Below are 57,671 nucleotides of genomic sequence, written 5' to 3'. Positions count from 1 at the left end.
GGTGTCGACCAGGGACTCTGGGATCCGAACGAGACGCGCTTCCACCTGTACACCATCGTCGTCGGCGCGCAGACCCTGCACGCCACCGGCTACGCGATGGGGGTGCAGCGCGACGGCGCCATCGGCACCGGCGACCCCGACCGCGACGCCGCCGTCATCGCCTACTTCGGCGACGGCGCCAGCAGCCAGGGCGACGTCAACGAGTCGTTCATCTGGGCCAGTGTCACCAACGCGCCGGTGGTCTTCTTCTGCCAGAACAACCAGTGGGCCATTTCCGAGCCGCTGGAGCGCCAGACCAGGGTGCCCCTGTACCGCCGCGCCGGCGGCTTCGGCTTCCCCGGCGTGCGGGTCGACGGCAACGACGTGCTCGCCTGCCTGGCGGTCACCCGCGAGGCTCTGCAGCGGGCGCGCGACGGTGAGGGCCCCACGCTGGTCGAGGCATTCACGTACCGCATGGGCGCACACACCACCACCGACGACCCCACCCGCTACCGCCTCAACGCCGACCTCGAGCACTGGAAGCTCAAGGACCCGATCGAGCGGGTGCGGGCCTATATGATCCGCGGCGACCTGGCCGACCAGGCGTTCCTCGACGAGGTCGAGGCCGAGTCCGAGCAGCTGGCCGTGCACCTGCGGGCCGCCTGCCGGGAGCTGCCCGACCCGACGCCGACGTCCATCTTCGACCACGTCTACGTGGAGCCGACGCCCGATCTCGTCGCGCAGCGCGACGCCATGACGGCCTATCTGGACAGCTTCGCCGAGGAGGTGGCCCGATGACCACGACAGACAGCACCCAGGCGCTCGCAGCCGACCGGGCGGCCACGAGCAGGACATCCGCGTCCTCGGCGCAGAAGAGTGCCTCGGCCAACTTGAACGTCATCAAGGCCATCAACGCCGGCCTGCGCCGGTCGATGGAAAACGACGTCAAGGTACTCGTCATGGGGGAGGACGTCGGCAAGCTGGGCGGCGTCTTCCGGGTCACCGACGGGCTGCAGAAGGACTTCGGCGAGGACCGCGTCATCGATACCCCGCTGGCGGAGTCCGGCATCGTCGGCACCGCGATCGGTCTCGCCCTGCGCGGCTATCGCCCGGTCTGCGAGATCCAGTTCGACGGCTTCGTCATGCCGGCGTTCGACCAGATCGTCAGCCAGGTGGCGAAGATGCACTTCCGCTCCGGCGGGCGGCTGCGGCTGCCCATCGTCATCCGCATCCCGTACGGCGGCAGCATCGGCGCCGTGGAGCACCACAGCGAGAGCCCCGAGGCGTACTTCGCGCACACCCCCGGCCTCAAGGTGGTCACCTGCTCCAACCCGGTCGACGCCTACTGGATGATCCAGCAGGCCATCGAGCTGGACGACCCGGTCGTGTTCTTCGAGCCCAAGCGCCGCTACTACGAGAAGGCGGACGTCGATCTCGACGGCTCGCCCGACCTGCCGCTGGAGTCCGCGCGGGTCGTGGTGCCCGGCACCGACGCGACCGTGGCCACGTACGGTCCCATGGTCAAGACGTGCCTCGACGCGGCGTCCGCGGCCGCGGAGGATGGCCGGTCCCTGGAGGTCATCGACCTGCGCACGCTGTCGCCTTTGGATCTGACCTCGGTGTACGACTCCGTCCGGCGCACCGGCCGGCTGGTCATGGTGCACGAGGCGCAGCGCACGCTCGGCATCGGCGCGGAGGTCGCCGCCCGCGTCACCGAGGAGTGCTTCTACTCACTCGAGGCGCCGGTCCAGCGCGTCACCGGCTACGACACTCCCTACCCGCCGGCGCGGGTGGAGGAGGAGTACCTGCCCGATCTGGACCGTGTGCTCGACGCCGTCGACCGCACGTTCGGGTTCTAGGGGAGGACCGGCATGAGTGTGTCGCAGTTCAACCTGCCTGACGTCGGCGAAGGGCTGACCGAGGCGGAGATCGTCTCCTGGAAGGTCAAGCCCGGTGACGAGATCAATGTGAACGACGTCATCGTCGAGATCGAGACCGCGAAGTCGCTGGTCGAGCTGCCGAGCCCGTTCGCGGGCGTGGTCGAGACCCTGCTGGTCGAGGAGGGCGTGACGGTCGACGTCGGCACGCCGATCATAGTGGTGCGCACGGGGGACGGGGCCGCCTCGCCGCCGGCGTCCAGTGTGGCGTCAGCACCCGAGCGGGAGGTGGGTGGCCCGGCCGAGGACCTGGTACCTCGGCCGCCGGAGCCCGAGCCCGAGCGGCAGGCCGTCCTGGTCGGCTACGGGCCGCGGACCACGGCTGCCAAGCGCCGGCCCCGCAAGGCCACGGCGGCGCCGGCGGGCACCCCAGCGGCGCCCGTCCAGCCGGCAGCGCCGGCCGAGCCCGCCCAGCCGGCTCAGCCCGCCGAGCCGGCTCAGCCCGCCGAGCCGACCCAGTCGGCCAGCCAGGCGTCGGCCGTCGTGCTGGCCAAGCCGCCGGTGCGGAAGCTGGCCAAGGATCTCGGCGTCGACCTCACAACCATCACCCCGACCGGCCCGAACGGCACCGTCACGCGGGACGACGTCCAGGCCGCCGCCGGCACCGTCGTCGCGCCCACCGCGGCCCCGACCGCCTCGGTCACCGCCGCGACGACCACGGGCACCGGCTGGGACGGGCTGCCGCGCGAGGAGCGGGTGGCTATCCGGTCTGTGCGCAAGGCAACGGCGCAGGCCGTCACCACGTCCGCGTTCACCGCCCCGCACGTGACGGAGTTCATCACCGTCGACGTGACCCGGACGATGAAGCTGGTCGAGCGGCTGCGCGACTCGCGGGAGTTCCGTGACGTCAAGCTGTCGCCGCTGGCGGTGCTGGCCAAGGCGGTCTGCATCGCGGTGCGCCGCACCCCGGACGTCAACGCGCGGTGGGACGACGCGGCCGGCGAGATCGTGATGCAGCGGTTCGTCAACCTCGGCATCGCGGCGGCGACGCCGCGCGGGCTGGTCGTGCCCAAGGTGAAGGACGCCGACCGGCTGCCGCTGCGCGACCTCGCGGCCGCCATCAACCAGCTGGCCGCGACGGCGCGCGAGGGCAAGACGCCGCCGGAGGACATGCTCGGCGGCACCATCTCCATCACCAACGTGGGTGTCTTCGGTGTCGACACCGGCACGCCGATCCTGCCGCCGGGCGAGGCCGCGATCGTCGCGTTCGGTGCCGTCCGCAAGCAGCCGTGGGTGCACAAGAACAAGGTCAAGCCGCGCTGGGTCACCACGCTGGGCCTGTCGTTCGACCACCGGCTGGTCGACGGCGAGCAGGGGTCGCGGTTCCTCGCCGACCTGGCGGCGCTTCTGGAGGACCCCGGCAACGCGCTGGTCTGGAGCTGACCGTCACGGGTCTGCCGAGCCCGCCGCGGTGCTTGACGCGCTGCGGCGGGCGGCGGCGTGAGTCCCCCGGACGGGGTCAGGGGCGCTCGAGCAGCAGCGCGATGCCCTGGCCGACCCCGATGCACATGGTGGCCAGCGCGTACCGCGCGTCGCGGCGCCCCAGCTCCAAGCCCGCTGACAGGGCGAGCCGGGCGCCGCTCATGCCGAGCGGATGGCCGAGCGCGATGGCGCCGCCGTTGGGGTTGACGTGCTCGGCGTCGTCGGGCAGGCCGAGCTGGCGCAGGCAGGCCAGCGCCTGGGCGGCGAACGCCTCGTTCAGCTCGACGACGCTGACGTCGGCGAGCGCCACGCCGGTGCGGTCGAGCAGCTTCCGCGTCGCCGGCACCGGGCCGAGGCCCATGACCCGCGGTTCCACCCCGGCCGTCGCCGCTCCGACGATGCGCGCCAGCGGGCGTACGCCGTGGCGTTCCACCGCCTCCGCGCTCATGACCAGCAGCGCGGCGGCCCCGTCGTTGACACCGGAGGCGTTGCCGGCGGTGACGGTCCCGCCCGGCCGGACCACCGGGCGCAACGTGGCCAACGCCTCGAGCGAGGTCTCGCGCGGGTGTTCGTCGGCGTCGACGACGACGGCGTCCGCGCCGCGCCGTGCCGCCGGGACCTCGACCGGCACGATCTCCTCGGCCAGCAGCTTGCGACGGTCGGCGGCACGCTGCTGGCTGCGCAGTGCGAACGCGTCCTGGTCGGCCCGGTCGACACCGTGGTCGGCGGCGACGTTCTCCGCGGTCTCCGGCATGGAGTCGGTGCCGTACACGGCCTGCATCGCGGCGTTCACGAATCGCCAGCCGATCGTGGAGTCGTAGATCCGCGCCTGGCCGCGGTCGAACGCCGTCTGCGCCTTCGGCATCACCAGCGGCGCCCGTGACATCGACTCCACCCCGCCGGCGACGACGACGCCGGCCTCGCCGGTGCGCACCGCCCGGGCCGCGTAGGCCAGCGCGTCCAGCCCCGAACCACACAGGCGGTTCACCGTCACGCCCGGCACACAGACGGGCCAGCCGGCCAGCAGGACGGCCATCCGCGCGACGTCGCGGTTGTCTTCGCCGGCCTGGTTCGCGCAGCCGAGCACCACCTCGTCGACGGCGTCGGCCGGCAGCTCGGCGTGCCGTTCCAGCAGCGCACGCAGGACGTGGGCGGCCAGGTCGTCTGGCCGGACCCCGGCCAGCGCGCCGCCGTACCGTCCGATCGGCGTGCGGATGCCGTCGACGAGGAACGCGTCGGTCATGGCTGGTCCTCCTTCTCCTCGACCAGCGTGCCCGGGATCTCCCGCGAGCGGCCGCGGAACTCGGCGACCAGGTCGTCACCGCCGGGGTCGCGACGCCACACCGTGACGTCGTAGATGCCGTTGCGGCCGTCGCGGTGCCGCTCGGTGGCGACAGCGAGCAGGACATCGCCCTCGCGGGCCGGTCGGACGAACGTGATGTCGCAGCTCTGAGCGACGCTGTTGCGGTTGTGCGAATTGCACGCGAAAGCGAACGCGGTGTCGGCCACCGCGAAGATCAGGCCGCCGTGGCAGATGCCGTGGCCGTTGACCATGTCGCGCCGCACCGGCATGGTGACGCGGGCCCGCCCGGGCGCCACGTCCTCGATGGTCATGCCGAGCGCCTGGGACGCGGCGTCGCCGGCCCACATGGCGTCGGCGGCCCGCCGGGCGAGCGCGACGCCCGAGCCGTCGGCCCTGTCCCACACGGCATCGCCGGGGTCGTCCAGCGCCGCCCGCGCTCGCAGCCCCGGCGACACCCGGTAGCGGCGTGGGTCCTCGGCCGCGGCGAGCGCGTCGAGCACGCCGGCCACCCAGTCCCAGCCGAGGTCGGTCCCCCACGCGTACGGCCCGTGCGGGTAGTTCACGCCCAGCCGCATCGCGGTGTCGACGTCGTCGGCGCTGGCCACGCCCGCGTCGACGACGTCGGCGGCGAACGCCGCGAGCATTGCGACGGTGCGGGCGACCACCAGCCCTGGCGTGTCCGGCAGCAGGGTCACCGTGTAGCCGAGACCCTGCAGGAACCCGACGACGGCGTCCACGTGCTCCCGCGGCGCGTGCTGGGGCGCCGCGATGCCGATCCGGGTGGCACTGGCGTAGTCCAGCGCCAGGTCGGCGACGACGACGGTGACCGGCCCGCCGCCGGTGAGCTGGGTGGCCGTGCGCCCGTCGGTCGGCCGGAGCTGGACGTCGGGCGTGCCGACCTGCCAGCGCACCGCGCCGGCCGCCGGATGTCCGTGCGGCCCGTCACCAACCCACGCGTCATCGGTGGCGGGCACGGGTGGCGCCGTCGATGGCTGCGGCGCAGCCTCGTCCGCCGCGTAGACGCCGCGGCCGGTCTTGCGGCCCAGCCGGCCGGCGGCGACCAGCTGTGCCTGCAGCGCGGACGGCTCGAAGCGCGGGTCGCGGCCGAACGCCTCCCAGACCGACCGTCCGACCGCGAGGTTGACGTCGTGCCCGATCAGATCGGCCAGCTCGAACGCGCCCATCCGGAAGCCTCCGGACTCGCGCAGCATCGCGTCGACGGTGGCGGCGTCGACGGCGCGCGACGCGAGCAGTCGGAACGCCTCGGCGTAGAAGGGCCGGGCGACGCGATTGACGATGAACCCCGGTGTCGAGGTCACGCGCACAGGCGTCTTGCCCCACGCCGTCGCCGTCGCGGTCAGGATGTCGGCGACGCCGGGATCGGTGCCCCTGCCGCTGACCACCTCGACCAGCGGCAGCACCGGTGCGGGGTTGAAGAAGTGCAGCCCGGCGACGCGGCCCGGATGCGCCAGGGCGGCCGCGATGGCGTCGACGGACAACGACGACGTGTTGGTGGCGAGGATCGTGTCGAGGCCGCACACCGCCTCCAGCGCCGCGAAGAGAGGCTGTTTGACCGTGAGGTCCTCCACGACGGCCTCGACCACCAGACCGCAGCCGGCGAGGTCGTCGACGGTGTCGACGGCACGCAACCGGGCGGCCGCGTCCTCGGCCTCCTCGGCGAGTAGCCGCCCGCCGTCGACGGCCCGAGCCATCCGCCGCAGTGCCGACTCGACCGCTCGCTCGGCGGCACCGTCGACGGTGTCGTGCAGCCGCACCTCGTGCCCGGCCAGCGCGGCCACCTGGGCGATGCCGCCACCCATGGTGCCGGCGCCGACCACACCGACCGGCACGGACCGCGAGATCGGGTCCATGGACCTCCCTCGTCCCCATGATCATCAACGGTTGGCCACGTCCTGGCGTCGCCAACCGTTGATGATCATGGGAATGATGTGACACAGTTGGAGCGAACGTGCGTAAGTCTGTCACACAAGGTGGAGGTCCCGCGATGTCGCTGGGCGTTCTGATCGATCGGCACCGAGACCTCCTCGAGCGCGCCGAAACAGCCATCGCCGAGCGCGACTACTTCTCGGCGTACCCGGAGTCACCCAGCCCACGCGTCTACGGCGAGACGGCGGCGGCCGACGGTCTGGCCGCGTTCGAGGCCTGGCGGGGCGCCGGTTTCCCGCTCGACACCCCCGGTGCCGACGGCACCGTCGCCACCGAGCGCAGCCCGTTCGGCCCCGAGCTCGGCGTGCGCTACCCACGGGTCCCGGCCACCGACGAGGCCGTGGCGGCGCTGCTGACGGCGGCGCGGGCGGCCATGCCGGCGTGGCGTCGAGCCGGCGTGGATGGGCGCGCGGCAGTGTGCCTGGAGGTGCTGGGCCGGCTGCACGAGCGCATCTTCGAGCTGGCCAACGCCGTCATGCACACTTCCGGCCAGGCGTTCGTGATGGCGTTTCAGGCCGGCGGCGCGCACGCGCTGGACCGGGCGCTGGAGGCAGTGGCGTACGCGCACGCGGAGCAGCGACGCATCCCTGGCGAGGTGCTCTGGGAGAAGCCTGCCAAGGGCGAGCCGCTGCGGATGACGAAGACGTACCACGTCGTGCCGCGCGGCGTGGCGCTCGTGATCGGCTGCAACACGTTTCCGACGTGGAACTCCTGGCCCGGCCTGTTCGCGTCGCTGGCCACCGGGAACGCCGTCGTCGTCAAGCCGCACCCGAACGCCGTCCTGCCGCTTGCCATCACGGTCCAGACCATCCGCGAGGTGCTCGCCGAGGAGGGCTTCGACCCGGACCTCGTCACGCTCGCCGCCGAGGACCCGGCCGACCGGCTGGCCGCCGTGCTCGCTGTCCGCCCCGAAGTGCGGGTCATCGACTTCACTGGGTCGACGGCATTCGGGCGGTGGCTGGAGGACACCGCGCGCCAGGCCGTCGTGTTCACCGAGAAGGCCGGACTGAACACCGTCGTCGTCGACTCGACCGACGACCTGCAGGGGCTGGTTGGCAACCTGGCGTTCTCGCTCAGCCTCTACACCGGCCAGATGTGCACGGCGCCGCAGAACATCTTCGTGCCTAGAGCCGGTGTCATCACCGACCAGGGCCGCGTCTCGTTCGACGAGTTCGGCGCGGCGCTGGCCGGTGCGGTCGACAAACTGCTGGGCGACGACGCCCGCGCGGTCGAGATCCTCGGCGCCGTGGTCAACGACAGTGTGCGCGGCCGCGTGGACGGGTTCGACGGCGACAGCCGGACCGTGCTGGCCGCCCGCTCACTGGCGCACCCGGCCTGGCCGGACGCGACCGTCCGGACGCCGGCCATCGTCGGCGTCGACGCGGCAGACGAGTCGGCCTACTCGGCGGAGTGCTTCGGGCCGGTCTCGTTCCTCATCGCCACCGGCTCCACCCAGGAGTCGATCGAGCGGTTCGCCGCGAGCGTGAACGAGCACGGCGGCATGACGGCGTCGGTGTACTCCACCGACCCGGCTGTGCTCGACGCCGCGGAGCAGGCCGCCGTCGACGCCGGCGTGCCGCTGTCGATCAACCTGACCGCTGGCGTCTACGTCAACCAGTCGGCGGCGTTCTCCGACTTCCACGGCACTGGGGCCAACCCCGCCGCCAACTCCTGCCTGACCGACTCGGCGTTCGTCGCGTCGCGGTTCCGGGTGGTCGCATCGCGCCGTCACACCTGATTCGCGCCGTCTCCGGTGTGACATCGTGCGCTTCAGGGGCGACGTGACGTAATCGTTACGGCGAAGTTGCCGAACGCCTCTTGCAATTTTCGAGCGTAAACGTTTTCGTTCATGCACTGGGATTCGAGCGGCAGGTGCTCGGACCGATCCCTTCTGGGAGGGAGGACCCACACATGGCGAAGAGCAGCGCCCGCAAAAGCTGGGCGGCTGTCGGCCTCGCTGCAAGCGTGTCGCTCGTCCTTGCCGCGTGCGGTGGCGACGACGGCGACGACGACTCCACGGCGGGGGGCGACGGAGGGGGCGGCGACGCGGACTGCGCGTTCGCCGAGGAGTACGGCGACCTCAGCGGCACCGAGGTGACCGCCTACAGCACGATCGTCGCGCCGGAGGACGAACCGCTCGAGGCGTCCTTCGACCTGTTCGAGGAGTGCACCGGGGCAACAGTGGTCTATGAGGGCTCCGACGAGTTCGAGGCCCAGCTGCCGATCCGCATCCAGGGCGGGTCCCCGCCCGACATCGCCATCATCCCGCAGCCCGGCCTGCTGGCGTCACTGGTGCGCGACTACGACGCGGTCGTCCCGGCTCCCGACGAGGCGCGGGCCAACGTGGAGGCGTCGTTCGACCCGTCGTGGATCGAGTACGGCACGGTCGACGGCACCTACTACGGCACACCGTTCGGCGCCAACGTCAAGTCGTTCGTCTGGTACTCGCCGTCGGCGTTCGAGGGTGCCGGCTACGAGATCCCGGAGACGTGGGACGACCTGATCGCTCTGTCGGACCAGATCGTGGCGGACGGCGGTCTTCCGTGGTGCGCCGGCTTCGGCTCCGGTGACGCCACCGGGTGGCCGGGCACCGACTGGGTCGAGGAGGTCATGCTCCGCACCGCCGGCGCGGACGTCTACGACCAGTGGTACCGCCACGAGATCCCGTTCAACGACCCGCAGGTCGTCGAGGCCTTCGACACCGTCGGCGAGATCCTCAAGAACGACGAGTACGTCAACGGCGGCCTCGGCGACGTGGCCAGCATCGCCACGACGCGGTTCGAGGACGCCGGCCTGCCGATCCTCGACGGCACCTGCTGGATGCACCACCAGGCGTCGTTCTACCAGGCCAACTGGGGCGAGGGTGTCACGGTGGCCGAGGACGGCGACGTCTTCGCGTTCTACCTGCCGGGCATCGAGGAGGAGCACGGCAACCCGGTGCTCGGTGGCGGCGAGTTCGTGGCCGCGTTCGCGGAGCGTCCGGAGGTCCAGGCGTTCCAGACCTACCTGTCCAGCGACCACTGGCACGCTGAACGGGCCAGCCACGGCAACTTCGTCTCGGCCAACCGCACGGTCCCGATCGACGCCTACGAGAGCCCGGTGAACCAGCTCTCGGCGGAGATCATCCAGGACGAGGAAGCCGTGTTCCGGTTCGACGCCTCGGACCTGATGCCGGCCGAGGTCGGCACGGTCGCGTTCTGGACCGGCATGGTCGACTGGGTGACCGGCGCAAGCACCCAGGAAGTCGTCGACTCGGTCGAAGCCGCCTGGCCGTAGGAGACGGCACTCGGACGGGCGGATCGCGCGAGGGCTGGTGCCCGGCGATCCGCCCGTCTCGGGGCTGTCTCCGTGTCAGCGGAAGGGGTGACACGTGGACAACTTCGAGAAGTTCGGGCAGATGGCGCTGGCCATCGCCCTTTTCGTCGGCGTCATGGGTGCGATCCTGCTGCTCGTCGGCAGGGCCAAGCGGCGCGTCGACATCTGGCAGTCGCTGGCGTTCGTGCTGCCGGCGCTGCTGCTGCTCGGGATCGGGCTGATCTATCCGGCGGTCCGCACGATCTACCAATCGTTCTTCGACCGCACCAGTGACAGCTTCGTCGGGCTGGACAACTACAGCGACATATTCACCGACTCCGCCATGCTGGTCGTGCTGCGCAACACCGCGGTCTGGGTCATCCTGACACCGATACTGGCGACGTTCATCGGCCTGGTGTACGCGGTACTGGTCGACCGGGCACGCATCGAAGCCGCCGCGAAGGCCGTCATCTTCCTGCCGATGGCCATCTCGCTCGTGGGCGCGTCCATCATCTGGCGGTACGTCTACGAGTACCGGCCGGACCAGCAGAACATCGAGCAGGTCGGCCTGCTCAACCAGATCCTGGTGTGGCTGGGCATGGAGCCCCGGCACTTCCTCGTCGACACGCCGCTGAACACGGTGTTCCTCATCGTCGTCATGGTGTGGGTTCAGGCCGGGTTCGCCATGACCGTGCTGTCGGCCGCCATCAAGGCGATCCCGTCCGACATCACCGAGGCCGCGCAGCTGGACGGCCTGACCGGTGTGCGTATGGTCCGCTACATCACGGTGCCGAGCATCCGCCCGGCGCTGGTGGTGGTGCTGACGACCATCTCGATCGGCACCCTGAAGGTCTTCGACATCGTCCGGACCATGACCGGCGGCCAGTTCGACACCAGCGTCGTCGCGAACGAGTTCTATACCCAGGGCTTCCAGCTCGGTGACACCGGCCTGGCGTCGACCCTCGCGGTGCTGCTGTTCGTCCTGGTGATCCCGATCGTGGTCTACAACGTCCGACAGCTGCGAAAGGCGGACTACCGATGACGGCCGCGGTTCCCACTCCCGCCCTGCAGGAGGAGCTGGCCACTGTCGAGCCGGCCACCATCACCGGACGGGCCCGCAAGCGGCTCACCTCGCGGTGGGCTTCGCTCGCCGCGCTGGTCATCGCGGTGCTCTGGACGCTGCCGACGTTCGGCCTGCTGCTGACGTCGTTCCGTCCCGAGAATGACATCCGGACCTCGGGCTGGTGGAACTGGTTCTCCGACCCGCAGCTGACGCTCGACAACTACGACGAGGTGCTGTACGGCGGCACGTCGTTGTCGACCTACTTCATCAACTCGATCATCATCACGATCCCGTCGGTGATCATTCCGGTCTCGATAGCGTGCCTGGCGTCCTATGCGTTCGCCTGGATGAGGTTCCCGTTCCGCGACACATTGTTCGTCGCCGTGTTCGCGCTGCAGATCGTGCCGCTGCAGGTAGCGCTGATCCCGCTGCTGCGCATCTACGTCGACGCCGACCTGAACGGGACGTTCTGGCCGCTGTGGATCTCGCACACGATCTTCGCGCTGCCGCTGGCGATCTTCCTGCTGCACAACTTCATGCGGGAGGTGCCCGCCGAGCTGATGGAAGCCGCCCGGGTGGACGGCGCCGGCCACGTGACGATCTTCACGCGGATCATGGTCCCGCTGGTGACGCCCGCCATCGCGGCGTTCGCGATCTTCCAGTTCCTGTGGGTCTGGAACGACCTGCTGGTCGCGATCACCATGGCTACCGGCGCTCAGGACATCCAGCCGCTGACGGCACGGCTGGCGGAGCTGTCCGGCAGTCGCGGCAGTACGTGGCATTTGCTGTCCGCGGGCGCGTTCGTCTCCATCGTGATCCCGGTGATCGTGTTCGTGTTCCTGCAGCGCTACTTCGTCCGTGGCCTGCTCGCCGGTAGCGTCAAGGGGTGATGTCCTGGTCTGGCCGCCGCGAGGATGTGTGTGATGACCGGCATCGTTGACGTTGCGGCCCGGGCCGGCGTCTCGGTCGCCACGGTGTCCCGCGCGCTGCGCGGGCTGCCCGGCGTCTCCGAGACGACCCGGCGTCTGGTACAGGACATCGCGGCCGAGCTGGGCTATGTGGCCTCGCCCAGCGCGGCCGCGCTACCCACCGGGCGGACGGGTGCGGTTGCGGTGGTCTCGCCGGTGGCCCGCGGCTGGTACTTCACCGCCGTCCTCGAGGGTGCGCAGGAGGTGCTGACGGCCAACGGCTACGACGTCCTGCGTTACGACCTGTCCGAGGTCGAGACCAACCGGCGCAAGGTGTTCGACACGCAGCTGCTGCGCAAGCGGGCCGACGGTCTGCTCATCATGAGCCTGCCGCTGACGCACGACGAAGTGCAGGCCCTGCACGCGATGCGCCGGCCGGTCATGGTGGTCGGGCCCATCGTGGCAGGACTGTCCTGCGTCCGCGTCGACGACGTCGAGGTCGGGCGCACCGCCACCCGGCACCTGGTGGAGCTGGGACACCGTCGGATCGCGTTCGCCGGCGGCGACCCCAACGACCATCTCGGGTTCCCGGTGTCGCCGGACCGGCGCTTGGGCTACCTCGAGGTGCTCCGGTCGGTGGGCGTCGAGCCCGACCCGGCGCTGACGGTGCCGGCCAAGTTCACCGTCGAGGCCGGCATCGCCGCGTTCTCGGAGCTGGCGGCGCGAGGGGAGGCGCCGACCGCGCTCTTCGCGGTCTCCGACGAGGTGGCGATGGGCGTCATCTACGAGGCACGGCGGCGCGGTCTGCGGGTACCGGAGGATCTCTCCGTCGTCGGCGTCGACGACCACGACATGTCGTGGCTGTTCGGGCTCAGCACCGTGGCCCAGGACGTCCGCGAGGAGGGCCGGATCGCCGCAGCCGCGCTGGTGGAGCGGTTGCGGTCGGTGGTCGATGCCGAGCCGGAGGTCACCACCGTCCCGACCAAGCTCGTCGTGCGCGAGACCAGCGCCCGGCTTCCGGGCTGAGGCACCGGAGCACGTGCTCCCGCTACGCCGGGCGGGCCGGCGCGGCGGGAGCGGTGTGCACTGAGCGTCGACCGTCTGTCAGGTGGTCGTCGCTCCGCTCGGTCCGGCCTCGATGACCCTCGCCGTGCTCGGGCGGGAAACCTCGATGCGGCGAGGCTTGGCCTCCTCGGCGACCGGGACCGAGAGGGTGAGGACACCATCGGCGTAGCTGGCCTCGATGTGGTCCAGTTGGAGGCCGGCGCCGAGGTTGAGCTGCCGGACGTACGTGCCGATCGGACGTTCGCGGCTCAGCCACTCGACGTCCTCGGACCGCCCGGTCCGCTGGCCCCGGACCGTCAGAGTGCGGTCCTTCACGCTGACGTCCAACGAGCCGGGGTCGATGCCCGGCAGGTCGAAGTGCATGACGTAGTGGTCGCCAGAACGGTACAGGTCCATCGGCATCGTCGCGGCGTTGCGAGCAGAACCCAGCATCTGCTCGGCAAGACGGTCGATGTCACGGAACGGGTCGTAGCGGGTGACCACATCAACCACCTCCTGTCACCACACGCCCCCGCTCACGCGGGAGCGGAAACGACGGTCATTGCACTTCTAGGTTTAGCACTCTCACCCCGAGAGTGCCAACCCCGAGCGCGAGATCCATCGGATCGGCGGCATCATGGCGGGCGTAGACCGAGGCGAAGCCGTTACGTAAGCAATCCTGTCGGCACTGGACAACCGCGTGATAGGTAAGGAATGTGACAGATTCCGCGCCGGAGACCCCGGAGATCCCGCCGACACCGTTCCACGATCTGGACGCATACGTCGCCCTGCCGCGCACCGGCGGACTGACGCTATCGCCAGATGGCAGCCGCCTCGTGACGGCTGTGTCCACCCTCAACCCCGACAAGACCAAGTACGTCACCGCGCTGTGGGAGGTGGATCCGGCCGGCGAGCGCCCCGCGCGGCGGCTCACTCGCAGCGCCAAGGGAGAGAGCGGTGCGGCATTCCTGCCCGACGGCTCGCTGCTGTTCGGCTCCGCCCGCCCCGATCCCGGGTCGTCCGGTGACGACGCCGACGACCCCGTGCCGCTGCTCTGGCTGTTGCCAGCCGACGGCGGCGAGGCGCGGGTCGTGGCCAAGCGGCCCGGCGGCATCGGCGGCGTCGTGGTTGCGCGCGAGTCCGGCACGGTCATCGTCGCCTCCGACACGTTCCCGTCCTCCGGCGACGTGGAGTCGGAGGAGAAGCGGCGCAAGGAGCGCAAGGAGAAGAAGGTCGCCGCCATCCTGCACGAGCGCTACCCGGTGCGGTACTGGGACCACGACCTGGGTCCCGACGCGCCGCGGTTGTTCGCCGGCACGCTGCACGACGGCGACACCCCGCTGGACGACCCCGCCGTCGAGCTGCGTGATCTCACCCCGGACGCCGGGCGCGCGCTGGACTCCGCCGGCTACGACGTGAGCCCGGACGGCAGCGCCGTCGTCACCATGTGGAACATGCTCGAGCGCGGCGGGCTGCGGCAGTCGCTCGTGGTCGTCGACGTCGCCACCGGCGAGCGCCGCGTGCTGGCCGACCACGCCGACTACGAGTTCGAGACCCCGCGGTTCAGCCCCGACGGCTCAACCGTCGCCGTGGTGCGCGGCAAGCGCTCCACCCCGACCGAGCCGGTCGACCAGAAGCTCGTGCTCATCTCCGTCGCCGACGGCACGCTGCGCGAGCTGACCGCCGACTGGGACCGTTGGCCCAGTGCGCCGCGGTGGACCCCGGACGGGTCGGCGCTCATCGTCGTGGCCGACGACGACGGCCGCGCCCCGGTCTTCCGCATCGACGCCGCCACCGGTGCCGTCACCAAGCTCACCTCCGACGACTACGCCTACAGCGACATCGTCGTCTCGCCCGACGGCGCCACCGTCTACGCGCTGCGCACGTCGTACCTGGAGCCGCCCGCACCGGTCCGGCTCGCCGCCGACGTGGCGGACCAGCAGTCCGTGCCGCTGCCCGCGCCCGCCCCGTCCCCGGCGCTCCCCGGCACCGTCGCCGAGCTCGAGACCACCACGTCCGACGGCGTGCGGGTGCGGGCCTGGCTGGCGCGGCCCGCGGGCGCCTCGGCCACCAGCCCGGCGCCGCTGCTGCTCTGGATTCACGGCGGACCTCTGAACTCCTGGAATGCGTGGTCGTGGCGGTGGAACCCGTGGCTCGCGGTGGCGCAGGGCTACGCGGTGCTGCTGCCGGACCCGGCGCTGTCCACCGGCTACGGCCTCGACTTCATCCGGCGCGGCTGGGGGTCGTGGGGCAAGGCGCCGTTCACCGACTTGATGGCCATCACCGACGCCACCGTCGCCCGCGACGACATCGACGAGACCCGCACCGCGGCCATGGGCGGCTCGTTCGGCGGCTACATGGCCAACTGGGTCGCCGGCAACACCGACCGGTTCGACGCCATCGTCACCCACGCCAGCCTGTGGGCGCTCGACCAGTTCGGGCCCACCACCGACGCCGCGTTCTACTGGGTCAAGGAGATGACGGCGGAGATGGCCGCGGCCAACTCGCCGCACAACCACGTCGACTCCATCACTACGCCGATGCTGGTCATCCACGGTGACCGCGACTACCGCGTACCCATCGGCGAGGCGCTGCGGCTGTGGTTCGAGATCGCCTCCCGGGCCGAGGCGGAGGACGGCGAGATGCCGCACAAGTTCCTCTACTTCCCCAACGAGAACCACTGGATCCTCACCCCGCAGCACGCGAAGGTCTGGTACCAGACGGTGTTCGCGTTCCTCGGCCACCACGTGCTCGGCAAGGACTGGGAGATCCCGGCCATCCTCACCTGAGTCCGTCGCCTGGCTACGGGAGCGCACGACGGGGTCGGCTCGCGCCGACCACGTTCGCTCCCTGGGCTCGCTGTATTTCCGCGCCGAGGCCTCTTACCTGCGTTCCACGGCGCGGCACGCACAATGGAACGCATGGCCATCACTGGGCGTCCCCGAGTCCGCGCACCCGAGCTGGTCGGCCGTGGCGGCTGGCTCAACACCGGCGGCTCGCCGCTGTCGCTCACCGAGTTCCGCGGCCGATTCGTGCTGCTCGACTTCTGGACCTTCTGCTGCATCAACTGCCTGCACGTTCTCGATGAGCTGCGGCCGTTGGAGGAGTCGTACGGCGACGTCCTCACCGTCGTCGGGGTGCACTCGCCGAAGTTCGCGCACGAGGCCGACCATGACGCCGTCATCGCCGCGGTGGAGCGGTACGGGGTGCATCACCCGGTGCTCGACGACCCCGACCTGACCACCTGGCAGAACTACGCCGTCCGGGCGTGGCCGACGCTGACGCTGGTCGACCCCGCGGGGTATGTCGTCGCGCAGTTCTCCGGTGAGGGGCACGCACACGCTCTCGATGCCATCCTCCGCGAGCTGATCCCCCAGCACGAGGCGAAGGGCACGCTGCGCCGCGGCGACTCGCCGTACGTCCCCCCGGAGCCCGAACCCACCCAGCTGCGGTTCCCCGGAAAGGTCATCGCGCTGCCCGGCGGGACCTTCCTGGTCAGCGACAGCGGCAACCACAGCCTGGTCGAGCTGGCCGACGACCTCGAGACCGTCGTGCGGCGCATCGGCACCGGTGAGCGCGGGCTGGTCGACGGCGGACCGGACCGGGCGCGCTTCAGCGAGCCGCAGGGCCTCACGCTGCTCCCGCCGGAGCTGCATGCGCGGGCCGGCTACGACATGCTCGTCGCCGACACCGTCAACCACGTGCTGCGCGGCGTCCGGCTGTCCGACGGCCAAGTCACGACGGTGGCCGGCACCGGCTCGCCGTGGATGCAGGGCGATCCGAGCGGCGACGACGTCAGCGGCGACCCGAGGGCGGTCCCGATGTCCTCGCCGTGGGACGTGGTGTGGTCGCCCGCCGCCACGACCGTCGTGGTGGCGATGGCCGGCATCCACCAGCTCTGGGCATTCGACCCGGTCGAGCCGTCCGTCCAGCTGCTGGCCGGCACCACCAACGAAGGGCTCGTCGACGGCAAGCTGCGCGACGCCTGGTTCGCCCAGACGTCCGGGCTCGCGGTCGGCGCGGACCGCCGGCTCTGGCTCGCGGACTCCGAGACGTCATCGCTACGAGCAATCAATTTCCAGGGCCCGTCCTCGGGCGTGGTCGAGACCGCCGTCGGCACCGGGTTGTTCGACTTCGGCTTCCGCGACGGACCGGCCGGGCAGGCGCTGCTGCAGCATCCGCTCGGTGTCACCGCTCTACCGGACGGCTCCGTCGCGGTCAGCGACACGTACAACAACGCGGTCCGCCGCTACGACCCTGCGACCGGCGAGGTGATCACCCTGGTCACCGGCGTGCGAGAACCCAGCGGTGCCGTGGTCGACGGCGCGTACCTGGTGGTGGTGGAGTCTGCCGCACACCGGCTCACCCGTGTGCCCCTCGGCTCGGCGGCGACGGCGCCCGGCTCCGCGCACCAGACCCAGCGGCCGGCGCTCGACGTGGCGCCGGGGGAGGTGGAGCTGGTGGTGGTCTTCGCCCCGCCGCCCGGGCAGAAGCTCGACGAGCGCTACGGGCCGGCCACCCGGCTGTCGGTCTCGGCAACACCCGGCGCGGTGCTGGCCGACGGCGCCGGGCGCGGCACCGAGCTGGCCCGACAACTGCACGTGCAGCCCGCCGCCGGGGGTGCCGGCGTCCTGCACGTCGCGGCGATGGCGGCCTCGTGTGACGACGGCGGCGAGAACGCCGCGTGCCACATCCACCAGCAGGACTGGGGTATCCCGGTGCGCGTCGTGGACGGAGGCACCGATCGCATCGAGCTCGTCCTCTCCGGATGACCTGCTGAAACGCGAGCACGTCAAGACATCCTCGAGGGAGGACCTGTCTCGGTCGCCAGGAGTGTGGCGGCGGACGTGCTGGGGGCCGACCCCAGCCCTCTCGACATGGCGCTGCGGCCGCACCCACGCCGTGCTGCGCTGTCGCCTCGGCTGGGCGCTGATGCCGGTGGCGGCACTGACGGCGCGGCCGGGCACGGCGCGTACTCGGCCGTCGACGTCGCCACCGGCGACGCGGTCGCGCTGCCCGACCGGGCCGTGCCGTAGAGGCGACCGGCATTCCGTTCGCGCTGAGGGGTGACGAGCGTCTCCGTGCGTGGATTGTGCTGGGTGGGCACCGGCCGGGTAGACTCATGATCAAGCCAGGGCCTCGTGATCGTACGAGGCCTGATCTGTGCCCGAATTCTGTGACGGTGGAGCGTCGAGGGAAAGTCGGGTACCCGCGCCCCCGAAGGCTCACCGTGTTCCGCGCCGTGCGGAAACGCTGGGGTGCGCCCGCGCTCGACCGAATCGGAGCACCATGACGTACACCCCTGCCGGCGTGCCCGCCGGCTCCCCGAACCGTTCGGACCGCCGCTACCGCCGTGACTCCGGTTCCGGCCGTGGCGACGGCCCGGCGCGCTCGGGCCGCGACGGCGGCTGGAACCGCGGCGGCTCGGGCCGTGACGGCTCGGGCCGCGACGGCCGGCCGTACGGGCGCCGGCCCTTCCGCGGCAACGACCGCCGGCCCGGTGGCGGCCAGCACCGCGACCGCCGGTCGTTCGACCCCGCCCGACGCGCGGCCATCGAGGCCTTCGACCCGGCCGGTTCCGCCTTCTCCGGCCTGGACGTGCCGGACCGCGTCGTCAAGATCCTCGGCGTCGACGGCATCGTCGAGCCGACCCCCGTCCAGGCCGCGGTCGTCCCGGACGCCCTCGCCGGCCGGGATGTGCTCGGCCGGGCGCGCACGGGCTCGGGCAAGACCCTCGCCTTCGGCCTGCCGATCCTGGCTCGCCTCGAGGGCGAGCGCAGCCAGCCCAACCACCCGCGCGCCCTGATCATCGTGCCGACCCGTGAGCTGGCCGGTCAGGTCACCCAGGCGCTGGAGCCGCTGGCCGAGACGTTGCGGCTGCGGATGGTCACCGTCTACGGCGGTGCGCCGTACGACCGGCAGATCCGCCGGCTCGACCGTGGCGCCGACATCGTCGTGGCCACCCCCGGCCGTCTCGGCGACCTGGTCGAGAAGGGCGCCTGCAACCTCGACGCCGTCGAGGTGGTGACGCTGGACGAGGCCGACCACCTGTGCGACCTCGGGTTCTTCCCGGTCGTGGACGAGCTGCTCGGGCAGACCCCGGCGGGCGGGCAGCGGCTGCTGCTCTCCGCGACGCTCGACGGCGACGTCGACAAGTTGGTGCGCCGGCACCTGAACCAGCCAGCCCGGCACGAGATCGACCCCGATGCCGGCTCGGTCACCACCATGGACCACCACGTCCTGGTGGTCGGGCCGCACAACAAGCTCGATGTCACCACTGAGCTGGTGCGGGCCAACCCGCGCAGCATCGTGTTCACCCGGACCAAGGGCGCCGCGACTCGGCTGGCCGAGGACCTCGAAGACGCCGGCGTTCCGGCGGTTGACCTGCACGGCGACCTGTCGCAGCGGGTGCGCGAGCGCAACCTCGACCGGTTCCGTACCGGCCGCGCCCAGGTGGTCGTCGCCACCGACGTCGCAGCACGCGGCATCCACGTCGACGGCGTCGGCATGGTCGTGCACTTCGACCCGGCCGGCGAGTCGAAGTCGTACCTGCACCGCTCCGGCCGCACCGCGCGGGCCGGAGCGTCCGGCGCCGTCGTCACGGTGGCGACCCCGGGGCAGGCCCGCGGGCTGGGCGAGCTGTTCCGCCGCGCCGGCGTCACCGCGAAGAGCGTCGACGCTCGCTCGCTCGAGGGCCCGATCACGCCGACCGCGCTGGCCGAGGCTCCCGCCATGGCCCAGCGCGAGTCGCGCCCCCGCCCCGGTGGCCGCGGTGCCGGCAACGGCCGTGATCGCTCCGGTTTCAAGGGCCGGCGTCGTGACGGTGGCCGCCCGTACCGCGGTCGTCCGCGCGACTGATCCCTTGGGGACGGCCGGCCGACATTCCCGCCGGCCGCCCCCGAATGATCACGTTCAGCACGAAATTCCATGTCGCACCATGCTTGTAAGCCTGGTGCGACACGAGATCTCGTGCTGAACGTGATCATTCTCAAGGCTGCCGACCGGGTATTCGAGGTTGGCGCGGCGCGCGGTCAGGGTGATGGCGTCAGGAGCTCGGAGCGCACGCCGCGGCGGGTGGCCGCGACGTGGTCGCGCGCCAGCTGACCCGCGGCGGCGGAGTCGCGCCGGCGCACCGCGTCGACCAGGGCCTCGTGCTGCTGGCGGGTGATGGTTCGGCGACCGGACGGCACGGTGGAGAAGTAGAACCGCGCCCGCATGCTCAGTGTCCGCACGAACCCGGCGATGAGCTTGTTCTGCGAGCAGTCGGCCAGCGCGCTGTGGAACTCGGCATTGATGCGGGCCAGCTCGACCGGGTCGGTGGAGCGGCGCTGCCGGGCGAGGACGTCGTCGAGGATGGCCAGCTGCTCGCCGGTGCGCCGTTCGGCGGCCAGCGCAGCGGCCTGCGACTCCAGGAACATCCGGCTCTCGAACAGGTCGGCGAGCTCCTGCTCGCTGCGGCCGCGGACAAAGGCGCCCTGGTGCGGCCGGAACTCGATCCAGCCGTCCACGCCGAGCGCGCGCAGCGCTTCGCGGACCGGGATGTGGCTGATGCCCAGCTGCTTGGCGAGGGCGTCGGCGTTGAGGTGCGCACCGGGCATGAGCACGCCCTGCAGGATGGCCTCTTCCAGGAGGTCGCGCACGTGGGGCGCGGTGCGGCCGGCACGCTGCATGCGATTGAGCGGTGCAAGACCGGCGATGCCGGCGGTGACGGCGCCCGTTGTCACGATGCACTCCCTCCGCGAGGCCAGCAAAATCCTATCTGATCGATACCCAGAGGCCGACTAGCAGTCTTCAGCGACTCCACTGGTAGCGTGGAATTGCAGCGGTTTTACCGTGGCGATACAGAGCGGAAACCTGGGAGTGATCCTATAGCTTCTCAGCCTTCCGGCTCGACCGCTCGTGCTGTGGATCCGCCCGCCTCGTGCGGCGTACCGGACGCGGGCTCTCGACGGGTGTTGACCACGGCGCGAGGGCAGTCCTAGGGTATCCGTATGGTGAATGGTCATATTCCGGATCGTGGAAATGACTAGTCGCGCCGTCGGCACGTCCTGGCCCGCCGAGCTGGCTGCTGTCCTCGGCCCCGACAGCGTGATCACCGATCCCGCGCGGCTGCGGACGTACGAGTGCGACGGGCTGACCGGCTACCGCGTCGTGCCGGCCGCCGTGGCGCTACCCCGGTCGACGGAGGAGGTCGCCGCCGCCGTCGGGGTCTGCGCGCGGCACGGCATCTCGTTCGTCGCCCGCGGTGCCGGCACCGGGCTGTCCGGCGGGGCGCTCCCGGTTGCCGACGGCATCGTGATCTCGCTGCAACGGCTGCGCCGCATCCTGCACGTCGACCCGGTGAACCTGCGCGCCGTGGTCGAGCCCGGCGTCACGAACCTCGACATCAGCCGCGCCGCGGCGTCCCACGGCCTCTACTACGCGCCGGACCCGTCCAGCCAGCAGGTCTGCACCATCGGCGGCAACGTCGCGGAGAACTCCGGCGGCGCGCACTGCCTGAAGTACGGCTTCACTGTCAACCACGTGCTGGCCGCGGAGGTGGTGCTGGCCGACGGCACCGTCACCACGCTCGGCGGCCAGTCGCAGCACCTGCCGGGGTTCGACCTGCTGGGCGCGTTCGTCGGCTCCGAGGGGACGCTGGGCATCGTCACCCAGGTCACCGTCCGGCTGCTCGCCAAGCCCGCCCAGGTTCGGACGATGGTGGCCGATTTCGCCACGGTGGCAGCCGCCGGCGACGCGGTCACCGCCATCGTCGCGGCCGGTATCGTCCCTGCGGCTGTCGAGATGCTGGACAACCTCGCCATCCAAGCCGTCGGTGCCTCGACGCGCAGTGTCTACACGGCCGACACCGCCGCCGCGCTCGTCGTCGAGCTCGACGGCCCGCCCGATGACGTCGCCGAGCTGTTCGACGATGTGCAGCGGATCTGCCGCGACCAGGGAAGCACCAAGATCATGGTCGCCGCCGACGCGGAGGAGCGGGCGCTGATCTGGCAAGGCCGCAAGGCGGCGTTCGCCGCCGTGGGACGCATCAGCCCCAACTACTTCGTCCAGGACGGGGTGGTGCCGCGCGGCCGGCTGGCCGAGGTGCTGGGCCGCATCGCCGCGATGGCCGACGAGGCCGGCATCCGGGTGGCGAACGTGTTCCACGCCGGAGACGGCAACCTGCACCCCCTGGTGCTGTACAGCGAGGCCGACGGCGAGCACGACCGCGCCGAGCGGCTGTCGACCGAGATCGCCGAGCTGTGCGTCGAACTGGGCGGATCGCTCTCCGGCGAGCACGGCATCGGCGCGGACAAGGCCTGCTCGATGCCGCGGATGTTCGGCGAGGACGATCTGGCGACCATGCTGCGCCTGCGCGAAGCGTTCGACCCGGCCGGTCTGTGCAACCCGGGCAAGGTGTTCCCGACGCCCCGGCTGTGCGGCGAGCGACCGGGACCGTACCGCCCGCACCCCTTGGAGACCGCCGGCGTCATCGAGCGGCTATGAGCGCCATCGTCACCACGTACCGGCCGGCGGACCTGGCCGAGTTGCGCGACGCGCTGACTGAGAGCGCCCGGGCCGGGCAGCGGCTCGCGGTCGCCGGCACCGGTACCGCGCAGTGGGGCGGCCTGGTTGACGCGGACGCCGTCGTCGACACCACCGCGATGACGGGCCTGATCAGCTACAACCCGACCGATATGACGGTGGCCGTGCGGGCCGGCACGCGCCTGGCGGACCTGCAGGAGGTGCTGGCCGAGCACCGCCAGTGGGTCGCGCTCGACCCGGCGCGGGCCACGGCCGAGGGCGGCACCGTCGGCGGCATCGTGGCCACCGCCGACGCCGGGCCGTCCCGGCACCAGTTCGGCGGCTCCCGCGACAGCGTCATCGGCATGACCGTCGTGCTTGCCGACGGCACCGTCGCGCGTTCGGGCGGGCACGTCATCAAGAACGTCGCCGGCTACGACCTTGCCAAGCTGTTCCACGGCTGCTTGGGCACCCTCGGCGTCGTGGCCGAGGTGGTGCTTCGGGTCCACCCCCGGCCGGCGGCGACGGCGACCCTCGCGGTCGCGTGCCCGGCCCGCGAGGCGTTCACGCTGGGCGGCCGCCTGATCGCGGAGTCGCTGGAGCCGGCTGCCGTCGAATGGACATGTACCCGCCCGCGAGGGCCAGGCCTGGCGCAACGGGCGGAAGCTGCACGAGAACAGCGCGACGGCACTCTCCTGGTCCGCTTCGACGGCACCACCAACGGCGTCGCGGACCGGCTGCGCCGGGCCCGCGCCCTTGCCGGCGAACACGCCGCCGAGGGCACCCCCGAGCACTGGCAGAAGGCCGGCCGGCTCGCCGTCGGCGCCCCCGGCGACACTGTCCTGCGCCTCGGTACCGCCCCGGACCAGGTGGCCCAGCTGGTCATGGACGTCGACCGCCTCGCCGCCACGCACGCCGTCGACGCCGCGATGACCAGCACCCTGTTCGCCGGCGTCCACACCGTCCGCCTCCGCGACGCCCCCGCCGCCGCTCACGCCGCCGTCGTCGAGAGCCTCCGAATGGCTCACTCCGCTGCGACCGTGTGCCGTTGGGCCCCCGATCTGCGGAACGAGCTCGCCCCTTGGGGCGACCCGCCCCCAGCGGTCTCTCTCCTCCGAGCAGTGAAGCGTCGCTTCGACCCCGACGATCGCCTGTGCCCCGGAAGGTTCGCGCCATGGTTCTGAGTCACCCCCCGCGGAGGCCGGGCACGACGGAGCCGGCCGGGGTTCGGTCGGGCATCGGCGAGGAACGAGCCGCGGGCGGGGCCGGCTCCGTCGTGCCCGGCCTCTGCGAGAGCGCAACTCATGACTGAGCGGACCTCCTTCGACTCGCACCGGCCGCCGAGTCGGGAGTTGCTCGACGACTGCGTTCACTGCGGCTTCTGCTTGCCGACATGCCCGACGTACGTCATCAACGGCGAGGAGATGGACTCGCCGCGGGGCCGGATCTACCTGATGGACTTGGCCGAGCGGGGCGAGATCCCGCTGGACCGGACGATGTCGGCGCACATCGACTCGTGCCTGGGGTGTTTGGCGTGCGTGCCGGCGTGCCCGTCGGGGGTGCGCTACGACCTGCTGATCGAGGCGGTGCGACCGCAGATCGAGCGGCACGTGCCGCGGACCAGGATCGACCGGCTGGTGCGCCGCGCGGTGTTCGCGGTCTTCCCGCATCCGGCCCGGCTGCGAGTGGCGGCGGTGGCCGGGCTGCTGTACCGGCGGCTGGGGTTGGCTGCGTCGCTGCGCCGGCTGGGCGTGGTGCGCCGGTTGCCGGCCCAGGTGCGTGCGGCGGAGGAGCTGCTGCCGCCGGTGCGGTTCCGGTCGCTGTTCGGCCGGATGGACGCCGTCGTGCCGGCGGTCGGGGAACGGCGGATGCGGGTGGCGCTGCTCGAGGGGTGTGCGCAGCGGGTGCTGTTCGGCGACGTCAACGCGGCGACGGCGCGGGTGCTCGCGGCGGAGGGCTGCGAGGTCGTGGTGCCACGCGAGCAGCAGTGCTGCGGGGCGCTGAGCATGCACGCCGGCCGGGAGGACGAAGCGGCGCGGCGGGCCCGGCGGCTCATCGACACGTTCGAGCGGCACGAGGTCGACGCCGTCGTCGTCAACGTGGCCGGTTGCGGCTCGTCGATGAAGGAGTACGGCGAGCTGCTGCGTGACGACCCAGCGTACGCCGACCGGGCGGCCCGGTTCGCCGCGTCCGTTCGCGACGTCTCCGAGGTGCTGGCGCAGCTGCCGCCGCGGGCCGAGCGGCACCGCATCGACGCGCGGATCGCCTACCACGACGCCTGTCACCTGGGTAACGCGCAGGGCATCCGGCAGCAGCCGCGTGACCTGCTGCGCTCAGTGCCGGGGGTCGAGGTAACCGACATCCCGGAGGCCTCGATCTGCTGTGGTTCGGCCGGCATCTACAACCTGGTGCAGCCCGATGCGGCGGAGGAGCTGGGTCGGCGCAAGGCCGCCGCCATCGAGTCGACCGCGCCGGACGTCGTCGCCACCGCCAATGCCGGCTGTCTGCTGCAGGTGCGACGGTTCCTCACCACCGACGTCACCCTGGTGCATCCGATCCAGGTGGTCGACGCGGCGATCCGCGGGGTGCCGCTGGGGGAGGAACGACGATGACGGCGTCAGGCCCGCGCCGCGCGCCCGTCGAGCTCCACCGACAGCGCCCGCGCGGCATCGGTGAGCAGCGGCACCGCGCGCTCGACCAGCGCATCGGTGACTCGCGTGCCGGGGCCGGAGATGGACAGCGCCAGCCGGGCCGGCGCGTCCGGCACTGCGACGGCGACGCAGCGCACGCCGAGCTCCTGCTCGCCGTCGTCGATGGCGTAGCCGCGCTCGGCGGTGAGCTCCAGCTGCCGGGCGAGCACGCCGGGGTCGGTGATGGTGTGCTCGGTCTGCTGGGGCATGCCGGTGCGCTGCAGGATCTCCTGGACGGTGCGCTGCGGCAGGGTGGCCAGGACGGCCTTGCCGACGGCGGTGCAGTGCGGCGAGACGCGGCGGCCGACCTCGGTGAACATTCGCATGGAGTGGCGCGAGGGCACCTGCGCGACGTATACGATCTGGTCTGCGTCCAGCATCGCGAGGTTGGCCGACTCGCCCAGCTCGTCGACCAGGTGGGTGAGCTGCGGGCGTGCCCAGGTGCTGAGCATGGTGGAGGAGCTCTCGCCGAGCCTGATCAGGCGCGGCCCGAGGGCGTACCGTCGTGACGGTTCCTGACGCAGGTAACCGAGGTCGACGAGAGTACGGACGATCCGGTGGATCGTCGGAAGCGGCAGGTTCGACGCCGTGGCCAGCTGGGACAACCCCATGCTGCCGCCGTGGTCGGCCATGGTCTCCAGCAGGCCGAACGCGCGCTCGACGGACTGCACGCTTCCCGAGCGGGGTTTCTGCTCGGAGCGGAGGTCGTCCCCTGACCGTTCGGCTTCCACGTTTCAGATACTAACGTCCACGATACAGAATTTGGAGGGCCAGATGGCCGCCCCAAGCCCTGGATACGCGATCACCGTCCGTGTCGAGGCACCGTCCTCGTCGACCGCCACCAGCGGCCTCGCCGCCGCCGTGAGTGCCGCCGGCGGCGCGCTCACCGCGCTCGACGTGGTCGAGTCGCACGCTGACCGGCTGGTCGTCGACGTCACCTGTGACGCCGTCGACGCCGACCACGCGGAGTCGATCACCAAGGCGCTGGCCGACGTGTCCGAGGTCAGCGTGCGCAAGGTCAGCGACCGGACGTTCCTCATCCACCTCGGCGGCAAGCTGGAGGTCAACCCGAAGGTGCCGCTCAAGCACCGCGACGACCTCTCCCGCGCCTACACCCCCGGGGTGGCCCGGGTCTGCCTGGCGATCGCGGAGAACCCGGAGGACGCGCGCCGGCTGACCGTCAAGCGCAACACCGTCGCCGTCGTCACCGACGGCTCCGCGGTTCTCGGCCTGGGCAACATCGGCCCGGCCGCCGCCTTGCCGGTCATGGAGGGCAAGGCGGCCCTGTTCAAGCAGTTCGCCGGCGTGGACGCCTGGCCGGTCTGCCTGGACACCCAGGACACCGATGAGATCGTCTCGATCGTCAAGGCGCTCGCGCCGGTCTACGGCGGCATCAACCTCGAGGACATCGCGGCACCGCGCTGCTTCGAGATCGAGGCCCGGCTGCGCGAGCTGCTCGACATCCCGGTCTTCCACGACGACCAGCACGGCACCGCGATCGTCGTGCTGGCGGCGCTGACCAACGCGCTGCGGGTGGTCGGCAAGACCCTGGACGGCATCAAGGTGGTGGTCAGCGGCGTCGGCGCGGCCGGCCACGCGATCATCCGCCTGCTGCACGCCCAGGGCGTCACCGACATCGTCGCCTGCGACCGGCGCGGTGCGGTGCACCCGAACGGGGAAGGCCGCGACGAGTTCCGCCGCTGGATCGCCGAGAACACCAACCCGCGCGGCGTCACCGGCTCGCTGACCTCGGTGCTGGCCGGGGCCGACGTGTTCATCGGGGTCTCCGGGCCGAACCTGCTGACCGGCGACGCCATCGCCACCATGGCCCCGGACGCCATCGTGTTCGCGCTGGCGAACCCCGACCCGGAAGTCGACCCGATCGCCGCGCGCGAGCATGCCGCCGTCGTCGCCACCGGCCGGTCGGACTTCCCGAACCAGATCAACAACGTGCTGGCGTTCCCGGGGTTCTTCCGCGGCATGCTCGACGCCGGTGCCCACGAGATCTCCGACGCGGTCATGCTCGCCGGCGCCGGCGCGATCGCCGACTCCGTCCGACCGGAGCAGCTCAACGCCAGCTACATCGTGCCGTCGGTGTTCGACCCGGAGGTTGCGCCGGCCGTGGCGGCCGCCGTCAAGCACGCCGCCCAGGCCACCGCCTGACCACTGGCGCCGGGCAAACGCCGCGAAGACAAGGCGTCTGAGGGTCGAGCGATCAGGGCATCTGCTCGTAGGCGGGGAGCGTGAGGAAGTCGATGTAATGGTCGGCCAGGGCCAGCTCGGTGAAGGTGGCCCTGGCCTCGGCCCAGTGCCCGCCGGCGAACGCATGGGTGCCGATCTTCTGCTCGATGGCGGCGCACTCCTCGTCGATGACCCGCTCCACCAGCTCGCGGGTGACCTGCTGCCCGTCGGACAACTCGACCTTGGTGTGCAGCCACTGCCACACCTGGCTGCGGCTGATCTCGGCGGTGGCGGCGTCCTCCATGAGGTTGTTGATGCCCACGGCGCCGGTGCCGCCCAGCCAGGCGGCCAGGTACTGGATGCCGACGGAGACGTTGCTGCGCAGGCCCGCCTCGGTGACCTCGCCGGGCGTGGACGCGATGTCGCGCAGATCCTCGGCCGACACCTGGACGTCGTCGCGGGTGCGGTCGATCTGGTTCGGACGGTCGCCGAGCACGGCGGTGAACGCCTCGCGGCACACCTCGACCATGCCCGGGTGGGCCACCCACGAGCCGTCGAAGCCGTCGCCGGCCTCGCGCGTCTTGTCGTCGCGGACCTTCGCGAACGCCGCCTCGTTGACCTCTGGGTCGCGGCTGGGGATGAACGCGGCCATGCCGCCGATGGCGTGCGCACCGCGCTGGTGGCAGGTGCGGACCAACAGCTCGGTGTAGGCGCGCATGAACGGCACGGTCATGGTGACGGAGTTGCGGTCGGGCAGGACGTAGTCCGCGCCCCGGGTGCGGTAGTTCTTGATGACGCTGAACATGTAGTCCCAGCGGCCGGCGTTCAGGCCGGCGGAGTGCTCGCGAAGCTCGTAGAGGATCTCCTCCATCTCGAACGCCGCCGGGAACGTCTCGATCAGCACGGTGGCCCTGATGGTGCCGCGCGGGATGCCCAGCGCTTCCTGGGCGAGGACGAACGCGTCGTTCCACAGCCGTGCCTCGAGGTGGCTCTCCATCTTGGCCAGGTAGAAGTAGGGGCCCTGGCCGCGGTCGATCTGCTTCTGCCCGCTGGTGGCGAGGTACAGCGCGAAGTCGACGAGGCCGCCGGAGGTGGGCTCGTCGTCGACGGTGATGTGCTTCTCCGGCAGGTGCCAGCCGCGCGGCCGGACGACGATGGTGGCCAGTGGCTGCTCGGTGCGCAGCGCGTAGTGCTTGCCCTCGGGGCTGGTGAACTCGATGGTGCCGTCGATGGCGTCACTGAGGTTGAGCTGCCCGCCGACGACGTTCTCCCACAGCGGGGTGTTCGCGTCCTCCTGGTCGGCCAGCCAGACCTTTGCGCCGGAGTTGAGCGCGTTGATGGTCATCTTCCGGTCGGTGGGGCCGGTGATCTCGACCCGGCGGTCCTCCAGGCCCGGCGCCGGCGGCGCGACTTGCCACGAGCCGTCGTCGCGGACGGGCTCGGTCTCGGCGAGAAAGTCCAGGTCGGCGCCGGCGGCGAGCGCGGCCGTCCGCTCGGCCCGTCGCTGCAGCAACTCCAGCCGGCGCGGGTTCAGCTCCCGGTGCAGGCGCTCGATGAGGTCCAGTGCCGTCGGCGTCAGCACCTCGTCGTACCGGTCGTGCAGCGGGCCAGTGACCTGGATACCACTCATGATCGCACCTTTTCCATTATGCGGAAAGTCGAATCTGCATACCAGAATATTGCCAGTGGCGAACGACGGTCAACCCGCCGGGCGCGACGTCGAAGGTGTGCAGCCGTGGCCGGTGCTCCGCCGACGGCGACGACCCCCGGGCCGTGGGTGGTACGGCCCGGGGGTCGACGTGCGGGGCGGAGGGCGTCGGTCCGGGTGAGGGCCCGGCGCGCCACCGTGGGTGGGGCGGTCAGAAGGCGGCTTCGTCGAGGTCCATCAGCGCGTTGTCGGTGGCGTCGACGACGGCCCGCTCGGCGGTCAGGCGGGGCAACACCTGGCGGGCGAAGAACTGCGCCGCGGCCATTTTGCCCTCGAAGAACGAGTGGTCCTTCGCGGCCGGCTCGTCGTCGAGCTTGGACAACGCGACCGCGGCTTGGCGCAACAGCAGCCACGACACGACGAGGTCGCCGGTGGCCAGCAGCAGCCGGGTGGTGTTCTGGCCGACCTTGTAGATGTTGCGCAGGTCGCCGCCGTCGGTCCTGGGGTCGGACGACATCAGGAAGCCGACCAGGGTCCCGAGAATGCCCTGCACGTCCTCCAGCGCTTTGGCCAGCAGCTCGCGCTCGACCTTGAGCCGGCCGCCGCCGAGCTCGTCGTCGAGGGTCTGCTGGATCTGCTGCGACAGCCAGCCGATGGCCTGGCCGTTGTCGCGCACGATCTTGCGGAAGAAGAAGTCCTGGCCCTGGATGGCGGTGGTGCCCTCGTAGAGCGTGTCGATCTTGGCGTCGCGGACGTACTGCTCCAGCGGGTAGTCCTGCAGGAAGCCCGAGCCGCCGAACGTCTGCAAGGACTCCGAGCCGAGCAGCACCCAGGAGCGCTCCGAGCCGTAGCCCTTGACGATGGGCAGCAGGAGGTCGTTCACCCGCTCGGCGGTCTCGTCGGTCTCGCCTCGAGCGGCCGCGGCGGCGACGCGGTCCTGCATGGTGGCCGTGTAGAGCACGAGCGCCCGCATGCCCTCGGCGTGCGCTTTCTGGGTCATCAGCGAGCGCCGTACGTCAGGGTGGTGGGTGATGGTCACCCGCGGCGCGGTCTTGTCGGTGGCGCGGGTGAGATCGGCGCCCTGGACCCGCTCCTTGGCGAACTCCAGCGCGTTGAGGTAGCCGGAGGAGAGCGTGGCGATGGCCTTGGTGCCGACCATCATCCGGGCGTACTCGATGACCTGGAACATCTGCGCGATGCCGTCGTGGACGTCGCCGAGCAGCCAGCCGACCGCGGGCTCGTCGCCGTCGCCGAACGAGAGCTCGCACGTGGTAGAGACCTTCAGGCCCATCTTCTTCTCGACGTTCGTGGCGTAGACGCCGTTGCGCGCGCCCAGCTCGCCCGTCTCGGGGTCGAACCGGAACTTCGGCACGACGAACAGCGAAAGGCCCTTGGTTCCCGGGCCGCCGGCGCCCTCGACACCGACCGGGCGGGCCAGCACCAGATGGATGATGTTCTCGCTCATGTCGTGCTCGCCGGAGGTGATGAACCGCTTGACGCCGTCGAGGTGCCAGCTGCCGTCGTCCTGCGGGTAGGCCTTCGTGGTGCCGGCGCCGACGTCGGAGCCGGCGTCGGGCTCGGTGAGCACCATGGTGGCCGCCCAGCGCCGGTCGATCATGATCTCGGCGATGCGCCGCTGCTCCGGCGTACCGTTGCGCCAGATCACGCTGGCGAAAGACGGGCCGGACGCGTACATCCAGGCCGCCGCGTTGGCGCCGAGGATCAGCTCGGCCGCGCCCCAGAAGACCGACGGCGGCAGCGGGGTGCCCCCCAGCCCTTCCGGCAGCGCGAAGCGCCACAGCTCGGAGTCCATGAGCGCGGCGAAGCTCTTCTTGAACGACTCCGGCACCGTGACCGTTCGGGCGGCGGGGTCGTACACCGGCGGGTTGCGGTCGGAGTCGACGTACGATGCCGCAAGGTCCTCGCGGCTGAGCCGGTCGACCTCGGCCAGGATGCTGCGGACGGTATCGGTGTCGAAGTCCGCGTGGCGGCCGCTGCCCAGCTGCTGATCGCTGCCGAGCACGTCGAACAGCGTGAACTCGATGTCGCGCAGGTTGGACTTGTAGTGGCCCATGCGTTCCTCCGTGCGGCCGTTCCGATTGCGTCCGCTGGTTGCTACCAGTCGGTAACCCATGGTGCTACCAGCGAGTAACTTTTCGCAACCCCGGATCTCGTGACCGGTCGGAACGACGGCGATCTCTTGCCGTCGTAGTGGAACTCACGGGGGTCCGGGGCCGTCCCATGAATATGCGACGACTAGGAACCCTGGCCGCTGTGGCGAGCATCGCCCTGATCGCTGCGTGCGGTTCGAATGACAGCGACGACGGCACCACAGCCGTGCCCGAGGACGGCGGCTCCGGCGGCTCGTCCGAGCCGGCCGTGTCGATCGTCAGCAGCCGCTGGGTGCTCAGCCAGCTCGAGACCGCCGATGCGTCCCTGCAACCGTCGGGCGAGTCCGAGGCATGGTTCGAGATCGGCGAGAACGGTGACGTCACCGGTTCGACGGGCTGCAACGGCTTCAGCGGCGCGGCGGAGGTCAGCGACTCCAGCATCACGTTCCAGCCGCTCATCTCGACCCGGCGCGGCTGCTCCGGCGAGCTGGGCGACATCGACAACGCCATGCTGGGCGTGCTGCGTGGTGAGGTCACCGCCGAGGTCTCCGGTGACGTCCTCACCATCACCAACGCCGAAGGCGGCACCCTGACCCTGCAGGCCTCCGACCAACCGGCGACGGAGCTCTGACATGGTCCGCCCAGCCGGCCCCGGCCTGCTGGGCGTTCTGGTGCTGCTCGCCGCATGCGGCGACAGCGGTGTCACGGCGAGCCCCGACGGCGGCTCCGACGCGGGGCCGGCGCTCGCCGGCCGGACCTTCGTGTCCACCGGCGACGCCGGCATCCCGGGCGGCGGACCATTGCGGCTGAGCTTCACCGACGACGGCCGGTTGCAGGCCACCGCCGGCTGCAACAGCCTCAACGGGCCGGTCCAGCTGTCCGGTGGCCAGCTCGTCGGCACCGACCTGGCGATGACGGAGATGGGCTGCGAGCCCGACGTCATGGAGTCCGACGCCTGGCTCGCCGACCTGGTCGCGGCCGAGCCGGCCTGGGAGCTCACCGAGGACGACACCGTCGTGCTCACCGCAGGGGACCTGGTCGTCACCCTGGTCGATCGCGACGTGCTCGAGCCACCGGCCGAGCTGACCGGGCAAGAGTGGGACGTCGACACCCTGATCGACGGCGAGACCGCGTCGACGGTGCCGGCCGGCGTCGACGCGTACCTGGAGCTCGACACGTCGACGTTGTCCGGGGTGTCCGGCTGCAACGAGGTCTCCGGCACCGTCGCGGTCAGCGGGGACACCATCACGTTCACCGAGCTGGGCGGCACGGACATGCTCTGCGAGGAAGCGGCGATGGGCGTGGAGGAGCTGGTGCTGTCGGTGCTCGCCGGCGAGGTCCGATACTCCATTGACGGCGATCGGCTCACGCTGGAGAACGACACTGGGCAGGGCCTGCAGGCCGTGGCCGGCGGTTGACACCGGCAGCCGTCGTTTGTCACGGTTCGTGCGACTTTCCACAACTGATCCACAACCTGTGGGTCGTGGTGCGGAATGGCTGATCAGCGGCCACATCGTGGCTGCTCGAAGACCCCTCGGACCCTTACCCCGAGGGGTCTTCGAGATTCCTATCGCATCCGGGCGTGAACACCCGGTAACGACACGGCATCGGGGCGAGTCGCCTTCGACACGGTCCATCCTGATCCGCACGTATTGCCCGAGCGGCTACATTGATCACCGCGGACGTGACCGGCGGTTCCTGGAGGCAGTGTGCGTGACAGGCTGAGTCGGGCCGAGTCGGCACTGCGTTCGGCGGTCGCGAGCGGCGGAGAGGCCGATCTCGGGCGCGACATCGATCCCCGCTCGGTCGGTACCCCCGACGCCTGGGACGCCGGCCGCACGGTCCGCGCGAAGGTCATCGACGAGTTGCTGCGCGACACCACGGGCGTGCCAGGCGCGGCCGTCCGGCTGACCGGCGCTCGGGTGACCGGCGGACTGCACCTGCGCTACGGCCGGTTGGAGCGGCCGCTGCGGCTGGACATGTGCTGGATCGACGACGTCGTGGTCCTGGCCGAGCTGACCGCTGCCGGGGTCGAGCTGGTTCGCTGCCGGGTACCGGACCTGCGAACCGAGTCCATCGACGTGCAGAGCGCGGTCTCGGTCCGTGAGTGCGTCGTCGACTCGGTCACCATCGTCGACACCCGGGTACACCGGTCGGCATCGTTCGAGGACACCCGCTTCATCGGCCAGTCGACGCTGTTCCACGCCCGCAACCTGCGTGTCGGCGGCGACCTCCTGCTCAACCGTGCCCGGCTGTTCGCGCGGTCCGGCACCGCGCTCGAGGCCGAGCGGCTCATGGTCGACGGCGGGCTCGGTCTGGTGGGTGCGCGGGCGCTCGGGCCGATCGTGCTGTCAGGTGCGTCGGTGGCCGGCAGGCTGGACCTCACCGACGCCGTCCTGCGCAACCGCCAGGGGGTGGCGCTGGACGCCCGGCGGATGGTGGCCGGTGGGGTCCAGGGACGGCGCCTACGGTGCAGCGGTGCTATTGACCTCGGGCACGCCGCCATCGCGGGGAGCGTCTCGTTCGGTTCCGCGGTGCTGGCCAACAAGGGCGGCGACGCGTTGCGGGCCGGTGACCTCGAGGCGGACCGGCTCGAGGCGGAGGACGGCACCCGCGTCCTCGGCCGGCTGCTCATCCCGCGCGCCTTGGTCCGCGACACGCTCGCGCTGCGCGGCGTCGAGATCAGCAACCCCGGCGGCTACGCGATGGTGGGCATCGGTACCTCGGTCGGGTCGTTGGTCGCCGACCGGTCCCGGCTGGTCGGCCGGGTGATGCTCGACGAGCTGGAGGCGACCTCGGTCCGGTTGGTCGGCGCCCGGGTGACGAACCCGGACGACTCCTGGGCGGTGAGCCTGCAGTCCGCGACGGTCCGGCGCGACCTCAACCTCGAGCGGCTCTCGGCGATGGGCGGGCTGAACATGAAGGGCGCACGGGTCGGCGCCGGGGTGTTCCTCTCCGGGGCCAGCCTCGACGGCGGGCACCGCGCGCTGGCCGCGTCCCGCGCCGTCGTCGGCGAGCGGATGGTGTTCGGGCGCCGCTTCCGCTGCCGCGGCGACATCGACCTCGCCCACGCCGACCTCGGCAAGAGCCTGGCCATGGACGGCTCGAGGGTGCAGGGCCAGCTGCGCCTGTTCCAGGCCCGCGTCCGCAGCGACGTCCTGTTGCGCGGCGCCTACATCGAGTCCTCCGGCATGGGCATCGACGCCATCGGCCTGCGGGTCGACGGCCGGTTCACCGCGCGCGGCCTGGTCTGCGACGGCGCGGTGCGGCTCACCGCGGCGGTCGCCGACAGCGTCGTGTTGACCGGAGCCCAGGTGTACAACCCCGATGGCAACGCGCTGATCGCGCCGCGCATCGAGGTGCGCGGCGACCTCATCGTCGGCAACGACCCCTACTCGTCCGACCTCGGCGGCTTCTGGTCCGACGGCGGCATCGTCATGCGTGACGGCAAGGTCGGCGGCGACCTCATCCTCGACGGTGCCTTGCTGCGCCGGCCCGAGCACCGGGTGCTCGACGGCACCGGCGTCCAGGTCGGCGGCAAGGTGTCGATCGAGAGCGCCCACATCGAGGGCACCGTCTCGTTCGACCAGGCCCATGTGCGCCGGCGGTTCGTCCTCAACAACGCCACGCTCGGTGGCCAGGGCGTCGGTTCCACCGACGGGCCCATCGTGTTCAGCGCCATCCAGACGACGTCCGACGAGTTCCTCGTCGACGGCGGCGTCTTCCGCGGCGCGTTGCGGCTCACTGGGTCCACGTTCGCGGCCGGCCTCAGCATGCGGGACGCGCGTATAGAGTCGCCCGGTCCCACCGCGGTGCTCGTCCCCGACGTCACCTGCGGGGTCATCCGCCTCACCCGCCTCGACGTCGACGGCGCCGTCGTCGTCGCCAGGTCCCGGGTGGGTGGCGACCTGCTGGTCGACGGCGGCTCGTACCGTCACCCGGGACGCATCGCCGTCGACGCCGCCCAGGTGACGGTGGGCGGATCGCTCGTCGTACGCGAGGCCACGCTGACCGGCGGGCTGTCCATCCGCCGTGCTGAGGTCGGCTTCGGCGTCGTCGTCACCTCGGTGCGTGGGAGCGTCGGGTCGCGGCCGGACGGGCGGGCGTCAATCGACCAGGTGATCGCCGCGGCCGGGCTGCGGGTCGAGGGCGACGTCGAGTGCCGCGACGTCACGCTGTCCGGCCAGTTCTCGCTGGCCGAGGCGGTGCTGGCCGGACGGCTGATCATGCGCGGCACGAACAGCCTCACCCACCCCGGCCGGACCGCGGTGTTCGCGCTCAACCTGCAGGTGGCCGGGTCCGTCGAGTTCGGCACCCCCGACGCCGACGGCGACAGTCCGCTCGACATCGTCGGCGACATCCGGCTCGACCGCGCGCACATCGGCGAGATCTGGTGGGAGAGTGTGACTCTGCGCCCCGGGGTGGCCGAGCACGACGGCGACGACCCCGCGGACGAGGTGAAGCCGCTGCTCACCTTGCACGAGGCGGTGGTGGCGCGGCGGGTGCTCATGAACGGCCTGAGCATCGTCGCGCCGGCCAACCCGGGCAGTCGCGCCGTCGTGGACCTCTCGGAGATGCAGGCCGGCACGGTGGAGCTGCCCTCCGGCGAGATCGCCGTCGACCTTCGCGACTCTGAGGTCCGCACGCTGGTCATGGACCCGACCGACACCACCATGGTCATGCTGTCGGGCCTGACCTTCGACGACCCCGGCGACGCCGATGTTGAGACCGCCCTGGCCTGGCTTCGCCGCGACCCGACGGGCTACCAGCACCAGGTGTACGAGCAGCTCGCCGCGCACTACCGGCGCTCCGGCGACGACGCCGCGGCGCGCACGGTCATGCTGGCCCGGCTGCGGCACCGTCGCGACCTGCTCGGATCGAGGTCGTTCGGGCAGATCCTCATGAAGGGCTGGGGATATCTCCAGGACATCACGGTCGGCTACGGCTATCGGCCGGGCCTGGCCGCGGTGTGGTTCGTCGGACTGCTGGTGTTCGGGACCGCCTATTTCTGGGACAAGGAGCTGGATCCGGTCGAGGTCAACGTGCACCCCACGTTCAACCCGTTCGGCTACGCGCTGGACCTGCTCATCCCGCTGCTGAGCCTCGGCCAGGACGCCGCCTGGGACCCGCGTGGGTCGGACCTCGTGGTGGCCTACGGGCTCGTCTTCACCGGCGCGGTGCTCGCCACAACCGTCGTCGCCGCCGTCACGCGGGTGCTGAACCGCCGCTGACCCGGTTCCCCGGGAGAGCGTTGTCCACAATTTTTGTACACAGGGGTGTGTGTAACGTGCGGATTCGCGCTCACCGGGTTGTGGACAGGGTTGTGGGCGACGCGAAAGCCAGATTTTCTTTGCCGAACCCTCTTGTGTGTGCCGTCCAGGAGGACTAGAAATGCTCCATCGTCCTCGACGATTCGAAGCCCGAAAGCCGGGGTGACCTGGCCAAAGGCAGCGAGAGAGTCGAGGTCGGGCCGACCGGAGAACGGCAGCTCGCCTACCGGGGAAACCTGGTGACCGCGTCCGATGCGCGGGGCGGCTGACGGACCCGGACGGCAGACCGGAAGGGCGCTGAGCACACGGGCAACCGTGAGTTCGGTCGCTTGAGCCGCAGCATCGGGAGCGGCGAGCATCAGGACCGGGCAGCCGGCCCGGATGGTTCCGGTCGTCTGAGAAGGCCCCTCGGACCCTTACTCCGAGGGGCCTTCGCCTTGCATGGAGCCGCGATCATTGTCCCACACCACTCCGCCCCGCTCGAAATGATCACGTTCAGCACGAAATCGCGTGTCGCACCAGGATTACAAGCATGGTGCGACACGCGATTTCGTGCTGAACGTGATCATTCCAAAGGCGACGACGGCGGCGGGTGTCGCGGGCGGGACAACACCCGCAAGCGGTAAACCCGTTGCCGCGGCCTCCGGTTCGCGGGTAGACAGGGCCGGGTGATCAATGCCTCCGCCCTCGTGACCACGCCGACCCTGATCGGTGAGCGCATCCGCCTCGTCCCGCTCGAGCCCCGCCATGCGCAGGCCGTCTTCGAGTCGCTGCAGGACCCGGAGGGCAACCGGCTCACCGGCACGCACCGGACTTTCACCCTCGAGCAGATCGAGCGGTTCTGCGCCACCCGGGCCGAGCAGGATGATCGGCTCGACTTCGCCATCGAGAGCCTTGACACCGGTGAGTACGCCGGCGGGCTGGCGGTCAACGGGATTGACGCGGACAACGAGTCCGGCGGCTTCCGCATCGACCTGGTGGAGAAGTACCGCGGGCAGGGCATCGGCCCGGAGGCGATCGAGCTGATGCTCCGGTACGCGTTCGAGGAGGTCGGCCTGCACCGCGTCTCCCTCGAGGTGTTCGAGTTCAACGACCGCGCGCGGCGCTCGTACGAGAAATGCGGCTTCGTGCTCGAGGGGCGGATGCGCGACGCTCTTATGTGGGACGGCAAGCGGTACGACACGCTGATCATGAGCATCCTCCGGCCCGAGTGGGGCGCTCGCACCAGCTGACGGGGGCTGTCCCCACCCCGCACTCGCCGGTCAGCGCCATGGGGCCGGTTCTCCCGGCTCCGTAGCGTCGGTTCCGAGCTCGCGCATCCGGCGTGACCGACGAGGGAGTTCCGGTGGACCAGACGTTCCTGGCGGTGGCCCGGTGATCCGGCTGGCCGTGCGCACCCTGCGGTTCCGCGCGGGTGCCTTCGTCGCGGCGTTCGTCGCGATGTTCCTCGGTGCCGCCATCGTGATGGCGTGCGGCGGGCTGATGGAGACCGGCATCCGCACCGCGGTGCCGCCGCAGGAGCTGGCCGGCTCGGACGTCGTCGTCGCCGGCGACCAGCGTTACGACATGGCTGGTTCCGACGACGGCGCGGTGCTGGCCGAGCGGGTCCGGATGGATGCGGGGCTGGTGGACACCGTCGCCGCCGTCGACGGCGCGGCCACCGCGGAGGGCCACGTCCTGGACGAGTCGGCCCCGGCCGGCACGGTCGACGCGATCGCCGTCACCGCCGAGCCCGGCACCACGACCAGCACCTTGCGCGAGCGCATCGACGCGGCCCTCGCCGACACCGCGACAACCACACTCACCGGCGACGACCGAGGCCTCGCGGAGGTTCCGGAGGCCGTGGCCAGCAGCGAGGACCTGATCTCGCTGGCCGGCGTCTTCGGCGGCTGGGCGATCATGGTCTCGATGTTCGGCGTCGCCTCGATGCTCGCGCTCTCGATCCAGCAGCGCGGTCGCGAGCTGGCGCTGCTGCGCGCGGTCGGCTCGACGCCGGGGCAGCTGCGCCGGATGATACTCGGCGAGACGCTCGTGCTGTCGGCGGTCGCGACGGCGCTTGCTGCGTTCCCCGGCCGTTGGCTCGGCGAGTTCCTGTTCGAGCGGATGGTCGACGCCGGTGTCGTGCCCGCCGGGGTGGAGTTCCGGCAGAGCTGGATCCCGGTGGTGACGGCGATCGGCGCGGCGACGCTCGCGGCGATCGGCGGCGCCCTGGTCGCGGGCCGGCGCGCTGCCGCCGTCCGTCCAACCCAGGCGCTGGCGGAGGCCAGCCTCGACCGGTCCGGCACGAGCCGCTGGCGGGTATTCTTCGCGCTGCTGACCCTCAGCGGCGGCGTCGCGCTGGGCGTCGTCACCATCACGGTCATGAGCGGGCCGCTGACCTCCAGCACCGCCGGTCCGGCGGTGATCCTCTGGGCCATCGGGCTGGCACTGCTCAGCCCCATGCTGACTCGGGCGGCGACCGTGGTGCTGCAGTGGCCGCTGCGTGCGGTCTCCGGCACCGCCGGACACCTGGCCGTGCTCAACGCCCGGGCCCGCACGGCCCGCACGGCCTCCGTCGTCACCCCGATCATCCTGCTGACCGGCATCGCCACCGGCACGCTGTACCTGCAGTCGACCGAGGACGCCGCCAACCGCGAGGCGTTCACCGAGGGGCTGATCGCCGACGCCGTCGTGACGGCGGCCGGACCGGTCGACCCGGGCCTGGTGGAGCGGATCGCCGAGCTGCCGGGGGTCGCCGGCGCGTCGGAGCACGTGCACAGCACCGGGTTCGTCGAGAGCCCGCGGGACGGCTCCCAGAGCGAGGACGGCTGGACGCTGCGCGGCGTGACGGCCGACGGCGCCGCCGCGACCACGCCGGTCACGACCGTCGACGGCGCACTCACAGACCTGCGCGGCGACACCGTTGCACTGGCCGCGGATCACGCGGAGGAGCTCGGTGTGGGCCTCCGCGACACCCTGACGCTGCGGCTGGGGGACCGCGCGGCGCTCGACGTCGCCGTTGTCGCGACCTTCGACGCCGCCGCCGACTACGACTCGCTGCTGTTGCCGGCCGACGTGCTGGCGCCGCACACGACCGCGGGCACGGTGCGGGAGATCCTGGTGACCGCGGACCGTGACCCCGACGCCGTCGTCGGCGAGCTGTCGCGGCTGGCCGCGGCCGGGCAGGGCCTCACGGTCGCCGATCGGGACGCGCTGTTCGAGGCACACGGCGAGCAGCAGCAAACTCTGGCGTTCGCCAACTACACGATCGTGATCATGATCGTCGCGTACGCGGCCATCTCGGTGATCAACGTGCTGTCGTCGAGCACCGGAGCCCGGCGACGCGAGTTCGGCCTGCAGCGGCTCACCGGTGCCACCCGCGCCCAGGTGCTGCGGATGGTCGGGCTGGAAGGTCTGCTGGTGGCGGCCATCGGCATCGTGCTCGGCACGCTGGCGTCGGTCGCGACACTGGTGCCGTTCAGCCTGGCCCGGATCGACTCGCTGACGCCGTCCGGCTCACCGCTGATCTACCTGGGCGTCGTGGCAGCCGCGCTCGTGCTGACGCTCGGCGCGACCCTGCTGCCCGGCTGGCGGGCGCTGCGGGGACGGGCCGCGGCTGCCGTCGTCGTCGACTGAGCATCGGCGCCGACCCGTGGCGGCGGGGTCAGCCGGGGGAGGCGACGCAGAACTCGTTGCCCTCCGGGTCGAGCATGACGGTCCACCGCTCCAGCCGGCGGTGGACCGCCGCGCCGAGCGCCTCCAGTCGGCGGACCTCCGCGTCGCGGTCGGTCGCCTCGACGTCGAGGTGGATTCGGTTCTTGACGGTCTTCGGCTCCGACACCTGCTGGAAGAAGAGCGTGGGGCCGGAACCCTCGACGGCGACGGTCGGGTCGGTCTCCGGGGTGTAGCCGAGCGCGGCCAGCCGAGCGATCTCGGCGCCGTCGTACGGCAGGACGTCGTAGTCGTCGAGCACTTCGGCCCAGAACCGGGCCAGGCTGGGCGCGTGCCGGCAGTCGATCACGATCTCGCTCAGGGCCGCCATGGAACCCGGAGGCTACGCCGGCGTGACGGGGCCGGGCAACGCATTTCCGCCGGGTGGTGACTCGACCGCCCGGCGGAGGTGCGAAGTCGGGTCAGTCGGTCTGGTCGTCCAGGGCGGCCTCGGCCGCGTTCTTCCGGATGGACTCGATGCCGTTCAGCGCACCGCTCTTGGAGCTGTACGCCTCGCCGACGGCGATGACCTCGCCGTTGCCGGCCTTGAGACGGAACCGGAACTGGTCGGACTTGTCCTTGTACAGCTCGAACTTGCCTGCCATGGCGGGGACCTCCGTGTGGGACGGCGACGTGGCAGCAGCAGCGTAGAGCACCCACAGGGGTCGCCACGGGAAGAACTGCAGAACAGGCGGTGTGGGTCAGGGGCAGCGCGGCACCGGCGTGCTCCACGTCGACGCCGACCGGTTGGCCACGTAGTAGTCGGTGACCCAGCGCCCGTCGTGCAGGCGGTTCCACACCCGGCTGGTGCCCACCAGCGTCCCCGTCTTCTGGCACATCACCCACGCCAGCGCACCCGGTGGCAGTGCGGCGCCGGTGGCCGGGAACGAGGTGCCGGGCCCGGTGCGCGCGGTCAGCGCCGTCGAGCTCGTCACCTGCCCGGGATACGTGCAGCGCGGCAGCCCGCCGGAGAACGTCGTGTTCGACGGCGTGGAGACGTAGTAGTCGGTGACCCAGGAGCCGTCGGAGAGCCGGTCCCACACCGACGTCGTGCCGACGTGCTGTCCCAGACCCTGGCAGACGACCGCCAGCGTGCTGCCCGGGTCACGCCGGCCCACCTGCGGGTAGGCCGCCGAGGGTCCGCTGCGGGTAGCCAGGCCCGTCGTGCTGGTCGCGCGGAAACCGCGGACGACGGTGCCGACCGGCGCGTCGAGGCTGTCGCCGTCGATGTTGATGGTGACGCCGCCCCAGGTCTCGTTGTGGTCGCCCTGGTACTGCTTGGCCCGCTGGTGTCCGGCCCATGCGCTGTTGGGCGCCGTCGGCCACCCGGTCAGCGCCGGGTTGCCGTCCCAGCGGGCCATCCAGACCGCGTCCGGGCGGGCGTAGCTGGACGAGCCGTAGGTGGCCGTGAGGTCGACCAGGCCGGAGTCCTGGTGGACGTACACGCCGGACAGATAGCCGGCGGCATGCAGGGCCACCGTCCATGCCGAGACGTAGCGGCGCACGGCCAGCACACACGAGGTGTTGGTGCGGTCGTAGTGCTCGACATCGGCGTATAGAGCGCTGCCCGGCAGCAGCCCGAGCGCGCGGGCGCGGGCGACCGCGTCCTGCCCCTCCGACGTGCCGACCGAGACGGCGTCGGTCGCCGTGTACCGGTGCGGCTTGGTGCCGAACATGCAGAACGGCTGCCGGCCGAAGTAGGTGGGCAGCAGCCGCCAGCCCATCGCGCTGGTGTCACGCACCCAGGCGGCGGTCAGGTTCGGCTGGGCGCAACCCCGGTTCACGCCGCCGAAGTAGATGTTGGCGGTGCGGTACGGCGAGGCCAGCCAGGCCCGCATGGCCGCGAGCGACGGCGCCGTGCAGGTGTCGAAGCCGCGCCCGGTGGCCATGGTGGCCGACGACCCTGGCGGGTAGATGCCGGGGGAGTCCGGGTAGGCGCCGGCCGGTGCGGTGAGGGCCGCGACCACGAGGGCCGCGGACCCGACGGCGGTCGCGACCGCCCTGCTGAGGGTGCGCGCGAGATCACGCGCGCGGCTGCGCGCCCTGCGGCTCATGGCGGACCCCCGTCCTCACACCCCTGAGTGTGCTCCTGGAACGAGGGTTCGACGTGCGGATTCGCAGACGTTACCGACCTGCAACGGTGGCGATCGGCGCGTCCAGGGAATCGCTGTCGATGTTGATGGTGACGCCGCCCCACGTCTCGTTGTGGTCGCCCTCGTACTGCTTGGCGCGCTGGTGGTTCGACCACTGGCTGTCCGGTGCGGTCGGCCAGCCGGTGAGCGCCGGGTTGCCGTCCCAGCGGGCCATCCAGACGGCGTCCGGGCGGGCGTGGTCGGGGGAGTCGTAGACGGCGGACAGGTCGATCAGCCCGGAGTTCTGGTGCACGTAGACGCCGGCGCGGTAGTCGGCCGCGTGCAGGGTGCGCACCCAGGCCGAGACGTAGTTGCGCACCACGTTGACGCAGGAGGCGTCGGACCGGTCGTAGTGCTCGACGTCGGCGTACAGCGCGCTGCCCGGCAGCAGCCCGAGCGCCTGCGCCTGCGTGATGGCGTCCTGCGCGTCGGAGGTGCCGATGGAGCTGGCGTTGGCCTCGGTGTAGCGGTGCGGCTTGGTGCCGAGCATGCAGCTGGGCTGGTAGCCCATGTAGGTGGGCAGCAGGCCCCAGCCGATGCCGGTGACGGTCTGCACCCACGACGGCGTCAGGTTCGGCTGCTGGCAGCCACGGTTGAGCCCGCCGAAGTAGATGTTCACCGTCTCGTACGGCGACGTGCCCCACCAGGCCTGCAGCGCCGCGACCGACGGTGCGGTGCACGTGTCGAACCCGAGGCCCTGCGCGATGGTGGGCTCTGGCATGGCGGCCGGTTCGGTGTCCGCGGACGGCGCGCTGGCTGCGGCCTGTCCGCCGGCCAGAGTGGCGGCGGCGGTCAGCACCAGGGCCATGACGGAGCCTCGTCGCAGAGTCATGGCAACAGTCATATCATCTTGGATCGGTCACGATAAGGGGTCCCGCGTACACCACCAGGCGTTCTCGCGCATCACCAGGCTCGTAAGCATGGTGCGACACGAGATCTCGTGCTGAACGTGATCATTTCGCTACTGGCAGTGGGAGTGACGGGCGCAGGATCGTCACGCCGGTCGGCGACCCGTGCGACATGGCGAGCAGCGCGTCGACGCCGTCCTCCAGACCGAGCGTCCGGCCGATCAGCAGGTCCGGCCTGAGCGTGCCCGCCGCGATCTGCTCGAGCATCGGCGGGTAGTCGTGTGCCGCCATGCCATGGCTGCCGAGGATCTCCAGCTCGTTCGCGACCACCGGGCCCATCGCAACGGCCTGGGTCGCGTGGTCGGCGAGCAGCAACCCGGCCTGGACGTGCCGGCCGCGTTTGCGCAACCCCCGCAGCGAGCCCTGGAACGTCGCGGTGCTGCCCAGGGCGTCGACGGAGATGTGCGCGCCGCCACCGGTGGCCTCCCGGACCGCGACCGCGACGTCCGGCACCGCCGATCCGTCGACGACGACCGCGGCGCCCAGCCGGCCGGCCAGCTCCAGCGCCGCGGCGGACACGTCGACGGCCACGACCCGCGCACCGTGTGCGGCCGCGATCATCACCGCAGACAGCCCGAGCCCGCCGCACCCGTGCACCGCGACCCAGTCGCCGTCGCGCACCCGGCCCTGCGCCACTACTGCCCGGTACGCGGTGGCGAACCGGCAGCCCAGGCCCGCGGCGGTGGCGAAGTCGATCTCGCCGGGCACCCGGACGAGGTTCACGTCGGCGTGCTCGACCGCGACCAGCTCGGCGAAGGAGCCCCAGTGGGTGAAGCCCGGCTGCGTCTGCCGGTCGCACACCTGGTGGTCGCCGGCCAGGCACCGTGGGCAGGTGCCGCAGGCGCAGACGAACGGCGTGGTCACCCGGTCGCCGGACCGCCAGCCGGTGACCTCCTGCCCGACCTCGGCGACGGTGCCGGCCAGCTCGTGTCCGGGCACGTGCGGAACCGTGATGTCGTCGTCGTGCCCCATCCAGCCGTGCCAGTCGCTCCGGCACAGCCCCGTGGCCTCGACCCGGATGATCGCGCCGCCGGCGGGGCAGTCGGGCTCTGGCACGTCGCGGACGGCGGGCCGCTCCCGGAACCTTTCGTAGACCATCGCGCGCACGCCGCCGACCCTAGACGGCGAGGCGAAAACCCCGGTGCGCGCCCCGCGGCCGGCGGTACGATCCTCACCTCGACCACCTGTGCGGACGGACCCTCGGCGGTGGCGATTCGTTCCGGGCCGGAAGGGCGATGCGGTGGCCGTCAACGAGCTTTTCGACGCTGCTATGACGCTCCCGGTGCTCCCGTTCACCTTCCTGGCGTTGGCGGTCGTCGTCTACTGGCTGTTGGTCATGGTGGCGGGGACGGTGCTCGAACGGCCTGCCGTCGACGTCGCCGGCCTGCGCTCCGCGGTGGGCCTGGGTGGGCTGCCGGCGAGCCTGGTGGCGACGCTGCTGATCGGGCTGGCGTGGGTCGCCAGCCTTCTCGCGACGGCGGCACTCGTGGACGGCCCGGCCGACGATCCGCCCGGGCGGGCCGCGTCGGTCGGCATCGTGCTGGGTGCCCTGGCGCTCGCCTGGGCCGGCAGCGCCATGCTGGCGGTGCCGATCAGGCGGGCGCTGCGCCCTGGACCCCGGCGCGACCCCGCGGCGCTGGTCGGCCGGGTCTGTGTGGTCCGGTCCGCGCAGGTGGGACCGGACCACGGCGAGGCCGAGGTCACGGGTGCCGACGGCAGCCCCGTCGTCATCGAGGTCCGCCAGGCCGGCTCCGACGAGCTCCGACCCGGCAGCACCGCGCTGATCCATGACTACGACGCCGACCACCGGGTGTTCTGGGTGACCGCGTTCGAGCCCCAGTTGGGCACCAACCTCTGACGCGGCCGAGGCGGATCAGCCGCCGGCTCAGCGGCCGTAGCCGGCCCGGCGGAACGCGTCGGCGATGGCGCCGCTCGCCGCCGGCTTGCCGCCCCGGTCGTCGCGAGGCGCGCGGCCGCCCCGTCGGTCGCCGCCACGGCTGCCGCCCGGTTTGCCGGCACCGTCGCGTTCGCCGCGCCGGCCGCCGTCGTCGGCCCTCCGCCCGCCGGGGTTGACCTCGTCGTCGAGGCGCAGGGTCAGGGAGATGCGCTTGCGGTCGACGTCGACGTCGAGGACCTTGACCCGTACGACGTCGCCGGGCTTGACCACCTCGCGCGGATCGGACACGAACCGCCGCGACATGGCCGAGACGTGCACCAGGCCGTCCTGGTGCACGCCGACGTCGACGAACGCACCGAACCCGGCGACGTTGGTGACCACGCCCTCAAGCACCATGCCGGGCGCGAGGTCGGTGATCTTCTCGACGCCGTCGCTGAACGTGGCGGTCTTGAACGACGGGCGCGGGTCGCGGCCGGGCTTCTCCAGCTCGCGCAGGACGTCGGTGACGGTCGGCAGGCCGAAGGTGTCGTCGGTGAAGTCGCCGGGCCGGAACTTCCGCAGCACCCGGGTGTCGCCGAGCAGCGACGTGAGGTCGCGTCCGGACCGTTCGACCATGCGACGCACCAGGGGGTACGCCTCTGGGTGGACGCTGGAGGAGTCGAGCGGGTCGTCGCCGCCGCGGATGCGCAGGAAGCCGGCGCACTGCTCGAACGCCTTGGGTCCCAGCCGCGACACGTCCTTGAGCGCGGTCCGGGACCGGAACGGGCCGTTGGCCTCCCGGTGGGCGACGATGTTGTCCGCGAGCCCGGGGGTGATGCCGGAGACCCTGGTCAGCAGCGGGGTCGACGCGGTGTTGAGGTCGACGCCGACGGCGTTCACGCAGTCCTCGACCACGGCGTCCAGCGACCGGGAAAGCGCGAGGTCGGGCAGGTCGTGCTGGTACTGGCCGACGCCGATGGACTTCGGGTCGATCTTCACCAGCTCGGCCAGCGGGTCCTGCAGCCGGCGAGCGATCGAGACGGCGCCGCGCAGCGACACGTCGAGGCCGGGCAGCTCCTGCGAGGCGAACGCCGACGCGGAGTACACCGATGCGCCGGCCTCGGAGACCATCACCTTGGTGACCCCGGTGCGGTTGCGGACCAGCTCGGCGGCGAGCTTGTCCGTCTCGCGCGAGGCGGTGCCGTTGCCGATGGCGACCAGCTCGACGCCGTGCCGGGTGACCAGCCGGTCCAGTGTGGCCAGCGACTCTGCCCACCGGTCGTGCGGCTGGTGTGGGTAGACGGTGTCGGTGGCGACGACCTTCCCGGTGGCGTCGACGACGGCGACCTTGACGCCGGTGCGGTACCCCGGGTCCAGGCCCAGCGTGGCGCGGGTACCGGCGGGTGCGGCCAGCAGCAGGTCGCGCAGGTTCGTGGCGAAGACCCGGATGGCCTCTTCCTCGGCGGCCTCGCGCAGCCGCATCCGCAGGTCGAGGTCGAGCCGGAGCATGATGCGGGTGCGCCAGGCCCAGCGGACGGTCTCGGCCAGCCAGGCGTCGGCCGGCCGGCCCTGGTTCACGATGCCGAACCGCCCGGCGATCTCCGTTTCGTACGGGGTGGGGCCGGGCGCGGCCGCGTCGTCGTCGGAGGCGGTCGGCTCGACGGTGAGGTCGAGGATCTCCTCCTTCTCGCCGCGGAACATCGCCAGCACGCGGTGCGACGGGACCGCCGTCAGCCCTTCGGCGACGTCGAAGTAGTCGGCGAACTTCGCGCCGGCCTGCTCCTTGCCGTCGCGGACCTTCGCGACCAGCCGGCCGGTGGTCCACACCTTCTCGCGCAGCGAGCCGATGAGATCGGCGTCCTCGGTGAACCGCTCGACCAGGATGGCGCGGGCGCCGGCCAGCGCGGCCGCTGCGTCCTCGACCCCGGCCTCGGGATTCAGGTAGGCGGCGGCCGTCTCCCGCGGGTCCAGGATGGGGTCGGTGAGCAGCCCGTCGGCCAGCGGCTCCAGCCCGGCCTCCCGTGCGATCTGCGCCTTGGTGCGCCGCTTGGGCTTGAACGGCAGGTAGATGTCCTCGAGCCGGGCCTTGGAGTCCGCGGCCATGATCTGGGCTTCGAGCGAATCGTTCAGCTTGCCCTGCTCGCGGATCGACTCCAGGACGGCGGCTCGCCGCTCCTCCAGCTCACGCAGGTAGCGCAGCCGTTCCTCCAGCGTGCGCAGCTGGGCGTCGTCGAGCGCCCCGGTCTTCTCCTTGCGGTACCGGGCGATGAACGGGACCGTGGCGCCCTCGTCCAGCAGCGCCACCGTGGCCCGGACCTGGGCGTCCCGGACGCCGAGCTCCTCGGCGATCCGCTGCTCGACCGACCGTTGGACCGTGTTCGTCACTGGTGTTCCACTCTCTCGTGCGGGCGTCTGAGGCATTCTGCCGGGTCGCTCCCGGCGACGGCGAACCCGCCCGGCGTGAGCTGGCGAACCCCATCCCCGGCGTGGCGCGGTGAACCCCGGAGTTGGCTGTTCGGGCCGCAAAAGTCAGTGTGCGGGCGCCGTTGTCCGACGGCGGGGAGTGCCGCTACGTCAGTCTCGACTACGCCACCAGCGCACCGGCGCTGCAGTGAGGCGCTGCCGGACGGCTGCGTCGAGCCGCACGAGTCGGCGCTGCGGCAGCGCCGACCCCATGATCATCAACGGTTGGCGACGCCATGAGGTCGCCAACCGTTGATGATCATGGGGAGGGTGCGGAGAATGGAGCGTGGCCAGGTACTCCTTCCGGTGGCCCGTGGTGGCCGCCGCACTCGCGCTGACGGTGTCCGCGTGCAGCTCGTCGGCGGGCGAGTCCGGCGCGCAGACCTCGGCCCCGGCGAGCACGGCACCGGCCTCGGCCCCGTCGCCGACCGAGACACCGACGCGCACGCCGACCCCGACGCCCACTCCGACGCCCACTCCGACCCCGACACCCACCCCGACGCCGGCGGTGTTCGACCCGGCGGCCGCGTTCGCCGTCGTCGAGCACCTGGCCGACGGGATCGGTCCGCGTGAGGGGACGTCGCCGGGATTCCAGCAGGCCGCCCGGTTCGTCGTCGACCGGTTGACGGCACTGGGCTACCAGGTGAGCACCGACCCGTTCGAGGTGCCGGCCGGCAACTCCTGGGGCGTCGACGTCGAGGCCGGCACCTCTACCAACGTCATCGCCGACCCGCCCGGGTTCGACCCCACCCGGCCGCACGTGGTCGTCGGCGCGCACCTCGACACCGTCCCGCAGGCGCCGGGGGCCGAGGACAACGCCTCCGGCGTCGGCGTCATGCTCGAGCTGGCCCGGATGGCCAGCGCGGAGCCGCCCGGCCTGCCGGTCCGGTTCATCGCGTTCGGAGCCGAGGAGCCTCGCGGCGAGGGCGACGCGCTCCACCATTTCGGCTCGCAGCACTACGTGCGTGAGCTGCCGGCGGCGCAGCGGTCGGCCGTGGCCGGGATGGTGTCGCTCGACCGCGTCGGAGTCGTCGCCGACCACGTCCCGGTGTGTACCGGCGGCCGCGGCACGACGGCACTGCGCGACGCGCTGGTCGCCGCGGCCGGCACCGCCCAGGTGCCGGTTCAGACCTGTGAGAACCGCTCCAGCGACCACTGGTCGTTCGAGAAGGCCGAGCTGCCCGCGGCCCGGCTCGGCAGCATCCCGTACGACGGCTACCACTCACCCGGCGACGTGCCCGCGATCGTCGATCCCGCTCAGCTGGACCGGGTCGGGCGCATCGTGTGGGCCTGGCTCGGCACGCTCTGACCGCGCGTCGTTCCCGTCGGGAACCGGAGGTTTCGACCGGACATACCGGGGCAAGATGCCCTCCGGTGCCGCGCGGGAGGAGGGTGCATGCGGGTGAGGTCGGCTGTCGTCGTGGTGGCTGCCGCCTTTTTGGCGCTCACCGGGTGCGCCGACGACACCGAGCCGCGCGCCGTACCGGAGTCGTCCACCAGCCAGCCGTGGCCGTGGGAGAAGTACCCGCCCACGGTGCGGCCGACGCCGTCACCGACTCCGTCGACCGATCCGGTGGAGCCCGCGGAGCCGACCGCACCGCCCGAACCCACCGCGGCCGAGACCACCGAGCCGCCGGCGACTCCGGAGCCGACCGAGCCCGCGGAATCGCCCGAGCCCACCGCCGAGCCGTCGGAACCGGATCACCCGCCGGCCACGTCGTCGCCGACGCCCACCGACTCGTCGCCGACTCTCGCCGACGAGGTCGTCGAGCTTACGAACGAGGTGCGCGACGACCACGGCTGCCCGGTGCTGCGCGCCGACGACCGGCTGGCCGAGGCCGCCCGGCTGCACAGCGAGGACATGGTCGAGCGCGACTACTTCGACCACACCAGCCCCGACGGCGACGGGCCGGGCGAGCGCGCGGCACGGGCCGGGTACGACCACTGGTCCGGTGAGAACATCGCGATGGGGTACGCGACGGCCGCCGACGTCGTCGAGGGCTGGATGGACAGTGAGGGTCACCGCGCGAACATCCTGAACTGCGACTCCCAGGCGATCGGTGTCGGCGTGGCCGAGAGTGACCGCGGTCTCTACTGGACGCAGATGTTCGGCGCGGAATGACTTGACTTCGAGTGCACTCCAAGTCCTACCGTCGATGGTGTGACGACGCTCGACCTGCGTGAGTCCCTCCGCGAAACCACGATCACCGTTCCGACCGAGACCATCTCCGAGGTGGCCGCCCGGATCGGGGTCACCGTGCACACGTTGCGCTACTACGAGCGCATCGGCCTGCTGGACGTGCCGCGCGACTCCGCTGGGCGCCGTCACTACACCCCCGACGACGTCGACCGGGTCGTCTTCATCACCCGGCTGCGGCAGACCGACATGCCCATCCGCGACATCCAGCGCTACTTCGAGCTGGCCGACGCGGGTCCATCGACGGAGCCGGACCGGCTGGAGCTGCTGGAGAAGCACCGCGAGGCCGTCCGGGTGCGTATGGAGGCACTGCGCATCGCCCTGGACGTCGTCGACTTCAAGATCGCCAAGTACGGCGGCACGGCACGGCCGTGATGCCCCGCCGCCCGTCACCTGCGGGACGGCGTGCGCTGCACCCGGCGCCACGCAAGCAGACCGCACAGGGCGAAACCGATCGCGTTGGCCACGCCGTGGGTGGCCGCCATCCAGCTGAGCGACAGGTGCGGCACGGCGTCCCCGACCTGGCCGGCGGCCCAGCTCAGCGCCAGCGCCATGGTCAGCACCAGCACCACGGCGCTGACCCGGAACAGCGCGCGTGCCGTCCGATCGCCCGCCGCGGACGCCACGTCCCGCCACGTCGTCCAGGCCACCAGCCACATCCCGGCCGTCAGGACGACCGCGCCCGCCAGCTCGACGCCGTCGCCGGTGAAGTGGCCGGCGAACACCAGCGCGATGCCGGTCGGCACCGTGAGGGCGGCGACGTCGGCGGCCGGGCGCGGCGTCGTCGCCGCCACCAGCGCGGCCACCAGGGCCGCGGCGAAACCTGCGTAGTGGAAGTGTGCGGCGGTCAGCGCCTGCGTGGTCATGCCGAAGCCGAGCAACTCCCAGCCGCCGCGCTCGGCGACCAGGCTGCTCGCCGCCACGGCCGGTGACACCATCGCGGTGAGGGCGGCGACCTCGACCGGCGGCAGCGGGTTCTGGCGGGTCACCACTTCGCCCCGGCCGGCCCGCACCACGCGCACCAGCCGGGCCAGCGCGAGGACCGCGAGCCACCCCGCAACCGCCGCGTAGCAGCCGGCCAGCGCGACGGCGAACCACGCGCCGCGGTCCAGCAGCAGCGAGAGTGTGCCCAGTGCGCCGGCTAAGGGCCACACCTGGCCGACCGGACCGAGCCGCCGCTCGTCATCGTCGAGCAGCCGCAGTCCCAGCGGGACTATCACCACCATGCCCAGGGCCACGATCGCGCCGACGAGTACCGTCACGGCAGGAACTCTAGAGCGCCGTCGCACACGGGAAGGAGATCGATGCTGGCGGAGGCGGACATCCGGGCCAATCTCGCCGCGGTGCGTGCGCGGGTCGACGACGCCTGCCGGGCGGCTGGGCGCCGGCCGGACGAGGTGGAGGTGCTCCTGGCGACGAAGACCCAGCCGGCGGCGCGGGTCGCGGTCGCCGTCGCCGCCGGCGCCCGCCTGATCGGGGAGAACCGCGTGCAGGAGCTGGCGGAGAAGGACGCATGGCTGGCGTCGCTGCCCTGTGAGCGGCACTTCATCGGACACCTGCAGACCAACAAGGTCAACCAGGTGCTGCGCTACGTCAGCTGCGTGCAGTCCGTCGACCGGCCCGACGTGGCCGACCGGCTGCAGCGGCGGCTGGCGGTGCTGGACCAGGTGCTCGATGTCCTGGTCCAGGTCAACACCTCCGGCGAGGACAGCAAGTTCGGCGTCGCGCCGGCCGACGCGGTCCAGCTGATCGGCGAGGTCGCGAAGCATGACCGGCTGCGGGTCCGCGGCTTGATGACGGTGGGGCTGCAGTCGCCGGACGCCGCCGCCGTCCGCGCCTCCTACCGTGCGTTGCGGGAGATCCGCGACCGGGCCCGCGACGCCGTCGGGCTGGAGCTCCCGACGCTCTCCATGGGCATGAGCGGCGACCTGGAGTCGGCCGTGGCCGAGGGCGCGACCATGGTCCGGGTGGGCTCGGCGGTCTTCGGCCCGCGGCCGCGCCCGGCCGGCAGGTAGAGCGGAGCGGCCAGGGCCAGCACGACGGCCCCGGCCAGCATCGCGGTGCTCACCGAGGTCGCTCCGGCCAGTGCCATCAGCACGATCCCGCCGAGGGCGCCGGCGGGCTGCGACACCATCGAGTTCAGCGACGCCACCGTGGTCCGGTGTGCGCTGGAGACCTGCTCGTGCAGCAGTGTCATGTGCATCGGGTTCGAAGCGCCGTGGACGGCGTAGGTGGCGAAGTAGGCGGCGATCAGCCCGACCGGCCCGGCGAACAGGGCCATGCCCACCACGGTGACGCCCTGCAGAACCCGCAGCAGGGCGGCGGTCAGCGGCACACCGAGCCGCCGGGACAACAGCGCCACCGTGGCGGAACCGAGCGCGGAGAACCCCCAGGCCGCCGACGCCACCGGGCCCATGATCGCCGCGGCCTGGTCGGAGCTGCCGACCACCTCGGTGAGCCGCACCGGCATCATCGACTCGAACGTCACCATGCCGAAGCCCCAGAACAGCTCCACGCAGATGAGCGCCTGCAGCGCCCGCGAGCCGCGCAGCACGCCGACGCTCTGACCGACGACTCGGGGCACCCGACGCACCGAGGCCGCCACCGGCCGCCAGCCGCGCGTCGTCCGCGTCTCCACCATCAGCACCGCCGTGGCGACCACCGCGACCACCTGGACAACGAGTGCGGCCAGCACGGGTACCGCCAGCGGCTCGACGTCCGGTAGCGATTCCACCCGCGCCAGCGGGTCCAGCGCGACCAGCCCGCCGGCCGCGAGCGCCCCCGTGGCCACGGCCGCCCCGAGCACCGCACCGCCGCGGGCCAGGCCCTGGGAAATGTCGGCCGCAGGGTCGTGTGCGAGCGCGGCGTCGACGTACCAGGCCTCCAGCGGCCCGCTGTCCAGCGCGCGGTACACGCCCTGCAACGCGTAGGCGACGGCGAACGCGGCGAAGCCCTCGGCGAGGAACAGCAGCGTGAGCACGCCCACGTTGACCACGCCGGAGGCGACCAGCACCGGGCGCCGGCCCAGGGAGTCCGACAGCCCGCCGGTCGGCAACTCCAGCGCCAGCACCATGAATCCCTGCGCCGCGATGACGAAGCCGAGCTGGGCGAGCGTCACGCCGCGCTCCAGCGGCAGAAGTGCGATGACCGGAATGATCAGCCCGGTGGGCAGCCAACGCAGCGCCAGCAGGATCAGGAAGCGGCGGCGGGCCGCATCGGCGCCGAGTGTCGTCACGACGCGTCCCGGGCCGGGATGGTCAGCAGGTGCAGCGAGACCTGGGCGGCGTCGGGGTCGTCGGCCAGGCGCGGGTTCTCGACGTACCGCGTGATGACGGCCTCCAGCTCCTCGGTGAGCGCGCGAAGGTCCTCGGGCCGGGCGAACAGCATCATGTCCGAGTGGCCGGCGGCGTCGAGCCACTCGCGGCCCCACTCGTGCCGCTCGGCCCGCCACCGCTCCAGCCGGTCGAGCATGATGCCCAGCTGCGCGCGGCCGACGACGGCCTCGGCGGCCCGGCCGGCCTCGCTGTCGGCGAAATCGCCCGCGTGCCAGCTGGTGACGTCGTGGGCGGCTCGCCAGCGGCGCTCGCGCCGGGAGAGCTGCTCGTCGTCCTCGACCACGAAGCCGAACCGCTCGAGCTGGCGCAGGTGGTAGGACGTCGAGCCGCTGGACTCGCCGAAGTGTCGGCCCAGCTCGGAAGCCGTTGCCGAGCCTGCGGTGCGCAGCCGGCCGAGCAGCTTCATGCGCAGCGGATGGGCGAACGCGCGCAGGGTCTCGACGTCGTCGATCCGCTTGCTGGAGAGTCCCATGAAGTCCACCGTACGACCGCAAAGAAATTTTTGCAAATATTTCTTTGCGGTTATCTGCTTCGCGTCTCGGGAACAACGTCGGATACCGTGCGTTGTCGCAGGGAGAAACGTTCATGAGCCGACGGGGTCGGTTCAGTGCGCCCAAGGAGTTAAGGAGCATCCATGGCCCGATCCACGAACGGGGCGGCGGCGCGGCGCCGCCTGGTGGTCGTGGAGTCCCCGGCGAAAGCCAAGACCATCGCCGGCTACCTTGGCGACGGCTACATGGTGGAGTCGTCCTTCGGTCACATCCGGGACCTCCCGTCCAAGAAGACGGAGGTGCCCGCCGCCGAGCGCGAGCGCTACGGCAACCCGGTCGGAGTCGACGTCGACGGCGGGTTCGAGCCGCTGTACATCGTGCCGGCCGGCCGCGCCAAGGACCAGGTCAAGAAGCTCAGGTCGATGCTCAGGGAGGCCGACGAGCTCCTGCTCGCCACCGATGAGGACCGCGAGGGCGAGGCGATCGCCTGGCACCTGCGCGAGGAGCTCAAGCCCAAGGTGCCGGTGCGGCGCATGGTCTTCCACGAGATCACCCGCGATGCCATCAGGGCCGCCGTCGAGAACCCCCGCGAGATCGACGAGGACCTCGTCGACGCGCAGGAAACCCGCCGCATCGTCGACCGGCTCTACGGCTACCAGGTCTCGCCGGTCCTGTGGCGCAAGGTCATGCAGGGCCTGTCCGCCGGCCGCGTGCAGAGCGTCGCCACCCGCCTGGTCGTCGACCGCGAGCGTGAGCGCATGGCGTTCCGCTCCGCGTCGTACTGGGACCTGACCGCGACACTGGAGACGGGAACCTCCGGCTCCGCCGCCGAGCCGAGCGCATTCGAGGCCAAGCTCGCCTCCGTCGACGGCGCCAGGGTGGCCAGCGGCCGCGACTTCGACGCCCGCGGCGAGGTCAAGAGCCGCGACGTCGTCGTGCTCGACGAGGAGCGCGCCCGCGCCCTGGCCGCCGCCCTCGGTGAGGTCGACTACACCGTCCGCTCCGTCGAGGCCAAGCCGTACACCCGCAAGCCATACGCCCCGTTTCGCACCACCACACTGCAGCAGGAGGCCTCGCGCAAGCTCGGCTACGGCGCCGCCCGCACTATGCAGGTGGCACAGCGGCTGTACGAGAACGGCTACATCACCTATATGCGTACCGACTCCATCACTCTGTCGGAGTCGGCACTGTCCGCGGCCCGGGCGCAGGTGGCGCAGCTGTACGGGCAGCAGTACCTGCCCGACGCGCCGCGCCGGTACACCAGCAAGGTGAAGAACGCCCAGGAGGCGCACGAGGCCATCCGCCCGGCCGGCGACAGCTTCCGCACCCCGGCCGAGACCGGCCTGAACGGCGACGAGTACCGGCTCTATGAGCTGATCTGGATGCGCACGGTCGCCTCCCAGATGCGTGACGCCAAGGGCGAGACGGTGACCGTCCGGATCGGCGCCACCGCCACGACCGGCGAGGCCGCGGAGTTCACGTCGTCCGGGCGCACCATCACCTTCCACGGTTTCCTCAAGGCCTACGTCGAGGGCGCAGACGACCCCGAGGCCGAGCTCGACGACCGCGAGCGCCGGCTGCCGCACCTGAGCGAGGGTCAGGGCCTGACCGCGGTCGCGGTCGAACCCGATGGCCACACCACCAAGCCGCCGGCCCGCTACACCGAGGCCACGCTGGTCAAGGAGCTGGAAGACCGCGAGATCGGCCGCCCGTCCACCTACGCGTCGATCATCCGCACCATCCTGGACCGCGGCTACGTGTTCAAGCGCGGTAGCGCGCTGGTTCCGGCCTGGCTGGCCTTCGCGGTCGTCCGGCTGCTCGAGGAGCATTTCACCCGGCTGGTCGACTACGAGTTCACGGCCCGCATGGAGGACGTGCTCGACGACATCGCCGCTGGCCGCGCCGACCGGGCAGCCGAGCTGGCGCAGTTCTGGCACGGCGACGACACCATCGAGGGACTGAAGAAGCTCGCCGACAACCTCGGCGAGATCGACGCCCGCGAGATCTCGTCGTTCCCGATCGGCGACGGCTACACCGTGCGCGTCGGCCGCTACGGCCCCTACATCGAGGACGCCGACGGCAACCGCGGGAGTGTCCCCGACGACCTGCCGCCAGACGAGCTCGACACCGAGAAGGCGCACGAGCTGGTCAGCCGCGGCAACGGCGACCGTGAGCTGGGCGTCAACCCGACCACCGGCCGCATGGTCGTGGCGAAGTCCGGCCGCTACGGGCCCTACGTCACCGAGATCCTGCCCGAGGACGCCCCGAAGAACACCCGGCCGCCGACGGCGTCGCTGTTCAGCACCATGTCGGTCGACACCGTGACGCTGGAGGACGCGCTGCGCCTGCTGACGCTGCCACGCGTGGTCGGCACCGACGGCGAGGGCAACGAGATCGTCGCCACGAACGGTCGCTACGGGCCGTACGTCAAGAAGGGCTCGGACTCCCGCTCGCTACCGGACGAGGAGTCGTTGTTCACCGTCACGGTCGAGGAGGCCGAGAAGCTGTTCGCGCAGCCCAAGGGGCGCCGCGGTGCCCGGGCGGCCACGCCGCCGCTGCGCGAGCTCGGTACCGACCCCGCTTCCGGCAACCCGCTGGTGGTCAAGGACGGCCGCTTCGGCCCGTACGTCACCGACGGCGAGACCAACGTGACCGTGCCGCGCGGCACCGATGTGGAGCAGCTCACCCACGAACGGGCCGTCGAGCTGATCGCGGAGAAGCGGGCCAAGGGCCCCGCGCCGCGCAAGCGAGCCGTCCGGGCACGCTCCCGCTCCTGACGCGCCCCGTTCGTGGTCGCGTCCTGGCGTGCCCGCCCCCCGAGCTCCAGGCGTTGGTCGAGACCGAGGATCTGGGGTCTGCGTGACTCCGAGCGGCCGGGTTCTGTCGTGCTCGGATGTCAGCTCCGGGAAGTCTGCTCGTCACTGTTGACGCGGCGTCGGCACGGCCGTCGAAGAGGTGCGCCGGTCCTGGTCGACCTGGTGACCCGGGTGCCGGACGAGTCGGACCGAAGCTGGCGGCCGCGGACGGCGGTGGCCGCGTAGGGTCGGGACATGAGCCTGTACGCGTCCGAGATCAACCAGCTCACCGCCGCGTGGCTGCGCCGCACCCGGGGCTCCGGCGTGTTGTCCGGTGCCGGACTGTGGCCCCTGCTCGCCATCCTTGCCGCGTCCGCCGACGAACCCGGCCGCGGCGAGCTGGCCGATGCCGTCGGGCTGCCCGCCGACGAGACCGTGGACGCCGCCCGCGACGTCCTCAAGGCCCTGGCCGACCTCGACGGTGTCGACGCCGCCCTGGGCCTGTGGGCGCAGGCGGCCGCGCGGGTGCGACCGGAGTGGCGCGACACCCTGCCGGCCGGCACCTTCGGCGAGCTGACCGGCGACTCCGCCGTCGACCAGCCGATGCTCGACGCGTGGGCCAACGAACGCACGGGCGGGCTGATCGAGCGGTTTCCCGTGCGCACCGGCCCGGAGCTCATGCTGACCCTGGCCACCGCGATCGCGTTGCGCACCACCTGGGAGCGCAGGTTCAGCGACGAGCCGCTGGTCCCCGGGTCGGGTCCGTGGTCGGGCCGGCAGCTGGCCGGCATCCGCCGCACCAGCCCGGAGCTCGACGACCTCCGGGTCGCCATCACGACGGCCGGCCCGGTCAGCCTCACCCGGGTGGCCGGCGACAACGGCCTCGACGTCCACCTGGTGCTCGGCGAGGACGGCCGGCCCGGCGGTGAGGTCGTGGCCGCGGCGGTGTTGCTCGTGAGCGGCGACGGCGGCCGCGCCGAGGCTCGCACCGGCAGCGAGGTGCTGTCCGACGGCTCCGGGTCCTGGCCCGGTGTCGCGTTCGTGTCGGCGCAGCGGCCGAGCCTGGCGCTCACGTCGGTGCGCTACACCGTCCGCTCCGACCACGACCTCATGGAGAACGCCGACATCTTCGGCCTGCGCACCGTCAGCGGTACCGACCGCGGCCACTTCTCCGCCATCGGCCCGGTGCCTCTGCGGGTCGACCAGGCCCGGCAGGCCGCCATCGCGCTCTTCAGCTCCACTGGCTTCGAGGCCGCCGCGGTCACCGCGATCGGGCTCCGTACGGTGTCGATGCCGGTCTACAACGCGCGCGGCCTCGCGGTCACCTACGACCGGCCCTTCGGCTTCCTCACCGTGCACCGCGACAGCGGACTGGTGCTGTTCGCCGGCTGGGTCGAGGAGCCCGACGCGTGGTCGCCGCCCGAAAGCCGCCGCCCGGCCGCACGCCCCACACCTGTCTCTTATACCCATCTGACGCTGCCGT

At 71.7% G+C, this 57,671-nt stretch carries 43 protein-coding genes and 1 pseudogene (1 of these 44 running past the window's edge); 28 read left to right on the top strand and 16 right to left on the bottom strand.

Translation table 11 applies throughout. The annotated features are described in order from the left end of the window. The 3 genes in view from pdhA to E1269_RS22955 are tightly spaced (at most 12 nt apart) and all read left to right on the top strand, a layout consistent with a single transcriptional unit that may run on beyond the window. A protein-coding gene (pdhA, locus tag E1269_RS22965) for a pyruvate dehydrogenase (acetyl-transferring) E1 component subunit alpha (protein WP_131898916.1) crosses the window boundary here: on the top strand, window positions 1-777 show its 3' portion. It extends 372 nt beyond the left edge of the window; the window shows 777 of its 1,149 coding nt (coding positions 373-1,149); its start codon lies off the left edge, out of view; it ends in the stop codon at window positions 775-777. Continuing rightward, window positions 774-1,838, top strand: a complete 1,065-nt coding sequence (locus E1269_RS22960; protein WP_131898914.1) for an alpha-ketoacid dehydrogenase subunit beta — start codon at window positions 774-776, stop codon at window positions 1,836-1,838. Before pdhA ends, E1269_RS22960 begins: the two co-directional genes overlap by 4 nt. A 12-nt stretch (window positions 1,839-1,850) precedes the next feature. Continuing rightward, entirely contained in the window at window positions 1,851-3,299 is a 1,449-nt protein-coding gene (locus tag E1269_RS22955; RefSeq protein WP_131898912.1) for a dihydrolipoamide acetyltransferase family protein, read from the top strand. Window positions 3,300-3,375: 76 nt separating this feature from the next. On the opposite strand, the gene pcaF is transcribed toward E1269_RS22955, so the two are convergent. Beyond that, window positions 3,376-4,581, bottom strand: coding sequence for a 3-oxoadipyl-CoA thiolase (pcaF, locus tag E1269_RS22950; protein ID WP_131898910.1), 1,206 nt, complete (start codon window positions 4,579-4,581; stop codon window positions 3,376-3,378). Then, entirely contained in the window at window positions 4,578-6,512 is a 1,935-nt protein-coding gene (gene paaI / locus E1269_RS22945) for a hydroxyphenylacetyl-CoA thioesterase PaaI (protein ID WP_131898908.1), read from the bottom strand. The genes pcaF and paaI overlap by 4 nt, the downstream gene beginning before the upstream one ends. 134 nt (window positions 6,513-6,646) lie before the next feature. On the opposite strand from paaI, the gene paaN reads away from it, so the two are divergent. The 5 genes from paaN (at window position 6,647) to E1269_RS22920 (ending at window position 12,879) form a co-directional block, all read left to right on the top strand. Continuing rightward, on the top strand, window positions 6,647-8,326 hold the full coding sequence (gene paaN, locus E1269_RS22940) for a phenylacetic acid degradation protein PaaN (protein WP_131898906.1): 1,680 nt from the start codon (window positions 6,647-6,649) through the stop codon (window positions 8,324-8,326). A gap of 173 nt (window positions 8,327-8,499) precedes the next feature. After that, a complete protein-coding gene (locus tag E1269_RS22935) occupies window positions 8,500-9,864 on the top strand; it encodes an ABC transporter substrate-binding protein (RefSeq protein WP_131898904.1) in 1,365 nt (454 codons plus the stop codon). A gap of 121 nt (window positions 9,865-9,985) precedes the next feature. Next, a complete protein-coding gene (locus E1269_RS22930; RefSeq protein ID WP_131898933.1) occupies window positions 9,986-10,924 on the top strand; it encodes a carbohydrate ABC transporter permease in 939 nt (312 codons plus the stop codon). Then, window positions 10,921-11,835 (top strand): carbohydrate ABC transporter permease, encoded by a 915-nt coding sequence (locus E1269_RS22925; protein ID WP_131898902.1) that lies wholly within the window; start codon window positions 10,921-10,923, stop codon window positions 11,833-11,835. The genes E1269_RS22930 and E1269_RS22925 overlap by 4 nt, the downstream gene beginning before the upstream one ends. Before the next feature lie 33 nt (window positions 11,836-11,868). Next, on the top strand, window positions 11,869-12,879 hold the full coding sequence (locus tag E1269_RS22920; RefSeq protein ID WP_162606584.1) for a LacI family DNA-binding transcriptional regulator: 1,011 nt from the start codon (window positions 11,869-11,871) through the stop codon (window positions 12,877-12,879). 78 nt (window positions 12,880-12,957) lie between these two features. Here E1269_RS22920 and E1269_RS22915 read toward each other — a convergent pair whose 3' ends face one another. After that, window positions 12,958-13,401: an Hsp20/alpha crystallin family protein gene (locus E1269_RS22915; protein WP_131898932.1), complete on the bottom strand. Its 444-nt coding sequence runs from the start codon at window positions 13,399-13,401 to the stop codon at window positions 12,958-12,960. A gap of 212 nt (window positions 13,402-13,613) precedes the next feature. Between E1269_RS22915 and E1269_RS22910 the strand changes: the two genes are divergently transcribed. The 4 genes from E1269_RS22910 to E1269_RS22895 all read left to right on the top strand — a co-directional run bounded on the left by E1269_RS22910 (window position 13,614) and on the right by E1269_RS22895 (window position 19,755). Continuing rightward, window positions 13,614-15,686, top strand: a complete 2,073-nt coding sequence (locus E1269_RS22910) for a S9 family peptidase (protein WP_239001001.1) — start codon at window positions 13,614-13,616, stop codon at window positions 15,684-15,686. 132 nt (window positions 15,687-15,818) lie between these two features. Further along, the gene (locus E1269_RS22905) at window positions 15,819-17,669 is read left to right on the top strand and encodes an NHL domain-containing thioredoxin family protein (RefSeq protein WP_131898898.1); all 1,851 of its coding nucleotides are present in this window, start codon (window positions 15,819-15,821) and stop codon (window positions 17,667-17,669) included. Between the two features lie 63 nt (window positions 17,670-17,732). Beyond that, window positions 17,733-17,933, top strand: a complete 201-nt coding sequence (locus tag E1269_RS22900) for a hypothetical protein (protein WP_131898896.1) — start codon at window positions 17,733-17,735, stop codon at window positions 17,931-17,933. Window positions 17,934-18,186: 253 nt separating this feature from the next. Beyond that, window positions 18,187-19,755 (top strand): DEAD/DEAH box helicase, encoded by a 1,569-nt coding sequence (locus E1269_RS22895; protein ID WP_131898894.1) that lies wholly within the window; start codon window positions 18,187-18,189, stop codon window positions 19,753-19,755. Between the two features lie 173 nt (window positions 19,756-19,928). Here the strand turns inward: E1269_RS22895 and E1269_RS22890 are convergent, their stop codons facing one another. Beyond that, window positions 19,929-20,621 (bottom strand): GntR family transcriptional regulator, encoded by a 693-nt coding sequence (locus tag E1269_RS22890; protein WP_131898892.1) that lies wholly within the window; start codon window positions 20,619-20,621, stop codon window positions 19,929-19,931. Between the two features lie 298 nt (window positions 20,622-20,919). On the opposite strand from E1269_RS22890, the gene E1269_RS22885 reads away from it, so the two are divergent. From E1269_RS22885 to E1269_RS33905, 3 genes are all read left to right on the top strand, one after another. Next, a complete protein-coding gene (locus E1269_RS22885; RefSeq protein ID WP_131898890.1) occupies window positions 20,920-22,383 on the top strand; it encodes an FAD-linked oxidase C-terminal domain-containing protein in 1,464 nt (487 codons plus the stop codon). Next, window positions 22,380-23,585, top strand: coding sequence for an FAD-binding oxidoreductase (locus tag E1269_RS22880; RefSeq protein WP_131898888.1), 1,206 nt, complete (start codon window positions 22,380-22,382; stop codon window positions 23,583-23,585). Before E1269_RS22885 ends, E1269_RS22880 begins: the two co-directional genes overlap by 4 nt. A gap of 120 nt (window positions 23,586-23,705) precedes the next feature. After that, complete coding sequence (locus tag E1269_RS33905; RefSeq protein WP_131898886.1) at window positions 23,706-25,013, top strand: (Fe-S)-binding protein; 1,308 nt, start codon at window positions 23,706-23,708, stop codon at window positions 25,011-25,013. Between the two features lie 5 nt (window positions 25,014-25,018). Here the strand turns inward: E1269_RS33905 and E1269_RS22870 are convergent, their stop codons facing one another. Next, window positions 25,019-25,822: an IclR family transcriptional regulator gene (locus E1269_RS22870; protein ID WP_275264621.1), complete on the bottom strand. Its 804-nt coding sequence runs from the start codon at window positions 25,820-25,822 to the stop codon at window positions 25,019-25,021. Window positions 25,823-25,865: 43 nt separating this feature from the next. On the opposite strand from E1269_RS22870, the gene E1269_RS22865 reads away from it, so the two are divergent. Further along, window positions 25,866-27,254 carry an NAD-dependent malic enzyme gene (locus E1269_RS22865; RefSeq protein ID WP_131898884.1) on the top strand — a complete coding sequence of 463 codons (1,389 nt, stop codon included), beginning with the start codon at window positions 25,866-25,868 and terminating at the stop codon, window positions 27,252-27,254. 52 nt (window positions 27,255-27,306) lie between these two features. On the opposite strand, the gene aceB is transcribed toward E1269_RS22865, so the two are convergent. Both aceB and E1269_RS22855 read right to left on the bottom strand, forming a co-directional pair. Beyond that, complete coding sequence (aceB, locus tag E1269_RS22860; protein WP_131898882.1) at window positions 27,307-28,902, bottom strand: malate synthase A; 1,596 nt, start codon at window positions 28,900-28,902, stop codon at window positions 27,307-27,309. A gap of 229 nt (window positions 28,903-29,131) precedes the next feature. Continuing rightward, window positions 29,132-30,994 (bottom strand): acyl-CoA dehydrogenase, encoded by a 1,863-nt coding sequence (locus tag E1269_RS22855; protein WP_131898880.1) that lies wholly within the window; start codon window positions 30,992-30,994, stop codon window positions 29,132-29,134. Between the two features lie 200 nt (window positions 30,995-31,194). On the opposite strand from E1269_RS22855, the gene E1269_RS22850 reads away from it, so the two are divergent. The 5 genes from E1269_RS22850 to E1269_RS22830 all read left to right on the top strand — a co-directional run bounded on the left by E1269_RS22850 (window position 31,195) and on the right by E1269_RS22830 (window position 39,916). Beyond that, a complete protein-coding gene (locus E1269_RS22850; RefSeq protein WP_162606583.1) occupies window positions 31,195-31,662 on the top strand; it encodes an META domain-containing protein in 468 nt (155 codons plus the stop codon). 1 nt (window position 31,663) lies between these two features. Then, a complete protein-coding gene (locus tag E1269_RS22845) occupies window positions 31,664-32,449 on the top strand; it encodes an META domain-containing protein (protein WP_131898876.1) in 786 nt (261 codons plus the stop codon). 291 nt (window positions 32,450-32,740) lie between these two features. Further along, window positions 32,741-36,262: a translocation/assembly module TamB domain-containing protein gene (locus tag E1269_RS22840; protein ID WP_131898874.1), complete on the top strand. Its 3,522-nt coding sequence runs from the start codon at window positions 32,741-32,743 to the stop codon at window positions 36,260-36,262. Between the two features lie 707 nt (window positions 36,263-36,969). Beyond that, window positions 36,970-37,533 carry a GNAT family N-acetyltransferase gene (locus E1269_RS22835; protein ID WP_131898872.1) on the top strand — a complete coding sequence of 188 codons (564 nt, stop codon included), beginning with the start codon at window positions 36,970-36,972 and terminating at the stop codon, window positions 37,531-37,533. Between the two features lie 142 nt (window positions 37,534-37,675). Then, window positions 37,676-39,916 (top strand): FtsX-like permease family protein, encoded by a 2,241-nt coding sequence (locus E1269_RS22830; protein WP_131898870.1) that lies wholly within the window; start codon window positions 37,676-37,678, stop codon window positions 39,914-39,916. A gap of 28 nt (window positions 39,917-39,944) precedes the next feature. Here the strand turns inward: E1269_RS22830 and E1269_RS22825 are convergent, their stop codons facing one another. The 5 genes from E1269_RS22825 to E1269_RS22805 all read right to left on the bottom strand — a co-directional run bounded on the left by E1269_RS22825 (window position 39,945) and on the right by E1269_RS22805 (window position 44,138). Next, the gene (locus tag E1269_RS22825) at window positions 39,945-40,322 is read right to left on the bottom strand and encodes a VOC family protein (RefSeq protein ID WP_131898868.1); all 378 of its coding nucleotides are present in this window, start codon (window positions 40,320-40,322) and stop codon (window positions 39,945-39,947) included. Between the two features lie 91 nt (window positions 40,323-40,413). After that, window positions 40,414-40,596, bottom strand: a complete 183-nt coding sequence (locus E1269_RS22820; protein WP_131898866.1) for a YegP family protein — start codon at window positions 40,594-40,596, stop codon at window positions 40,414-40,416. Between the two features lie 96 nt (window positions 40,597-40,692). Next, window positions 40,693-42,045, bottom strand: a complete 1,353-nt coding sequence (locus tag E1269_RS22815; RefSeq protein ID WP_131898864.1) for a glycoside hydrolase domain-containing protein — start codon at window positions 42,043-42,045, stop codon at window positions 40,693-40,695. 70 nt (window positions 42,046-42,115) lie between these two features. Next, window positions 42,116-42,955 (bottom strand): DUF1906 domain-containing protein, encoded by an 840-nt coding sequence (locus tag E1269_RS22810; RefSeq protein ID WP_203433992.1) that lies wholly within the window; start codon window positions 42,953-42,955, stop codon window positions 42,116-42,118. 121 nt (window positions 42,956-43,076) lie between these two features. Continuing rightward, a complete protein-coding gene (locus E1269_RS22805) occupies window positions 43,077-44,138 on the bottom strand; it encodes a zinc-dependent alcohol dehydrogenase family protein (protein ID WP_131898860.1) in 1,062 nt (353 codons plus the stop codon). Window positions 44,139-44,313: 175 nt separating this feature from the next. Here E1269_RS22805 and E1269_RS22800 point away from each other — a divergent pair, with 175 nt between their 5' ends. Beyond that, the gene (locus E1269_RS22800) at window positions 44,314-44,889 is read left to right on the top strand and encodes a hypothetical protein (RefSeq protein ID WP_162606582.1); all 576 of its coding nucleotides are present in this window, start codon (window positions 44,314-44,316) and stop codon (window positions 44,887-44,889) included. 27 nt (window positions 44,890-44,916) lie between these two features. Here E1269_RS22800 and E1269_RS22795 read toward each other — a convergent pair whose 3' ends face one another. Continuing rightward, complete coding sequence (locus E1269_RS22795; protein WP_131898855.1) at window positions 44,917-47,328, bottom strand: Tex family protein; 2,412 nt, start codon at window positions 47,326-47,328, stop codon at window positions 44,917-44,919. Window positions 47,329-47,656: 328 nt separating this feature from the next. On the opposite strand from E1269_RS22795, the gene E1269_RS22790 reads away from it, so the two are divergent. From E1269_RS22790 to E1269_RS22780, 3 genes are all read left to right on the top strand, one after another. After that, entirely contained in the window at window positions 47,657-48,679 is a 1,023-nt protein-coding gene (locus E1269_RS22790; RefSeq protein WP_203433991.1) for a M28 family metallopeptidase, read from the top strand. An 87-nt stretch (window positions 48,680-48,766) separates the two neighbouring features. Then, window positions 48,767-49,492: a CAP domain-containing protein gene (locus E1269_RS22785; protein ID WP_131898853.1), complete on the top strand. Its 726-nt coding sequence runs from the start codon at window positions 48,767-48,769 to the stop codon at window positions 49,490-49,492. 39 nt (window positions 49,493-49,531) lie between these two features. Continuing rightward, window positions 49,532-49,942 carry a MerR family transcriptional regulator gene (locus E1269_RS22780; RefSeq protein ID WP_131898851.1) on the top strand — a complete coding sequence of 137 codons (411 nt, stop codon included), beginning with the start codon at window positions 49,532-49,534 and terminating at the stop codon, window positions 49,940-49,942. A 14-nt stretch (window positions 49,943-49,956) separates the two neighbouring features. On the opposite strand, the gene E1269_RS22775 is transcribed toward E1269_RS22780, so the two are convergent. After that, window positions 49,957-50,829: a YndJ family protein gene (locus E1269_RS22775; protein WP_131898849.1), complete on the bottom strand. Its 873-nt coding sequence runs from the start codon at window positions 50,827-50,829 to the stop codon at window positions 49,957-49,959. Between the two features lie 42 nt (window positions 50,830-50,871). Here E1269_RS22775 and E1269_RS33545 point away from each other — a divergent pair. Continuing rightward, window positions 50,872-51,504, top strand: a pseudogene (locus E1269_RS33545) (YggS family pyridoxal phosphate-dependent enzyme); the annotation flags it as partial. Here E1269_RS33545 and E1269_RS22765 read toward each other — a convergent pair. Beyond that, window positions 51,408-52,802: an MFS transporter gene (locus E1269_RS22765; RefSeq protein ID WP_162606581.1), complete on the bottom strand. Its 1,395-nt coding sequence runs from the start codon at window positions 52,800-52,802 to the stop codon at window positions 51,408-51,410. The pseudogene E1269_RS33545 and the gene E1269_RS22765 sit on opposite strands and share 97 nt — an antisense overlap. After that, window positions 52,799-53,374, bottom strand: coding sequence for a helix-turn-helix domain-containing protein (locus E1269_RS22760; protein ID WP_131898845.1), 576 nt, complete (start codon window positions 53,372-53,374; stop codon window positions 52,799-52,801). The genes E1269_RS22765 and E1269_RS22760 overlap by 4 nt, the downstream gene beginning before the upstream one ends. A 162-nt stretch (window positions 53,375-53,536) precedes the next feature. On the opposite strand from E1269_RS22760, the gene topA reads away from it, so the two are divergent. Then, window positions 53,537-56,170 carry a type I DNA topoisomerase gene (gene topA / locus E1269_RS22755; protein ID WP_131898843.1) on the top strand — a complete coding sequence of 878 codons (2,634 nt, stop codon included), beginning with the start codon at window positions 53,537-53,539 and terminating at the stop codon, window positions 56,168-56,170. Window positions 56,171-56,443: 273 nt separating this feature from the next. After that, window positions 56,444-57,671 (top strand): serpin family protein (locus E1269_RS22750; protein WP_131898841.1); only part of this gene is annotated, 1,228 nt, incomplete at its 3' end.

The organism is Jiangella asiatica (genome assembly GCF_004349065.1).
Lineage (GTDB): Bacteria > Actinomycetota > Actinomycetes > Jiangellales > Jiangellaceae > Jiangella > Jiangella asiatica.
This window is presented reverse-complemented; position numbering and strand designations above follow the sequence as displayed.

Excerpts from the sequence above, each read along its gene's own strand:
- E1269_RS22960 (WP_131898914.1), top strand. The coding sequence starts at position 774 with ATGACCACGACAGACAGCACCCAGGCGCTCGCAGCCGACCGGGCGGCC.
- E1269_RS22955 (WP_131898912.1), top strand. The coding sequence starts at position 1,851 with ATGAGTGTGTCGCAGTTCAACCTGCCTGACGTCGGCGAAGGGCTGACC.
- pcaF (WP_131898910.1), bottom strand. The coding sequence starts at position 4,581 with ATGACCGACGCGTTCCTCGTCGACGGCATCCGCACGCCGATCGGACGG.
- paaI (WP_131898908.1), bottom strand. The coding sequence starts at position 6,512 with ATGGACCCGATCTCGCGGTCCGTGCCGGTCGGTGTGGTCGGCGCCGGC.
- paaN (WP_131898906.1), top strand. The coding sequence starts at position 6,647 with ATGTCGCTGGGCGTTCTGATCGATCGGCACCGAGACCTCCTCGAGCGC.
- E1269_RS22935 (WP_131898904.1), top strand. The coding sequence starts at position 8,500 with ATGGCGAAGAGCAGCGCCCGCAAAAGCTGGGCGGCTGTCGGCCTCGCT.
- E1269_RS22930 (WP_131898933.1), top strand. The coding sequence starts at position 9,986 with ATGGCGCTGGCCATCGCCCTTTTCGTCGGCGTCATGGGTGCGATCCTG.
- E1269_RS22925 (WP_131898902.1), top strand. The coding sequence starts at position 10,921 with ATGACGGCCGCGGTTCCCACTCCCGCCCTGCAGGAGGAGCTGGCCACT.
- E1269_RS22920 (WP_162606584.1), top strand. The coding sequence starts at position 11,869 with ATGACCGGCATCGTTGACGTTGCGGCCCGGGCCGGCGTCTCGGTCGCC.
- E1269_RS22905 (WP_131898898.1), top strand. The coding sequence starts at position 15,819 with ATGGCCATCACTGGGCGTCCCCGAGTCCGCGCACCCGAGCTGGTCGGC.
- E1269_RS22895 (WP_131898894.1), top strand. The coding sequence starts at position 18,187 with ATGACGTACACCCCTGCCGGCGTGCCCGCCGGCTCCCCGAACCGTTCG.
- E1269_RS22885 (WP_131898890.1), top strand. The coding sequence starts at position 20,920 with ATGACTAGTCGCGCCGTCGGCACGTCCTGGCCCGCCGAGCTGGCTGCT.
- E1269_RS22880 (WP_131898888.1), top strand. The coding sequence starts at position 22,380 with ATGAGCGCCATCGTCACCACGTACCGGCCGGCGGACCTGGCCGAGTTG.
- E1269_RS33905 (WP_131898886.1), top strand. The coding sequence starts at position 23,706 with ATGACTGAGCGGACCTCCTTCGACTCGCACCGGCCGCCGAGTCGGGAG.
- E1269_RS22865 (WP_131898884.1), top strand. The coding sequence starts at position 25,866 with ATGGCCGCCCCAAGCCCTGGATACGCGATCACCGTCCGTGTCGAGGCA.
- aceB (WP_131898882.1), bottom strand. The coding sequence starts at position 28,902 with ATGAGTGGTATCCAGGTCACTGGCCCGCTGCACGACCGGTACGACGAG.
- E1269_RS22855 (WP_131898880.1), bottom strand. The coding sequence starts at position 30,994 with ATGGGCCACTACAAGTCCAACCTGCGCGACATCGAGTTCACGCTGTTC.
- E1269_RS22845 (WP_131898876.1), top strand. The coding sequence starts at position 31,664 with ATGGTCCGCCCAGCCGGCCCCGGCCTGCTGGGCGTTCTGGTGCTGCTC.
- E1269_RS22825 (WP_131898868.1), bottom strand. The coding sequence starts at position 40,322 with ATGGCGGCCCTGAGCGAGATCGTGATCGACTGCCGGCACGCGCCCAGC.
- E1269_RS22820 (WP_131898866.1), bottom strand. The coding sequence starts at position 40,596 with ATGGCAGGCAAGTTCGAGCTGTACAAGGACAAGTCCGACCAGTTCCGG.
- E1269_RS22815 (WP_131898864.1), bottom strand. The coding sequence starts at position 42,045 with ATGAGCCGCAGGGCGCGCAGCCGCGCGCGTGATCTCGCGCGCACCCTC.
- E1269_RS22810 (WP_203433992.1), bottom strand. The coding sequence starts at position 42,955 with ATGACTCTGCGACGAGGCTCCGTCATGGCCCTGGTGCTGACCGCCGCC.
- E1269_RS22795 (WP_131898855.1), bottom strand. The coding sequence starts at position 47,328 with ATGCCTCAGACGCCCGCACGAGAGAGTGGAACACCAGTGACGAACACG.
- E1269_RS22785 (WP_131898853.1), top strand. The coding sequence starts at position 48,767 with ATGCGGGTGAGGTCGGCTGTCGTCGTGGTGGCTGCCGCCTTTTTGGCG.
- E1269_RS22760 (WP_131898845.1), bottom strand. The coding sequence starts at position 53,374 with ATGGGACTCTCCAGCAAGCGGATCGACGACGTCGAGACCCTGCGCGCG.
- topA (WP_131898843.1), top strand. The coding sequence starts at position 53,537 with ATGGCCCGATCCACGAACGGGGCGGCGGCGCGGCGCCGCCTGGTGGTC.